Below are 57,440 nucleotides of genomic sequence, written 5' to 3' on the forward strand. Positions count from 1 at the left end.
AGAAGAGCATTCTCAAATTATTTTTATTGATACACCTGGAATTCATAAACCAAAGCATCGACTTGGGGACTTCATGGTAAAAACTGCTGAAAATACGTTGAATGAAGTAGATGCTATTTTATTTATGATCAATGCTAGTGAAGGTCACGGCAAAGGGGATCAATATATTATCGAGCGTCTGCATCAAGTAAAAAGACCAGTTTATTTAATTATTAATAAAATTGATCTTGTTCATCCAGATGATTTGTTACCTTTAATAGATCAATATAAAGAAAAATATGCATTCGCAGAGATTATTCCCATTTCTGCTTTGCAAGGGAATAATGTGGATCATATGCTGGAAGTCCTCAAGAAAGATCTTCCAGAAGGACCGCAATATTACCCTGAAGACCAAATTACTGACCACCCAGAAAGATTTGTTATGCAAGAACTAATACGAGAAAAAGTATTGCAACTAACTAGGGAAGAAGTACCGCACTCGATAGCTGTTGTGCTGGAGCAGATGGAAAAAGCAGACGATCAGAAATTATATATACAAGCTACAATTGTAACCGAAAGAAAAACCCAAAAAGGAATACTGATTGGTAAGCATGGAAGTATGTTGAAAAATATTGGGAAAGCAGCTCGAGAAGATATTGAAAAATTACTAGGTACAAAAGTGTACTTAGAGCTTTGGGTAAAAGTTAAAAAGGATTGGAGAAACAAGCAAAATCAGCTATATGAATACGGTTTTCGAAGCGATGAATATTAAACATGGTAAATTTTTATACTAATTGTTTTTAGTGTTGTGGTGATTCTAAGTAGTAAGTTACATTTTCAAACATTAAAGAAAGGTGGGTTTTCTTGTGATTGATTTAACCTGGAAATTATTCAGCCAAACAGGAAACATTGAAACCTATTTATTGATGAAAGAGTTAGAAAATGAACGGAAAAATGAAGTAACCCAGCATGAAGGTCAAAAAATAACACCATTAGATACCAATTAGTAAAGAATTGAAAACGTGTAAGAATAGATGAGGCAAAGGTGAATCTATGTGCTTGAAAAAATAGAAGGTATTGTATTAAAGACAAATGACTATGGGGAAACGCATAAAATTGTCACGATATATAGTAAGAAATTAGGTAAACTTTCCGCCATCGCTCGTGGTGCAAAAAAACCGAAAAGTCGAATGGCTGCCGTAACGCAGCCATTCATCTATGCACAATTCTTTGTTTATGTTAATAGTGGCTTGAGCACTATCCAACAAGGGGAAGTTATTGATTCATTTCGAAAAATCCGAGAGGACATCATTAAAACGGCATATGCTGCATATATTATTGAACTTACGGATAAGTTACTGGATGACAAAAAGCCAGATCTAACTATATTCCATCAATTGCATGAAACCATGACTTGGATTGCTGAAAATGAGGAACCTAGTATTCCCATGATGATGTATGAATTAAAACTATATGCAAAAGGTGGGTTTGCGCCATTAGTAAGTCGTTGCAGTAATTGCGGCAATCGGAATTCTCCGTTTGTATTTTCGATTACTGAGGGTGGGTTGCTCTGCAGGGAATGTAGAAGAATGGATCCGGAAGCCATCCCGTTACCTAATGCTGTAGCTAAATTATTACATATTTTTGCAACAGTTAACTTACAGCAGGTGGGAACTATTTCGATTAAAAACGAGAATAAACGCTTGTTACGTCAACTGTTAGATGCTTATTATGATTATTATGGCGGCTATTTTATCAAGTCACGGAAATTTTTAAATCAACTGGATTTATTAAAATAAGTTGACATGACAAGGATAAATGACGTATTATTTGTACATAAAATGATACGATAACATTGCTGTGAAAAAGAAAAGTACCTTTTGTATCCTTGTAAAGCGAGTCCAGATTGGTGAGAGCTGGATGATGGAACAAAGGGGAAGGGCGCTTTGGAGCAATGCAAATAAAGTGGCTCTTTAAGAGAGCAAATAGGGTGGAACCGCGGTTGATCCCCGTCCCTATGTCCCGTTTAGAGACATAGAGACGGGGATATTTATTTGCAAAGAGCAGTTTCTCTAAGGGTTCATTCACCTTATAGGTGAAATAGCTGCTGAGAAGCGAATAATTCGTAATGGAGGATATGTGATTAATGACTATTCAAGAAATGATATTAACATTGCAAAAACATTGGTCTGAACAAAATTGTATTATTATGCAGGCGTATGATGTAGAAAAAGGAGCAGGGACAATGTCTCCAATGACATTATTACGTAGTCTTGGACCAGAGCCTTGGAATGTTGCTTATGTGGAACCTTCAAGACGGCCTGCAGATGGTAGGTATGGTAATAACCCTAACCGACTTTATCAGCATCATCAATTTCAAGTAATTATGAAGCCTTCTCCTGATAATATCCAAGAACTATACCTTGAATCCTTGAAAAAATTAGGTATTAATCCACTTGAACATGATATTCGGTTTGTGGAGGACAATTGGGAAAACCCTACTCTTGGCGCTGCTGGTCTGGGCTGGGAAGTATGGCTAGATGGAATGGAAATTACTCAATTCACCTATTTCCAACAAATAGGGGGCTTAGAAGCGAATCCTGTGGCAGTAGAGCTTACGTATGGCATTGAACGGCTTGCATCTTATATCCAGGATAAAGAAAATGTCTTTGATTTGGAATGGACGACAGGTGTAACCGTAGAGGATATCTTTTATCAACCAGAATACGAGCATTCGAAATATACATTTGAAGAATCAAATACAGAAATGCTATTTGACTTATTTACAAAATATGAAAAGGAAGCGAAAGAAACGATGGATAAGGGTTTAGTATTCCCGGCATATGACTATGTTTTAAAATGCTCCCATACGTTTAACCTCCTAGATGCAAAAGGTGTTATATCCGTTACAGAGCGTACTGGATATATAACTAGAATTCGTAATCTAGCTCGTAGTATAGCGAAAGCTTACGTTGCAGAAAGAGAACGTCTTGGTTTCCCGATGTTGCAAAAGGAGGAAAAATAAAATGACAAAAAATGCATTATTTGAAATTGGCTTAGAGGAATTACCAGCGCGGTTTATTGATGATGCAGAATCGCAGTTGAAAGAAAAGACAGAAGCTTGGTTACATGATTTACGAATTTCATATGAGCAAATACGATCATTTTCTACGCCAAGGCGATTAGCGGTTATGATTAAAGGTGTGGCTGAGGAACAGACAACGATAGCAGAAGAGGTTAAGGGCCCTTCCTTGAAAATTGCCAAAGGTGAAGATGGGAATTGGACGAAAGCTGCAATTGGTTTTTCGAAAGGGCAAGGAAAGACAACGGACGATCTATATATAAAAGAGCTTAATGGTACTTCCTATGTATTCATTAAAAAACATATCGAAGGTCAAACAACTTTTGATTTACTACCTGAATTTCATAAAATAATTGAATCGATAACCTTTGGCAAAAATATGCGTTGGGGTACGCAATCGATTAGGTATGCACGTCCGATTCGATGGCTTGTTGGCTTATTCGGAAGTGAAATTATTCCGTTTGAAGTAGCGAAGGTTACCAGCAGTAACCTGACTTTTGGTCATCGTTTTTTAGGTGATAATATAACGCTAGAAGACCCACTTAATTATGAGTCAGCGTTATTGAACCAATATGTTATCGTTGATCCCCTAAAAAGAGAAGAAAAAATCCTAAAGGGAATTCATACTTTAGAGAAGGATAAAGATATTCAAATACCTGTCGATAAACACTTACTTGATGAGGTTCGTAATTTAGTGGAATTCCCTCAAGTGTTTCTTGGATCATTTGACCAGCAGTTTTTAAAGCTTCCGGATGAAGTTTTAATCATTTCCATGAAAGAACATCAACGTTATTTTCCTGTAAAATCATTAGACGGAAAGCTGCTTCCTTACTTTGTTGGAATCCGTAACGGGAATGATTATGCGATTGATACGGTGATTAAGGGTAATGAGAAAGTCTTACGTGCTCGATTATCTGATGCTGCCTTTTTCTATGAAGAAGATCAGAAGCATTCCATTGAATATTATTTAGCAAAACTTGAACGGGTTGTTTTTCAAGAAAAATTAGGTACGATTGCGAATAAAGTACAGCGTGTTACAGCGTTAACTGAACAAATAGGTAAATTCATTCATCTAAATACAGATAAAATGTCCTTAGCAATCCGTGCTGCCTCTATTTGTAAATTTGACTTACCAACAAATATGGTCAATGAATTTACTGAGCTGCAAGGTGTAATTGGTGAAAAATATGCACATTTATATGGAGAAAATGACCTTGTTGCTCAAGCAATTCGTGAACATTATTTGCCAATTCAAGCAAATGGAGATCTGCCAGCAACAGAAGTAGGGGCAATTGTAAGTATAGCCGACAAGTTAGATACTATCACAGGATGTATATCTGTTGGTTTAATGCCAACGGGTTCACAGGATCCATACGGTCTACGAAGGCAAGCAACAGGTATATTACGAATAGTTAAAACATTTAAGTGGGATATGCAAATTGAAAACTTATTACGAATTGCCCAAGATGTCTTTAAGCAATCGAATGTTCCATTGTCAAATCATGACCAATCATTTGTTCATTTAAAAGAATTTTTCTCCTTACGTGCCGCCTTCTTATTAAAAGAAGCTGCGGTGGAGCAGGATATTATTCAAGCAGTCTTACATGATGGTGTTGGAATTTACGATTATACATTAGCTAAAGCACAAACGTTATCAGAGAAAAGAAATGATGATGCATTTAAGCCTATCCAAGAGGCTTTGGTACGTGTTCTAAATTTAGCTGAAAAAGCGGAAACGACGAGTGTAGACCCTCAACTATTTGAAACGGATTCGGAAAAAGCGTTATATGAACAATATCAATTTGTGGAAGAATCATATCAGGATACAGATCGAAATGCTGAAAAGAACTTACAGTTAATTGCTAAACTAGCTGAACCTATCCACCTTTTCTTTGATAATAATATGGTCATGACGGATAATGAACGAGTTCGCAACAATCGTTTAGGGTTGTTAGCTAATATAGCAAATATAATTAATCGGTATGCAGATTTGACACAAATTGAATGGAAACAACATTTCTAATTTTTCTTTCTGTAAAGCGATCCAATTCTCTTTTCAGTATATTTAGTCTATAATAGAAGTAACAGTTGATGTCACATCGTTTGTAGGTGGTGAAAGAGATGGAGTTATCAAATAGACAGGAAGAAATACTTCAAATAGTTAAAGAAAACGGACCAATTACTGGTGAAAATATTGCTGAACGGCTAAGCTTAACTCGTGCTACATTACGTCCTGATTTAGCCATTTTGACGATGGCGGGATTTCTGGATGCCCGCCCTCGTGTAGGCTATTTTTTCACAGGTAAAACAGGAACAGAATTACTTACAGAGCAAATTAAAAAGTTTAAAGTATATGAATATCAACATGTGCCAATTGTAGTAAAGGAAAGTGTATCGGTGTATGATGCTATATCAACAATGTTTTTGGAAGATGTGGGGACCCTGTTTGTGGTCGATGATTATGCTTGTTTAACAGGTGTTTTATCTAGAAAAGACTTACTACGTGCAAGTATTGGACAACAAGATTTAAGTACAGTCCCTGTACATATTATTATGACAAGGATGCCGAATATAACAGTTTGTAGAAAAGAGGATTTATTAGTTGATGTGGCTAAGAATTTAATTGATAAGCAAATTGATGGGATTCCAGTCATTAAAGATTCAGACCAAGGGTTAGAAGTAGTTGGCAGAATAACGAAAACGACAATTACCAAGGCATTTGTGGAATTAATTTTGGATAAAGATTTGTAATCAATTGATAGGAAGGGGTAGATTCATGTTTACGCAACCTGTCTATGTATTATCTGATTCAGTAGGGGAAACTGCTGAGTTAGTTATTAAAGCAGGCTTGAGTCAATTTAATGATGGAACCTATAAGATACAGCGCATTCCATATGTCGAAGATAAAGAAACGATTGATGATGCACTACAGCTTGCTAATGAAAACAACGGTCTAATTGGCTTTACACTTGTCGATCCAAGTCTTCGAAACTATGTAAATGAACGTGCAAAACAATTGAATATGGAAGCAATTGACATTATGGGACCAATGTTAAAAGCAATGGAACGTGTGTTTAATCGATCTCCGAGAATGGAAGCAGGGTTGGTTCATAAACTGGACGAAGATTATTTTAAACGTGTAGAAGCAATCGAATTTGCTGTGAAATACGACGACGGGCGGGATTCAAGAGGAATTTCCAGAGCTGATATTGTTTTAATTGGAGTTTCAAGAACTTCGAAAACACCCTTATCTCAATATTTAGCACATAAGCGTTTAAAAGTTGCAAATGTGCCCATTGTGCCAGAAGTGGATCCTCCTGAAGAATTATTTGACGTTGACCCAAGCAAATGCATTGGATTACGAATAAGCCCAGCAAAACTAAATGAAATTCGTAAAGAAAGGTTAAAAGCGTTGGGATTAGGTGATCAAGCGACATATGCTAACATGGAAAGAATCTATAAAGAGCTTGATTATTTTGATGCTATAGTTAAAAAAATAGGCTGTCATGTAATTGATGTTTCAAATAAAGCAGTAGAGGAAACAGCAAATAGTATCCGACAAATCATTAAAAAATAGTAGTTTTTAAGAGATAACTTCATAAAAAACATTCTATATCTAGTGTGTAGAATGTTTTTTCATGGTTAGGAATCAACACTGCTGGCAATAATATAAAACTAGAAACGATTTAATAGCTTTTTATAAAAAAGTATATTATAATGAGTCTTTGTGTAATGATATAACATACGTATCGTTTATAATGTATGTTTATGTAAAGAAACCTTATCTTTGAAGAAGGATTTTGTAAGACTTATGTAGAAGTATGTATTGGAAAGACAGATAACAATTAGCGTCTACAAGTCGTTTCTTATTGGAAGCTAGTTTTCAAAGTTTAGGAGAGCTAGTGATATGAGTGTCCTTCACTGATGATGTTTACACATGAAGAAGGAATTTTTTTCGGCTTTTTTAAAAAATATTGTCGAAAAATGAAGGATTTTTTTAATGAAAGACGAATATTAATTAGCATGGTGATTTTATGTCCAATCAAATTCCTGAAGAAGTGATCGAAGAAATTCGTAAAGCTAATGATATTGTAGACATTATTGGGGATTATATTCAGTTAAAAAAACAAGGAAGAAATTATTTTGGTCTTTGTCCTTTTCATGGAGAGAAAACACCATCATTTTCAGTGACCCAAGAAAAGCAAATATTTCATTGTTTTGGCTGTGGCAAGGGTGGAAATGTAGTTACATTTCTGATGGAAATGGAGAATTATTCATTTTTTGAAGCACTGCAGCATCTTGCGGATAGAAGTGGAATCCAACTACCTGAGACAAATTCAAAAACGACTGAAAGTTCATTGTCTCAAGAGAATCAGGATATATTGTCCGCGCATGAATGGTTAGCAAAGCTTTATCATCATCTTCTCCGTTATACAAAGGATGGAAAAGAAGGATATGGTTATTTACAAGACCGGGGTGTAAAGGATGAATCAATCGATGCGTTTCAACTCGGTTTTGCTCCTAATGTAAAGGACTTTACCGCTGAATTCTTAAAGAAAAAAGGATTTCATCAGCAATTATTAGTAAAAGCTGGTTTGATCAATTTACGGGAAGACGGTCAAATTAGTGATAGGTTCAGAGGAAGAATTATATTTCCTATTCGAAACCATTTGGGTAAGACTGTTGCCTTCGGTGGCCGAGCTACTATCGGGGATAGTAAGCCAAAGTATATTAATAGTCCAGAAAGTGAGTTGTTCCATAAAGGAAAACTTCTTTATAATTTTGATCTAGCCAAAAAGCACATCCGTAAGAAAAATGAAGCTATTCTTTTTGAAGGGCAAATGGATATTATCGCTGCTTATCAAGCGGGTATTCGAAATGTTATTGCAACATTAGGTACTGCATTAACTGAATATCAGGCGAAACTTCTCAAGCGTTATGTTAATACCGTAATTCTGTGTTATGACGGAGATCGAGCTGGCTTAGATGCTGCATATAAAGCAGCTGTTTTATTAAGACAATCTGGCTGTGAAGTAAAAATAGCACATCTGGAAAATAACATAGATCCTGACAGTTTTATTCAGACTTATGGAGGAGATGCATTTGAGAAGGAAGTAATAAAAGCAAGTGATACATTTATGAGTTTCTATATGCGATTTTTGAAGAAAGATTTTAATTTAAATCATGAAGGAGATCGCATAAACTATATAGAAAAAGTATTAAAGCAACTCGCAATGATTGATAGTCCCATTGAACGGGAATATTATGTGAAAGAATTAAGTAAAGAATATGGTATATCCATTGATACGTTAACAAATGAAATTTCAGGTTATCGCGAAAAGTTTGGCACAAATAAGGATAATCACCAAAAGAACAGATATACTAGTAATACGGTATGGAATGTTCGGAAATCGAAGTTGCTCCCAGCTTTTCAAAATGCAGAGAGACAATTAATTTCCTATATGCTCCAAAACGTGAGAATCACTGAAAAAATTCAAGACGAAATTGGAGCAGGATTTAATATAGATTCCCATAAAATCATTGCAACTCATTTATACGCATTTTACGAAGAAGGAAATGAAGCAGATGTCAGTTTATTTCTAGAAAGGATTACTGATTCGGAATTACAGCAACAAATTACGGAAATAGCTATGTTACCAGTACAAGAGGATATCAGTGATCAGGAATTGAATGACTATATTCGAATTATCCGGACTAAAAATAGTGATATGGATACAATTAAATCGTTGAAAGATCAGCAAAAAATGGCTGAACAACAACAGGACCCAATAAAAGCAGCGCAAATAGCAATGCAAATTATTGAAATAAATAAGCAACTAAAACATCCGAAATGATTTTTTATGCAGTATGGAAGGAGGGGGACTCATGGCCGATAACAAGCCTTCACAAACAAAAGAAAATGAATCTGAACTAACCTTAGAACAAGCCAAAGACCAGTTATTAGAAATGGGTAAAAAACGAGGTGTTTTGGCATATGAAGAAATAGCAGATCGTTTGTCTAATTTTACGCTTGAATCAGACCAAATGGACGAATTTTATGAGTACCTAGCAGATCAAGGTGTTGAAGTAATAGGAGAATCCGAAGAGGATCCTAGTATGCAACAAATTGCAAAAGAGGAAGAATTTAACCTGAATGACCTTAGCGTACCATTGGGAATCAAGATAAATGACCCAGTACGTATGTATTTAAAAGAAATTGGCCGGGTTGATTTATTATCTGCTGCTGAAGAGATCGATTTAGCAACACGAATCGAAAAAGGTGATGAAGAAGCGAAACGCCGCCTTTCTGAAGCAAACTTACGTTTAGTTGTGAGTATTGCAAAGCGGTATGTGGGCAGAGGTATGTTATTCCTAGATCTTATCCAAGAAGGAAATATGGGATTAATTAAAGCAGTAGAAAAGTTTGATTACCGAAAAGGATTCAAGTTTAGTACCTATGCAACTTGGTGGATAAGACAGGCAATTACAAGAGCGATAGCTGACCAAGCAAGAACAATAAGAATTCCCGTACACATGGTAGAAACGATTAATAAATTAATTCGTGTTCAAAGACAATTGCTGCAAGACTTAGGTAGAGAACCTACTCCAGAAGAAATTGGAGAAGAAATGGAACTAGCGCCAGATAAAGTTCGTGACATACTCAAAATTGCACAAGAACCAGTATCTCTAGAAACTCCAATCGGAGAAGAAGATGACTCTCACTTAGGTGATTTTATTGAAGACCAAGAAGCGGTCTCTCCATCTGATCATGCGGCTTATGAATTACTAAAAGAACAATTAGAAGATGTTCTTGATACGTTAACAGATCGTGAAGAAAATGTACTACGCTTGCGATTTGGTCTAGATGACGGTCGTACTAGAACATTAGAAGAAGTTGGTAAAGTGTTCGGTGTAACAAGAGAAAGAATCCGTCAAATAGAAGCGAAGGCACTTCGCAAACTAAGACATCCGAGTAGAAGCAAACGTTTGAAAGATTTTCTTGATTAATTCATGTCATTGGACAATGCTCGTCATTGTCCAATGATTTTCCTTTTAATAATAATCATCCTAATTTATTTTTGTTAACGTTTTCAATTTCTTGTTTTCATTTTACGCAATTTCAGACTATTTTGCAACTTGTATTTTAATGCTGATCATATATGTATGGATTATGATCAAGACGGCAAGGCTTCCTTAATATATCGTATTATTTATAAGTTGCTATTTTTCGTCTATTATGTCTATAGATTTAAATAGTTTTAATAAATTTTCATGTGTAAACACTTTAAAGAAAGCAGTTTTTCAAGTAAAATAAATATAGTCTTTTACAGTTAATAACGAAATGGGGATTACATAAGGAGGAAACGTAATGAAAAGAAACCCTGTTATCCCATATGCAATCATTGCTTTAGTAGGGATACTTGGCGTAATTATTCTATCATTTGTAGGATTAGATCAACGTAATGACATGCAACAAGCGGAAGAAGGTGGCGGTGAACAAGCCGAGTCTCAAGAAGGTGAGACAACCGATGATCCGGCAGCAATATTTGAATCGAATTGTGCAAGCTGCCATGGGGCAGATCTATCTGGAGGTATGGGACCAGATTTGACACAAGTTGGTAGTAGATTGTCTCAAGAAGAGATTCAAGATGTAATTATTAATGGTAAAGGACAAATGCCTGCTGGTATGGCCAATGAAGCCGAGGCTGAAGTATTGGCTAAATGGCTGGCAGAGAAAAAGTAATTAAACGTGATGAAATAGGTGAAAAGCGAAGCTTTCTGCTAATAAACAGAAAGCTTTTCTTTATATAAGAACATAACGAATAAATAGAGAAATGTGGAGGAAATAATGGCAGATGTAAAGCTTTCAAAACGATTAAAACGAGTAGCCTCTTTCTTACCTAAAGGGGCTGTATTTGCTGACATTGGTTCGGATCATGCGTATTTACCTTGCTATGTTTGTAAAAATGATCAAACAGCGAAGGCAATAGCAGGTGAGGTTAATGAAGGTCCATATAGGAGTGCGGTAGAAACGGTAAAGAGTCACAATCTTGAAGATCAGATTGATGTTCGATTAGGAAATGGTCTTCATGTATTATATCATCAAGAAGCTAGACAAGTGGTTATTGCTGGTATGGGTGGTTCATTAATCAAGAGTATATTGAATGAAGGAAAGGATAAATTGGAAATTACCGACCAAATTATTGCTCAACCAAATGTCGATGCTCGTGCAGTTCGTATATGGTTAATTACCAATGGATATACAATTACAGATGAAGATTTAGTTGAAGAAAATGGACATTTTTATGAAATTATCAAATCAGAATGGAATGCCAATCCTTCTACACCTGCAACATTGGATGAACAACAATTATTATTCGGACCAATTCTCCTTCTCAAGAAACCTTATGCGTTTTATAAAAAATGGAAGGCCGAAGCAAAAAAATTAGAGCGTGTTATTCAGCAAATGAAACAAGCAAAGCAATCGGATCAATTAAAGATAAATCAATTCTTACAAGAGAAAAAATGGATTGCGGAGGTTACAAATGAAACAAATTCAATTGACAAATCGTGATATTTTTAAAGTAATGGAGGCACTTGCCCCTACCTATCTTGCCTATGATTGGGATAATGTTGGGTTACAAGTTGGAGCTTACAATAAACCTGTTAGCAAAATTATGATTACATTGGATGTTTTAGAAAATGTCGTTGACGAAGCAATTGAAAAACATGTTGATTTAATTATTGCTCACCATCCATTACTATTCAAACCATTGCGGCAGTTAAATATGGATACACCTTCAGGCAAAATCATGCAAAAATTAGTGAACCATGGTATAACTGTATATGCATCCCATACAAATTTAGACGCAGCAATTGGAGGGGTAAATGATCAACTCGCTGATGCCATTGGTTTAACGTCTAGTCGTGTATTAGTAGATGAACAATCGAAGAGCCTAGTTAAATTGGCTGTTTATGTACCAATATCCCATATCGATCAAGTCAGAGAAGCGATAAGCAAGGCGGGAGCTGGGCATATTGGCAATTATAGTCATTGTACGTTTCACAGTCATGGTCAAGGTACTTTTAAACCGCTCGAAGGTACAAATCCTTTTATCGGAAATACGAATCAACTTGAAAAAGTAGAAGAGGCTAAATTAGAGACGATTGTAGAAGAGCATAAATTATCTTCTGTGCTTGAGCAAATGATAGATGCACATCCATATGAAGAGGCGGCTTATGATATATACCCATTAGGAAATAAAGGAGAGGCTATGGGACTTGGACGTGTTGGTCATCTCGAAGAAAAGATGGTGTTAAGGGATTTTGTAGAAAAAGTGAAATCCGCGTTTCAAATGGAAAATGTTCGCGTAACTGGAAATTTAGATAAAAAGGTAAAAACAATTGCTATTCTTGGTGGAAGTGGCGAAAAATATATTCATCAGGCTAAATTAAAAGGAGCAGATGTTTATATAACTGGGGATATGACGTTTCATATAGCACAAGATGCATGGCAAATCGGATTGGCAGTTATTGATTCGGGTCATTATGCAGAAAAAATAATGAAAGATGCTGTTAAAAATTATTTGAATGACAGGTTTAAAGATATGGGGATTGAAGTAATAACTTCAACAACGAATACAGATCCATTTCAGTTTATGTAAGTAGAAAAGGAGTACGAAAATGAATAAAGATGATTTTAAGGAATTTAAACTTCAACCAATAATGGAATCAGTTATTGAAAAGTTGGAATTCCAAACACCTACTGAAGTGCAAAGAAAGGTTATTCCAGCAATATTAGAAGGAAAGAGTGTAATTGGTCAATCGCGAACAGGTTCTGGGAAAACACATGCTTTTTTACTTCCATTAATGAATCAGATTAGCGATGACAAAAGTGAGGTGCAATTGGTTATAACAGCGCCCACAAGGGAGTTAGCCACACAGTTATTTGATGAGGTCAAAAAGATAATTACGTATGCCGAAAAGCAATGGAAGGCTAAGTTGCTAATTGGTGGTACAGATAAGCAAAAGATGATGGAAAAATTAAAAGAACCGCCTCATATTATTGTTGGCACCCCTGGGCGAATTCTTGATATGGTAAAAGAAGAAGCTCTTTCCATTTACTCTGCTAACTCATTTGTTATCGATGAAGCAGATTTGATGCTTGATTTAGGATTTATCAATGAAGTCGACCAATTATTAGTGCGCTCTCATCCATCTGTTCAATTACTTGTTTTTTCAGCTACCATTCCACAGCGATTACAGCATTTTTTCAAAAAGTATTTAGAACATCCGGTATATGTAAAAATAGAGGATCATTTCTCGCCTGAAACAATGGAACATCGATTAATTGCTTTAAAACATCGGGACGAGGCTTCGATTATATATGAAATATCGAAAGCCATAAATCCTTACTTGGCCATTATCTTTACCAATGGCAAAGAGCAGGCAAACGAATTATCCGCTGTGCTACAGGAAAAAGGTATACCTAATGGTCTTATCCATGGTGGCTTGTCCCCGCGCGAAAGGAAACGTATGTTAAAGGAGATTCAAAATCTCCGTTATCAATATATTGTTGCAACCGATTTGGCTTCTCGAGGGATAGATATCAAAGGTGTGAGTCATGTTATCAATGCTCAATTGCCTAAAGAAGCAGATTTTTATATTCATCGTGTTGGCAGGACTGCTAGAGCCGGAATGGAAGGTACTGCTATAAGCATATACCGAGAGCAAGATGAATTACTTATTAATAGACTCGAGCAAAAAGGCTTACCTATTATGTATACAGACGTACGTAATGGGACGTGGCATGAAGCGAAGCCTTGGAACCAACGCACTGTCCGAGGAAGAAATGCTACCAATGCTGATAAAGAAGCGTGGAAACGTGTGAAAAAGACAACGAAGGTTAAACCAGGTTATAAGAAAAAAATGAAGAAGCAGCAAGAAGCAATTAAAAAACAATTAAAAAAGAAAAAATATAAAAAATAATTGATATACTGGAGAGGTGATTAGGCATGGTAAAGATCGGATCTCATGTTTCAATGAGTGGTAAAAAAATGCTGCAGGGTTCATCGGAGGAAGCTGCTTCCTATGGTGCAAATACATTCATGATTTATACAGGGGCTCCTCAAAATACACGGAGAAAGCCAATTGAAGAATTAAATATTGAGCGTGGTATAGAACATATGAGGGAAAATGGTATTGGCGATATTGTTGTCCATGCGCCCTATATAATAAATATTGGCAATACAGTTAAACCTGAAACCTTTGAACTTGGGGTTAATTTTTTACGGAATGAAATTGACCGGACAGCTGCAATTGGTGCTAAACAAATCGTGTTGCATCCAGGATCACATGTAGGAGAAGGTGCCGATAAAGGGATTAAGCGAATTATTGAAGGCCTAAATGAAGTACTAGAGAAAGATAAAGATGTACAAATTGCCTTAGAAACAATGGCTGGTAAAGGTTCAGAAATTGGAAGAACATTTGACGAACTGGCAAAAATAATTGATGGCGTAACGCATAACGAAAAATTATCTGTATGCATGGATACGTGTCATATTCATGATGGTGGCTATAATATTGTAAATGATTTTGATGGCGTACTTGATCAATTTGATAAAATAGTTGGAATTGATCGTATTAAAGTGGTTCACGTAAATGATAGCAAAAATGAAATAGGTGCACATAAAGATCGTCATGAAAACATTGGTTTTGGTCACATCGGATTTGAAGCACTTTTATACGTGAGTAATCATCCTCAATTAGAACCGTTGCCAAAAATATTAGAAACTCCATATGTTGGAGAAGATAAAAAAAATAAAAAGGCACCTTACAAATTTGAAATTGACATGATTAAAAAAGGTGATTTCGATTCAGATTTGAAAGAAAAAATCATTCAAGGGGAAAAATAAGTCCAAAAAGAAGGAATAATACGAGTATTTCGTATTATTCCTATTCAAAAAGATGACTTAGTCCATAGGATTGAATGAGTTCATTAAAAAGTTTTTGCGCTTTTTTGGCTGTCTGAATATCAGTGATTTTTGCTAATTCCCTTAACATTTTTTCCCTGCCATTTGCCGAAAAAGGATCCACGTTGTTTTGTTTCACATACATGACAATTTGCTGCGCTTCCCTGGCATCTAATGAAAAACCGTATTGTCCTGCATAGTGTAAAAGCTCATCTGCAGATAATTGTGAGAGCTTTTTTTGAATCATTTCCTTAAGAAAATTGGACATGTATTCACTTACTCCCTTTTTAAGTATTGTAATGTACTATATGCAGCAAAGCAGAAAAAATAATCTTGTCTGAGGTAAACTTTTCCCTTCCATTAACTTACACCATTAAAAATGATGAAATTCCATAAGCTAAAGATGCACCTCAATATAAGAAAAGGGAGGTCTCTTTCATGAATCAATATCCAGGTCGCAATGGAATGAAAGATGTTGAAAAAGCACCGAATCATGGTGAACAAAGAAAAAATCAAGATTTTGTTGGGGTTGAGCCAGATAGTTCCCGTGACGAGGAATTCGCTGCTGAAATGACAGCAGATAATTATGAGCCCGATGTAGCAGGGGACGATGATGTAAATACAACATTTGGCTGGATAGGGATTGCTTTATCCGTTATTTCTTTCTTTATTTGGCCAGTAATATTTGGAGCTGCAGGGATCATTCTTGGCTTTATGTCCCGTAGCCGAGGAGCAGACACATTAGGAAATATAGCGATAGCAGCAGGGGCAATTTCTATATTAATTACCTTGTTTGTATTACCTTTCGTCTAGAAAAGGGGCTGTCATCAGCCCCTTTTTTTATTCATAGGCAGGGAAATAGTAATATTTTCCAACTTCGAGACGGAATGGATCAGTATGGGGATTAACGGTTTGAAAATCCTGGATGATTTTCTCTATATTTAAGTGATTCAACTTTGATTGGTTAATCTCCTCCATTATTGAAAGGACAGTCTCACCCGCTTGGACTTTTTTCGTTATGACATGGTATGATGAGAATATCGGCTGCTCTTTCTGCTGCTTTAATTGCGGGCCATCGTTTGTTATTGAAATATTAGAAATATCTTTATAAATAATGGATAACATCAGTATAATAAGTAACCATATAGCTAATTTCTTCAATATATACATAAGATCTACTCCTTATAATGAAACAATTCTCCGTTGTAAAACGTATATATTAGGGAGAAGGTGAGAGGGGGAAATTCTTTGGCGCTTTTAGAAATGGATTGGATAGGGCTTGTTATAACCGGATTTGCAACATTATTTTTAATTGGTGAAGTTTTGGTTAATATGCGTGGATTATTCGCTTTATTAGGTATCGGATTTATTACCGTGTACTTTGGTGCATATGTTGAAACAAGCTCGATTATTATTATGGTTATTATTTATTTTATCGGATTATTACTTATTGTTATCGATGGCAAACTATTAAATGATGGTACTTTAGCTACGATAGGTTTAGCCAGCATGTTAACAGCTGTAGCACTACCTGCACCGAATTTAGCAGCTGGTTTGTATGCTGTCTTAGGTGTATTAGTTGGGACTGGTGCTTCCTTCTTATTCTTAAAAGTATTTAAACGTAGAGACATGTGGAATAAAATTACCCTAAAAGATCAATTAACAAAGGAAGCAGGATATAATTCATTAAATAGCACATATGAAGCATTAGTTAATCAAGAAGGTGTTACGTTAACAGATTTACGCCCTGTTGGGACAATTCGCATAGCCGAAAAAGATTATAGCGCGGTTTCGAATGGGCAGTGGCTTCCCAAAAACACAACAATTAGAGTCGTTCAAGTTGATGGAACAAAAATCCTTGTTGAACCAAAAAATAGCTAATGCTTTCATGTGTAAAGATAATCGAAGTGAATTCGATTATCTTTTTGTTTGTTCTTTATCCTATCTGGAATGATTAAAATCAGCTCGTACATAATAAGTGTGACTCGAATGTAAATTTAATGTTAAATATACTCGATAAACCTTTACAAAAAGTTTATGTATACTTAATATTGATATGGTGCGACATGATTCAACATGAATGAAGGGTAGGTATATATTTTGGAAATTGATGTGCAAACACTGATATTTGAATTTATAGGTGGACTAGGGATCTTTCTTCTAGGTATTAAATATATGGGTGAAGGTCTACAAAAGTCAGCCGGAGATCGTCTTAGAAATATCTTAGATCGATTTACGAGCAACCCATTTATGGGAGTACTTGCTGGGATTATTGTAACGATATTGATTCAAAGTAGTTCCGGGACAACTGTTTTAACCGTTGGACTTGTTAACGCAGGCTTTATGACGTTGAGACAAGCTATCGGTGTCATTATGGGTGCTAACATTGGAACAACGGTTACTGCATTTATTATAGGTATTGATATTGGGGAGTATGCTCTACCAATTATCGCAGTTGGGTGTTTCCTATTATTTTTCTTTAAAAATCAGAAAGTTAGTGCTGTTGGACAAGGTGTATTTGGCTTTGGTGCTTTATTTTTCGGACTTGAATTAATGAGTAGCGGAATGGAGCCATTACGTAGTTTAGAGGCTTTCCATGAACTTACGGTAAGCATGAGTGATAATCCTGTACTAGGTGTTGTTATCGGTACAGTATTTACAGTTATTGTTCAGAGCTCTAGTGCAACAATTGGAATCTTGCAAGGTTTGTTTGCGCAAGGTGCTATTGATCTACAAGCAGCTGTGCCTGTATTATTTGGTGATAATATTGGTACTACCATTACTGCTGTTTTAGCATCAATTGGTGCAACAGTTGCTGCAAAACGAGCAGCATATACGCACGTTATTTTTAACTTAATAGGTGCAACGATCGGGTTGCTATTACTAGGATTATTCTCACAATTTGTTGAATTTTTACAAGGACAGTTTAATTTAAATCCAGAAATGACGATCGCCTTTGCACACGGAAGCTTTAATATTACAAATACAATTATTCAATTTCCATTCATCGGTGCTTTTGCATGGTTAGTAACAAAAATAATCCCAGGCGAAGATACTGTAGTAGAATATAAACCACAACACTTAGATCCGATATTTATCCAGCAATCTTCGTCCCTAGCTTTAGATCAAGCTAAATCTGAAGTTATTCGCATGGGTGAGTATGCGTACAAGGGTCTTGAAGAAACAAATAAATATCTTAATACACAAACATCAAAACATTCGGAGATGGCATTACAGATAGAAGGTGCTTTAAATAGCCTTGATCGAAAAATTACGGATTATTTAGTAGAGCTTTCAGCTGAGTCACTTTCCGAACAAGATAGTGCCAAACATTCAGCATTATTAGATTCGGTTCGAGATATAGAACGAATTGGGGATCATTTTGAGAATATTGTAGAATTAATTGATTATAAAATGTCGAATAAGGTACATTTAACGGACAAAGCTCACGAAGATCTAAATGAAATGTTCGAGTTAACTATTTCAACCGTAAAACAAGCTGTAAAATCACTTCAGGATATGGATAGAGAAGAGGCGCTTGCGGTAATCCAGAAAGAAGATCAAATTGATAAAATGGAACGTAATTTCCGTAAGAAGCATATTATTCGTATGAATGAAGGCAAATGCACGGGATCAGCAGGTATCGTTTTTGTCGATATTATAAGTAATTTAGAACGAATCGGTGACCATGCTGTAAATATTGCTGAAGAAGTATTGGGTGAATAGATAAACAGGCAGAGGATCTTTTATGATCTTATGATCCGGATTTGCCTCCAGGCTGTCGAGACTAATGTCTCGACAGCCTTCTTATTTATGTATAACAAAATCACTGTTTATTTACTTTACGCTGAAGGTATCTTGTATTAAAGATGTCAGACAAATAAGGAAAGCCGATACATAGCTCCACCAGCCGGAACTTCTTATTTGTTGAGAGAAAAGAGGAATGGTATTATTTAGGAATAAATAAGTTAATGAAATATGGAGGTGATTTAAAATAAAAATTTTCTAAATTTAAATTTTGTATTGAAATCCTAAATAGAAGATGCTATAGTAAATATTGTCGTTTTAACAACGGCATTTACATAATATATCGAATGCATGAAATAAAAAAACATTGACAGAAGATGTAGAACATGGTAAATTATATCTTGTCGCTATAATTACTAGATAGTTGATATAACAATATTCCACAGTAGCTCAGTGGTAGAGCTATCGGCTGTTAACCGATCGGTCGTAGGTTCGAATCCTACCTGTGGAGCCATTGTGGCGGTGTAGCTCAGCTGGCGAGAGCGTACGGTTCATACCCGTGAGGTCGGGGGTTCGATCCCCTCCGCCGCCACCATTATTTATAAACTATCGTATGGCGGTCGTGGCGAAGTGGTTAACGCACCGGATTGTGGCTCCGGCATCCGTGGGTTCGATCCCCACCGGTCGCCCCATTTAAAAATGAATAATAGCAAAGGACCCTTAGCTCAGTTGGTCAGAGCTATCGGCTCATAACCGATCGGTCGCAGGTTCGAGTCCTGCAGGGTCCACCATTCATTCTTATCGGAGGTATACCCAAGTCTGGCTGAAGGGAGCGGTCTTGAAAACCGCCAGGGGTGTAACAGCCCGCGGGGGTTCGAATCCCTCTACCTCCTCCATACATAATTACTAGCAAAACAGTGATAATGAAGATTCAAAATTTAGTAAAGGCTCGGTAGCTCAGTCGGTAGAGCAAGGGACTGAAAATCCCTGTGTCGGCGGTTCGATTCCGTCCCGAGCCACCATTTTATAACAAGCAACTGGCTTGTTTTTTTATTTGTCGAATAGTTGGTAATAAATGCATATAATTTGCATCGATAGAGGAGCTTTGATACCCTTGCATTAAAAGGGTGAATATTCAATCCTTTTTAATAAAAAGATTTATTAGAGGAGGAAGGAAAAATGGCAAAATTTGAATTACCTGAACTACCATACGCTTACGATGCACTAGAACCTACAATTGACAAAGAAACCATGAACATTCACCATACAAAGCATCATAATACGTATGTAACGAAATTAAATGGTGCTTTGGAAGGACATGCAGACCTTCAAAATAAATCGTTAGAGGATCTAATAAGTAATTTAGATGCTGTACCAGAAAGTTCACGTACTGCAGTACGTAATAATGGTGGGGGACATGCAAACCACAGCCTTTTCTGGAAAATCTTATCTCCAAATGGTGGCGGTGAACCAACAGGAGAACTTGCTGAGAAAATTGATACTAAATTTGGCAGTTTTGATAAGTTTAAAGAGGAATTCGGAAATGCTGCAACAGGACGGTTCGGTTCTGGTTGGGCATGGCTAGTATTAAATAATGGCGACTTAGAAATTATGAGTACGCCAAATCAAGACTCTCCATTAATGGAAGGAAAAACGCCTATTTTAGGTCTTGATGTTTGGGAACATGCTTACTACCTAAAATATCAAAATAAACGTCCAGACTATGTTTCCGCTTTCTGGAATGTAGTTAATTGGGATCAGGTAGCAAAAAATTATAACGAAGCTAAATAATATATTTCAGTGAGATAAAGGCATGTGAAGGTTTTCTTCACATGCTTTTTTGTGTTTTGTTTGAGCTTCTTTGCATATCCTCCACTCATTTGCTCACACTAATAAGGAACGAAAAAGGAGTATGGATTATGCGAAAAAGTCTTTCATTGAACCAAGCAAAAATGGATATTAATAAAGATCTCATATTTTTACTTGTAATAGGTGGTTTATATTCATTAGGAATATTCTTATCAAATACATTTGTTAATGTTTATTTATGGAAGCAATCGGAAGATTTCACGACGATTGCTGTTTATAATTTAGCTATATATATATTTCAACCGCTAACGTTTATTCTCGCCGGCAAGTTAGCGAAGAGAGTGGATCGGGTTATTGTCTTACGTTTAGGGGTAATTTTTTTATCTCTCTTTTTTTTGAGCGTATTAATTATTGCAGATAAGGCATCTTATTTTAACTTTATGCTAGGGAGCTTATTGGGAATAGGATATGGTTTTTATTGGCTTGCGTTTAATGTGCTTACCTTTGAAATTACAGAACCAGATACAAGAGATTTCTTTAATGGGTTTTTAGGTGTGTTACAATCTTTCGGCGGTATGATAGGTCCATTGTTAGCTGGGACCATCATTGCAAAAATGGAAGCAAATATTGGTTATACTGTTATTTTCACTATCTCATTTATCATGTTTATTTGTGCAGTTATTTGTAGTTTCTTTTTAGCAAGTCGAAAAGCAGAGGGGAGCTTTTATTTCCGTAGCGTGTTAGCCGAACGTTCAAATAATAAAAACTGGAACCGAATACTAAATGCACATATATTTCAGGGTCTAAGGGAAGGAATATTTGCCTTTGTTATCTCCATTTGGGTGTTTTTAATTACAAATAGTGAGTTTTCACTGGGAATGTTCAATTTAGTGTTTTCTGGGATGTCTCTTATTTTTTATTTTATTGGAACCAAGGTTATAAAACCTACCATGCGAAAAAAATCTATTCTAATTGGAAGTTTAATTCTTTATTTTTCCATTGCTATCATTTTATTCGAGATTAGTTATATCCAACTGATCATTTACGCAGTTTGTATTGGACTAGCTTATCCAATCATTACGATTCCGTATGTATCTTTAACTTATGATGTAATTGGAAAGGCTTGGAAAGCGAGGGACCTACGAGTAGAATATATTGTTGTCCGTGAGTTATTTGTAAATCTGGGTAGAATTATCTCGATTACAACATTTCTGATTGTAACTAGTCTCTTTCCAGCTGAACAATCTATTCCATATTTATTAGCGATCTTTGGCGCTGGACATATCATTATTTATCTTATCGTTAAAAATATTTATTTAGGAAGTGAACCAAAAAAAGAAGTACCAATTAAAGAACAATTAGCTGACGAAAAAAATAGGTAAATGGGTGAAATAATCATAAAAAAAATGGTATAATTATTTTTGGATTACATGCTACAGCAAGATCAATTTCTCATGGGGGAGAGGTAATGAGTAATAAGAAAAGAAAGAAAAAGGCGCAACTTCCCTTTCGAATTAACATACTATTCTTTGTGATTTTTCTAATGTTTACTGTATTAATTTTACAACTTGGTGTTGTACAAATTTTAAATGGAGAAGCTTTTCAAGAAGAAATCGATCGAACAGTAAAGGATACTACCAAAATACCTGTACCACGTGGAAAAGTATATGACAGTAAACACAATGTCGTTGTCGATAATAAACCACAATATTCGATTACATATACTCCAGCTAAAGGGACGCAAGCAGAAGATCGCTTGGAAGTAGCTGAAAAACTAGCTGAGTTTATTTCCATGGATAGCGAAGATTATCTAAAAGGTATTACAGAAAGAAATAAAAAAGAATACTGGTATTTGAAGAACAAGGAAGAGGCGGATAGTCGACTATCTGAAGAAGAGGCTGCAGATTTAGACAACGCAGAGCAATACAACACCATCTTAGAACGAATTACGGAAGAAGAAATAGCTAATTTCTCTAAACAACAACTAGAAGTAATAGCAATAAAGAAAGAGCTAGACAAAGCTTACTCGTTAACGCCACAAATTGTTAAGAATGAGGATGTCACTGCTGAAGAGTATGCTCAGGTTTCGGAGCACTTAGGTGTTTTACCTGGCGTGAATGCAACTACTGACTGGAATCGCGATTACCCATTCGGTGAATCCATCAACAGCTTACTTGGTTCAATTACTACACAAGAGCAAGGAATACCTGCTGAAAAAGAACAATATTACTTAACTAGAGGATATAGTCGAAATGACCGTGTAGGGAAAAGTGGACTGGAAGAATATTATGAAGATGTATTGCGTGGTCGAAAAGAACAAATTCAATACACAACTACAAAGTCAGGTAAGGTTGTTGGGACGGAAACAGTAGTAGAGGGTAGTAGAGGCAAGGATCTCGTACTAACAATTGATATGGAATTCCAGCAAGAAGTGGATAAAATTGTAAGGGAAGAGTTGCAAGCAGCGTATAAACAACACCCTTACGAAAACAAATATTTAACGGATGCACTTGCTGTTGTTCTCGATCCTAATACAGGTGAGCTGCTAGCGGTAAGTGGACAAACAAGGGATGGAAACGAATATTCCAATACGGCTTATAAAGCATTATACGATAGCCACCGTCCTGGATCTGTCGTTAAAGGAGCTACAGTGTTAGCTGGATTAGAATCAGGCGTTATTTCACCAGGACAAACCTTTAATGATTCACCCATTAAGATAAAAGGTACACCACCAAAAAGATCGCATACGAGTGCGATTGGCACGGTGGATGATCAAGCTGCATTAAAACGTTCATCGAACGTATATATGTTTTATATTGCCTTAAAAATGGGTGGAGAGAATCGCTATCCTTTCCCTAATAATGGTAAAGCTTCATTTAATACTGCGGCGTGGCAAGAAATGCGTAATTATTTCCAACAATTTGGCTTAGGGGTTAAAACAGGAATTGATTTTCCTTATGAGGCAATCGGTTATGAAGGTGAATCTATGAATCGTGCCGGGCTTTTAATGGACTTTGCAATTGGCCAGTATGATACGTATACGACCATGCAATTAGCTCAGTACGTTTCGACAATTGCAAATGACGGATACAGAGTCCGTCCTCATTTCTTAAAAGAGATTCGTAACCCAGGAAAATCAGACGAACAATTAGGTAACGTCTATCGAAGTGAAAACACAGAAGTATTAAATCGTGTACAAATGGATCAATCTTATCTCGAACGCGTTCAAGAAGGTTTTCGCCAAGTTTTCCAAGAACAGGGCGGAACTGGATTTAGATATTACGCTAGTAAGGACTATAACCCAGCTGGTAAAACCGGAACAGCTGAGAATGCAATATATGAAAATGGCAAAGAAGTTGCGGAAACAGAGAACTTGTCATTAATTGGGTATGCACCTTATGAAGAACCGGAGATTGCATTCGCGGTTATTGCGCCAAATACTGGTTTGGGTAATACGTACAAAATTAACCATCAGATTAGTTCAAGAATTATGGATGCATATTTCGATATAAAAGAAGAACGTGATGAAGAAAAAGAAAAACAAAACGATTAAAAAATAGAGAAGCCGTTGAGTATACCTCAACGGCTTTTTATGATGAATTGGTTGGTATCGTTCATGCTATGTTTCCACCTATGTTTCCACGAACAGACTTTTCTGTTTTTTGAAGCGATTCTCCGAAAAAGCTTGTATAATGTTTGAATAAAATTTACAAAAACTTAACATGCGGCCAATCATTAATTTATAGTACTCTGTTATTCTAATATTAAAAGTAAAGGATTGGAGGGGGACATATGCAAACAAGAGAACAGTTTCACCAAGAATTGCAGGGAATTAATCAAGCAATTATAGATCTTGCTAATCAAGCAGAACATGCGTTAAATCAATCAGTAGAAGCATTATACAACCAAGATATCAAGTTAGCTGAGCAAATAATTGAAGACGATAAATGGGTTGATAAAAAAGAATTAGAGATTAACGATCAAACAATCCTTTTAATTGCGAAACAACAGCCTGTGGCTACAGATTTAAGACGTTTAATTATTGCCTTAAAGATTGCAACAGATTTAGAAAGAATGGCCGATAATGCAAAAAATATTGCTAGGTCAACCATACATCTCGGAGTAAATGAGATAAGAATTATTCCAGATAGGATTAATGTCATGCGTGAATCAATTGTAAAGATGCTTCATACTGCTATAGAGGCTTTTACAAAAGAGGATATTATGCTTGCAGGTCAATTAGCAGAAATGGATGATTTAGTGGATCGACAAAATAAGCTAATGATTAGCGAATTATTAGGGGAAACTGCCACAAATTCTGATATGATTCAATACATTATGCAAGTTTCATTCTGTGCAAGGTATTTAGAAAGATTTGCTGATCATATAACCAATATTGGGGAAAATATTTTATATTTAGTTAAAGGTCAAAATTTTAATCTAAATTAAAAAAGCTAAAAAGCAGTATATACTGCTTTTTAGCTTTTTATCTAGTAATGGCTTCGGCGATTTCATACAAACTCATGTCACTGTTTACCTCGAACTCCCCTAATTGTACCCGTAAACTATAATCGTTCTCTTCCATGTAATCATTAAATTCACTTGAATCATCGATGATTTCATTTTCTTCTAGTGAAGAGCTTATATCAGAGGAAGCCATTCCTTCTTCAATATGTAATGTATAAGTCTTGGGCTTGTCTTCTTCTGCTTGATCCTTCTCTTTATCATTAGCACTGTCCTCGTCTTCTTTCTCTTGATCAGTGGAACTGTTGTCAGATTCAGCGTTCTTATTGTTTTCTTTAGATTCTTCCGACTGGGCTGATGATTCATTAACGGATGCAGCGATGTATTCGGAATTAGACAAGACATGGTATCCTTTTTCTTCGATAATGGAAACCAATTCATCATTAGTTAAATTGTCAACGGTATTTACAGAACCGCTAAAGAAAAAGTATGTCCCAAGCATGATCACACCAGCTGTAAGAAGGCCGATTCCAAACATACGTATAGGTTGTTTCATTTGATTTTCTCCCTCTATCCAACTATTTATTTTCTACTCGCTCGTCAGTAAAATCTTCTGTAAGCAATTCTTCTTCCAAGATCTTTATCTTTTTTTTCATTTGATATGTATCTTGCATTGTTGTAATTGAAAACTGTTCTAGCTGACTTTCAACCTCTTCAATTCGGTCATTCATGAAAAAGGATATAGCAAGTAAAACAATTCCCATGACAATAATGGAAATAATTGCATATATCATGTGACTACCTCCTTCGTATTCAATAATAGTTATAACATAAAACAAGGTATAAAAGCCATGGTCAAAGATAAAATTTTGGCGAAATTAATCGAATAGTCCCAAGTTATTTTTGATTTTCTTATCACCGATAGTATATTTGGGATAATTCCGTAAAGAATATGTTTTGTATAGCGACTTAGTGGAGGTGTTTTAAATGGGCGAATATAGCCACTTTCGCGTTGGACAAAAGGCGCCAAATAATGGTGTCTATATCGAAATTGGTGAGACAGGTAGTAGTGTGAATGAGCCGAAAATGGTAAAACTAAAAGCTGGTGAAAAATTTCCTCAAACTTCGAATCACAATCGTGTCTGGACCTATGATAAAAATTAACGGATACACATAAAGTGGATCATACGAAAATTACCCCCCTGACTTGTAGAGCAGGGGGGTAATTTATGATTGGATTTATTCTGTTTTATTTAATAGTTCTAATAATTGATCGGATGCCTTTTGATAAGCACCATCCATAATATTACTTTTAATGCTTTCAATTAAGTCTACTGCACCAGGTTCGGTTGCTGTTAAGATCTTTACATCACCATTAAAAAGTGTATTCATTTTTTGTTTGGCTTGTTCAAGGTTGTCACCTGAATTACCGCTTGTGTTGTTTTCAACGTCTTTCGTTTCACCCTTGGAAGACAAACCATCCGTTCCACTTAAGACATCCTTTTGCATATTGTCATATTGATGGCTTGTAGTAGCTTCTTCATCTCTAGCCAATACGACGGAATCGTCAACAACGAATACTTTTACTCCAGTAATTCCTTCGCTTTCTAATATAGATTCAAAAAAGGAAGAAACGCCACCCTCGTGAATCCCTGAACTTCCGATGGAACTGTAAAGATTCTGTCCCATTCCACTGTAGGTTGTCCCTTTTTTATTTGTTGTTCTCGTTTTATCGCTTGTTTCACTAGGGATAATATTTGGATCGTTTACATTATCATTGTTTGCATGGTCTGAAACATTAGCCATATTCATATCATTCGTGTTATCAGTATCACCGATGGCACCATCATTATTATCTGTACATGCAGTTAATAATGCTGCAGTTATTAAAAAGAGAAACAACATCATTCTGTTACATTTTCTTTTCATAGACCTATCCTCCATATATAAGATTTATGAATATTATGTCCCGATTTTTTTTATGTATGAGTGGTTATTTTTGGTGACATAATAAGATTACTAATTAAGGAGGTGAGTCTTTTGGCTGAAGATAACCATAATGAAGAAGAAAAATTGGACAAAGATAGTCTTTCAAGAAGAAAGTTTTTAAGAAATTCTGGTTTTGCAGTCGGTGGTTTAGCAGTTGGTGGAGTTTTAGGTAGCGTTATCCCGTGGGGGAACGAGGAAAAAGAACAACAACAAGCTGCTAATGAAACGAAAAACTTCAATCAAGCGTTAATGAACTTTAATCAAGTGGAATTTCAAGTAGTTGAAGCTGCCACTGAACGGATATTTCCAGAAGATGACCTTGGGCCAGGGGCTAAATCATTAGGAGTTGCCTTTTATATTGATCATCAATTAGCTGGGTCCTATGGTTTTAATGCAAGAGACTATATGAACCCACCATTCTTTCATGGTGAGAAGACACAAGGGTATCAGGGAAGATTAAAGCGCCGGGAAATCTTTCGAATCGGTATTCGTGAAATGCAGAATTATAGTCATGAAAAATTCGAAAAAGGATTCACGGATCTAACTGCTGAAGAACAAGATACGGTACTAACAGATTTTGCAGAGGATAATGTAAATTTAACAACAATCTCAGCAAGTGGATTTTTTAATCTGCTCAGAAGTATGACATTAGAAGGAGTTTATAGCGATCCGCTGTATGGGGGTAATCGAAATATGGAAGGCTGGAAAATGAGGGATTATCCAGGTGACCAAATGAATTATACAAAGGTTATTGAAAGTGAAGAATTCCAACAAATTGAACCTAGAAGTCTTCGCGATCATATGTAGGAATTAATGAAATGAGAGGTGATAAGAATGGTCAAGAAATTACCAAAAACAGATGTAGTAATCGTTGGTGTTGGTTGGGGTGGCGGTATTATAGCTTCTGAACTAACCAAACAAGGATTAAATGTCGTTGGTCTTGAAAAAGGACAAGAACGGGAGACGGAAGATTACTATATGGCGCATGATGAATTACGCTATGCCATTCGTTATGAATTAATGTCCGATTTATCGAAAGAAACATTAACATTTCGAGGAAATGAAAAAATGCGTGCGCTGCCGATGCGTCAATACGGTTCTTTTCTCTTAGGAGATGGTGTAGGGGGGGCTGGTGTTCATTGGAATGGACAGACATTCCGGTTTTTACCGTATGATTTTGAAATTCGTACTCGCACCATCGAACGTTATGGAAAGGATAAGATCCCTGCAGATATGACGATTCAAGATTGGGGAATCACTTATGATGAAATTGAACCATATTATGATAAATTTGAAAAAATGGCTGGTATCTCAGGAGAAGAAAATCCGTTAGGGGGAAAACGTTCAAATAAGTATCCAACGAAACCGATGTTGCATTCACCACAAATGAAAATGTTTAAACAAGCTACGGAAAGTTTAAATTATCACCCTTATACAATTCCGTCTGCCAACTTATCCGAGAATTATACAAATCCAGATGGAATAAGTAGAGCGGCTTGCCAATATTGCGCTTTTTGTGAACGGTTTGGATGCGAATACGGCGCAAAAGCAGATCCTGTAGTTACCGTTATTCCGATTGCTAAAAACACCGGTAAATTCGACTTAAGAACGCATTCTTGGGTACGAAGAGTTTTACATAAGGATGGTAAAGCGACTGGTGTTCTCTATACGGATGTTACAACAGGAGAAGAAATTGAACAACCAGCTGATATGGTGGTACTTACAAGCTATGTATTTAATAACGTAAAACTCTTATTAAACTCGGAAATTGGTCGTCCATATAATCCATCAACCGGAAGAGGAGTTATTGGTAAAAATTATGCATATCAAATAATTAAAGGTTCTGCAACTGGATTCTTCGAGGATAAAAAGTTTAATAACTTTGCGGGTGCTGGTTCTTTAGGTATGGTAATTGATGACTTCAATGGCGATAATTTTGATCATTCGGATGTTAATTTTTTACATGGTGGATATTTATCGCTAACTCAAACTGGAAAGCGACCGATCCAAAGTAATCCTATTCCTGCTGATTCTCCAACCTGGGGAAAAGAATTCAAACAGAATTCAATGAAATATATTAATAAAACGCTATCAATAGGAGCAATGGGAGCTAGTCTGCCTTTTAAACAACACTATTTGGATCTTGACCCAATGTATAAAGATGCATTTGGAGATCCGTTGATTCGAATGACTTATGACTTCAAAGATCAAGATAGAGAACTCGCGAAATTTACTGCGACGAAAGCAAAAGAAATTCTTAAAGAAATGGGTGCAGACCGAATTGACGCAATGGAAGAATTAGGACCTTATGAAATTAATACCTATCAAACAACTCATAATACCGGTGGAGTGATTATGGGGGGCGATCCAGAAACATCTGCAGTAAATAATTACTCACAGATGTGGGATATGGATAATTTGTTTGTTGTTGGTGCTTCTTCTTTCCCACATAATAGCGGTTATAATCCAACTGATACAGTTGGTGCTTTAGCTTACCGTGCAGCTGAAGGAATTGTCAAGTACAGCAAAAACGGTGGGCAACTTGCCTGATGGTAGAATAGGTTGATCCAGAGAAAGAAGGTGGAAAAATGCTCTCAAATATTGGAATACCAGGTTTGATTATCATTCTAATTATTACGTTAATCATATTTGGTCCAAAGAAATTACCCGAAATTGGATCGGCAATTGGTAAGACGTTAGCTGAATTCAAGAAGTCCACCAAAGAAATAATGAGTGATGAAGAGTCTACCGAGTCAAAAAATAGCTAAACCAAAAGCAGGTTGTCTGAATAGACAGCCTGCTTTTGGTTTATTTTGAATAAAAGTTGTTGTCTTACTTGATAGTTTAACAAACATCTGATATTATAATTAAGTCTGAAATGAATTAATCGCAGGTTATGGAGCAATATAGGTAAAGTTTGGAGGGAAAAACATGCGCGTAAATATTACTTTAGCTTGTACAGAAACAGGAGATCGTAATTATATTACTACGAAAAATAAACGTACAAATCCTGAACGTATTGAGCTTATGAAATACAGTCCACGTCTTAAAAAACACACACTACATCGTGAAACGAAATAATGAGTTGTAAAAAAGCCTTTATCTTTTTAGATAAGGGTTTTATTTTACGTTCTATCATGATTAACTTTTAACTATGATCTCATTACCTATGCTATGTTTCTTATAAGGGAAAGGTGGGGAACAGATGAATAAAGATCAATTGCGTGCACAAATGATAAAGAATCTAAAAACCATTGGTTTAGACGAGCGTCACGATATCGAAGCAAAGCTACATACCAATCTTTTCCAAACCGAACTTTGGAAAAATTCGAATTCAATTGGAATAACCATTTCTCAAGCATTTGAATGGGATACACGTCGAATTATTGAAACCGCTTGGGAACAAAAGAAGCGAGTATGTGTACCAAAATGTTTTCCGCAACAAAATGCCCTTAAGTTTTTTCAACTCTATGCATATGATCAACTAGAAGTGGCATATGCTCATTTACTAGAGCCCAAACTAGCAGAAACGGAAGAAGTAAACCTTCATACTATAGAATTATTAATAGTTCCTGGAATTATCTTTAATCGTGCTGGTTATCGAATAGGGTTTGGTGGTGGTTATTATGATAGACTCTTAAGTGCGTATTTTAATAAAACCATATCTATTTTACATAGTAGGCAGTTAGTAGATGTTATACCTGTAGAGCCATTTGATCTTCCAGTTGAAACACTGATTACAGAAAGTGAAATCGTTACAAACCGTCATGAATAAAATTGAAAAGGAAGCTCATAACTAATAACACCATGAAAAAAAGAGGTGTTACAATGCGTATTCTATTTTTATTGTCAGGCATGATCGCTGCTGTAAGCTTATTGTATAAATGGCGTTTTCGAATAATGAATACATTATTAGCAATAGGGTTTTTAAGAAAATTAGCAGTGAATCTTTCGATGAATATACCATCCATTCGTACAAATATGATACCTGGAATGTTTCAAAAGAAGAATCTTTCCTGAGAAAACGGAGACTTAAGTGAAAAAGAAGTTGTGCATATACAGCTTCTTTTATCATAATCAGAGAAAAGTCTAAGGGGATTTGGTATGATGAAAGTCTAAGGGGAGATTTTAAATGTATATCAATGAACAATATACAATGTACAAACTTGCATACCACTTCATCACCAAGCTGGAGTATGATGTATTATATGTAAGTGAACAAGAACACGAGATATGGTTGGAACAACATGAAGGGAGTAAATCGACAGTAATTCGATTTACAACAAAAGGATTTGATTGGAAAAATCATTTAAAAAAAGATATAGCGCTTGTGTTTCAAAAAGTAAAGGCAATGAAAAAATTGCTACAAGCAAAAACAATTAACATACATAATATTTACATATCGGAGCATACACCAGTAGATGATTGGGAAATATTAAAGAAACCGATGCAACTTAATGAAAAAAAACCAACGATGATGAACGTATATTATTTATCGAAAAGAAATTCTGAAAGCAGTTATGATGATGAAATGGACAGAATCACAAAGGCTATCGAAATGGACCTTCCGGCGATTGAGTTAGAAGATACATCCCTCGATGAGCAAGAAAAAGAAGAACAATTATCTTATTACAAAACATATGTTAAACAACGTGTTGTTAATTTTAAGGAACAAGCTCAAGCTGTTTTTTCTTTTGGAAAGCCACGATTTACCTATATACTATTAGTTATATGTATAAGCTTGTTTCTCTGGATGGAAGTAAGCGGTGGCAGTGATAACACGAATACTTTAATAGAGTTCGGAGCGAAATACAATCCAGCAATGATTGAAGATGGCCAATGGTGGAGAATTATTAGTTCGATGTTTCTCCATATTGGGTTTCTGCATTTAGCAATGAATATGATTGCTGTTTATTATTTAGGTGCGTTAGTCGAGCGCATCTTCGGATCGTGGCGTTTCTTAGTTATTTACTTTTTAGCAGGTATTGGTGGTGGAATAGCTAGCTTTGCATTTTCACCGAGTATAGCTGCAGGAGCTTCGGGAGCATTATTTGGGTTATTCGGAGCTTTATTATTTTTTGGACTACATAATCGAAGAATCTTTTTTCAGACGATGGGTACAAATGTGTTAATTTTAATTGGGATAAATGTCGTCTTTGGGTTGGTTGTTCCACAAATAGATAATGGAGCACATTTAGGTGGATTAGTAGCAGGGTTCATTGCTTCAGCAATTGTTCATCTCCCAAAACATAGAGAGCGCTTCAAGCAGCTTGCTGCATGTATAGTATATATTATACTGATCTTTAGCATAATCCAATATGGTTTTAGTAATAACTTAAATGATCAAGTATATCATGTGATGCAAATGGAACGATTAATTGGTCAAGAAGATTACCACACAGTTGTTTCACAAGGTGACCAGGCTTTAAATAGTGAAGGTGATCTAGATGCTGCTATTTTGTTTCATCGGTCCTATGCATATATTCAATTAAATCAGCCTCAAGAGGCAATTGAAGATTTAGAAAAAAGTATTGAATTGGATACGAGTTTACCGCAAGCTTTTCATAATTTAGCTATCTTGTATGATAGCAGGGGTGAAAGAAATAAGGCAGAAGCTATCATAAAGAAAGGATACCAAAAGCACCCTGACGATCCAGATATCAAAAGCCTCTACGAACAAATTATAGGAAATGCACCAAATTAAATGAAATGCCCATTAGCATAATAAGCTAGTGGGCATTTCGCATTTTATTAATTACTGATCTGTAAAGGAGTAGTTTTGGATTAATTTGTTCTTCTTTCCGTTCAGTTCATATAAAACAAGCAAGTGTTTTTGGTCTTTATCAAATAATACGATTGGAATGTAACTGTTTAATTCCTCGTTTTCAGTATTAACTACCGGAATAACGTAATTTTTATATAGTCCCTCCCATAATTGTCCCATAATCTTCTCTGTTTGTTCCATTGTCAAAGAGGGTAAGGGTTCTTCTTGATATTTTGCTAAGTCGGTAAGTGGTACGGTTAGATAATGATTGGAATCGATTTGAAAGTGGTGGAAGAGCTTGTTCCATTGATAAATTAATTGTTGTTTGGTCGTACGTTCTAATAAGTCCTTCCACTCTTTTTCATAATTATTTTCAGGTGTTTTAAACGATTCTAAAGAGGTTGTTGGAGAATCAATAACATATAAGTAATCACTAGATAATTGATGAATACTTTTTATTTGACTATCAGGGTAATGTACTTCCCCATGATGAAAGGAAATGGATTGAAACAAACTACTGTCTTCGTGATGAAGTTTTTCTTTTAATTGAATGGTATCTGTATCTTGTACCCATTTAGTAAGAGCTCCTCTTAATCGACCATTATCGTAAAGTAGAGAGACATCTTGTCGTAAGTATACTGAATTCTCTGTCCTCGATCCTGCTCTCCAATTAATTTCGTAATTATCATTTCCCTTTTCTGAAAATAATTGGATGGTTGTTTCAGCATTTGAAAAAGAACGATTCTTGTCAATGGGAAAATAGGTTATGGCAGGAATAGAATTTAGCCTAATTATATATATAATAGCAATAACACAAAGTGCAGCTATAACGGTAATGATTACGTGCCATTTTTTCATTAATCCCCCGCCTTTTAATGCTTGTCTTGTTTCAATATATGTCTGTTTTTCATATTTATGATTAAAACAAGCCTTGGACTCATAATGAATAGATAGGGTGGCGTTGCAACAAACTATACCTATCACAATTTATGAAAAGGTGAGCTAATGAATAATGAAAAACAGCCGATTTTTAAGGACTTTCAAAAAAATCGAGATTATATTAATGAACGATTAGCAGTAGATAAAAGCTTTGATATTATACAAAGAGATTTAGAATATGCTGGCATTAATATGTCTCTGTTTTTAATAGATGGATTTGGAAAAGATGATATTTTACTTTATATTATGAAGCTGTTTGCGAAGTTACAACAAAGTGACTTTCAACCAGATGTATTAAGTAAGTTAATGAAAACGTATATTCCTTATATCGAAGTGGAAGAAGTAGCCGATTTAAATAATGCTTCGGATCTGGTGTTAGGAGGACCGGCTGCTCTTATTGTTGAGGGCATAGACAAAATCATTATGATTGATGCAAGAACTTATCCCGCTCGCTCACCGGAAGAACCAGATTTAGAAAGGGTCGTACGTGGCTCTCGCGATGGTTATGTCGAAACAATTGTATTCAACACGGCGCTTACACGAAGAAGAGTTCGTGATCGGTCGTTACGCATGGAATATATGCAAATAGGTAGAAGATCAAAGACAGATATTTGTGTGTGTTATTTAGAGGATATTGCCGATAATCGAAGGGTAGATAATTTAAAAAAGAAGTTAGAAAAAATTGATACCGATGGACTTCCAATGGCGGAGAAAACAATTGAAGAATATATTAGTGGCCGGCATTGGAATCCCTATCCGACTGTACGTTATACTGAACGACCAGATACTGCTGCTTCTCATTTATATGAAGGGCATGTCATAATTATTATTGATGGATCTCCAAGTGTGATGATTACCCCTGCAACGTATTCTCACCATCTCCAACATGCTGAGGAGTATAGGCAAAAACCTTTAGTAGGTGCGTATTTAAGATTTGTACGATTTATTGCAGTTATTGCTTCCATCTTCATTCTTCCTTTATATTTCGTGTTTACAAAACAACCGGAATACTTACCTGCAAATTTACAATATATTGGACCTGATGAAGTTGGTGTCGTTCCATTACTTATTCAGTTTTTAATAGCAGAAATGGGAATTGATGTACTGCGTATGGCGGCCATTCATACACCGTCCTCTTTAGCTACCGCACTTGGGTTAGTAGCAGCCATTATGATTGGAGAAGTATCTGTGCAAGTAGGCTGGTTTTCGCATGAAGTCGTCCTTTATTTGGCAGTAGCAGCAATTGGAACATATGCCACTCCAAGTTATGAATTAAGTTTAGCTAATCGTTTAGCTCGGATATTCTTATTGCTTTGTGCAGCTTTATTAGGCGGCATTGGTTATATTATCGGAATTACAGTGTGGATATTATATTTAGCCCGTATGAAATCATTCCACATTGCATATTTTTGGCCATTCCTTCCATTTTCATATCGACCATTTCGAGATGTTTTTCTTCGTTCGCCAATACCATTGAAAAATCGGAGACCAGCATTTCTACATCCAAAAGATCCAGATCGTTAATCCGATTTGGTTCTTTTTATGACTTAAGTTTGTATTTCTATTTCTATATTAAATTTAGTATAATAATATAGGTGATAAAAATAATGGAAACGATTTATGATATTCAACAATTACTGAAGAAGTATGGTACATTTATTTATACTGGTAATCGTATGGGCGATTTAGAAATGATGGCAATGGAATTAGATGAATTATATAAGCTCCATTTTATTGAAAATGAACGCTATCTTCAGGCAAAATTACTTATAAAAAAAGAAAGAGATTGGATGCGGTTGAACAAAAAAGGGGGAACAGGTGAATGAAAGAACTTATTATCGGGGTAGATATTGGCGGAACTTCTGCAAAACTTGGTCTTATTAACGATCAAGGAGATATTATTGAAAAATGGGAAATACCTACAAATACAGAAAATGGCGGTATTCACATTGTTGATGACGTATGGGAAGCAATTAATAATAAGTTGGAAGCGAAAGAATTTACAACAAAACAAGTACTTGGAATTGGTGTAGGTGCACCCGGATTTATAGAAGGAGATACAGGATTTGTTTATGAAGCTGTAAATATTGGATGGAAAAATTATGATTTTGGAAATCAATTACGTAAACGTTCGAAGCTACCAGTATATGTTGAGAATGATGCTAATGTAGCTGTTTTAGGTGAAAATTGGAGGGGTGCAGGAAATCAGGCTGCCAACCTAGTTGCAATTACATTAGGAACGGGTGTTGGTGGTGGAATTATTGCAAACGGAGAAATTGTGAATGGTGAAGCAGGGATGGGCGGCGAAATCGGGCATATGACAATCGATCCGAATGGCTATCCATGTAACTGTGGCCGTAATGGTTGTTTAGAAACAATCGTCTCAGCGACGGGAATTGTTAGACAAGCCATGAAACAAATAGATATGGAGAAAACAAGTTTACTAACTAACGTATTAGCAGAAAAAGGGAGTATTACTTCAAAGGATGTTTTTCAATTAGCTGCTGATGGGGATAAAACTGCGATGCGTATTGTTACTCATACGGCAGATGTATTAGGAATGACAATTTCAAATATCGGAACAATGGTTAACCCTTCTAAAGTGCTAATAGGAGGAGGCGTATCGAAGGCCGGTGACCTGCTGCTGTCGGAGATTCGCAAAGCATTTAATACATATGCACTTGTTCGAGTAAGTCAATACTGTGAACTAAAAATAGCAGAATTAGGAAATGATGCGGGAATTATTGGTGCAGCATTCTTAGTAAAACAAAAATTAGAGAATGTTGTCTTTGCAAATTAAGGTGAAGGAAACTTTTTTGAATCAAAATCGTAATAACCATATATAAGGAAATAAAATAATATTAACAAAAACTTAATAAACCGTTTATAATAGAAAGAAATGACAGGTATGCAAGTGAATCGATAAGAAAACGGAGTGTGAAAATAGCAGGGGGAAGCGGTTATGGATGTAAGTTATAGAAAAATACCATTGTTTATTATAGCTACCTTATTGTTTGGTTTAAAGACATACATGGTGTATCGATTTGTGTTTTCCATCGATTTGGAAAATGCAATGCAGGAGTTATTATTATTTATAAATCCATTTGTTTCAGCTTTCTTAGTGTTTGCCATAAGTGTTTGGATAAAAAAACAAAGTAGACAGCTGAAGTTCATAAGGTTTCTTGCGTTGATCGGTACGCTTATTATATTTGCCAATTTGGTGTTTTATCGATCATTTACCGATTTTATCACCATTCCTCAACTATTCCAAGGAAGCAATGTTGCTGATTTAGGTTCAAGTATTTTATCATTAGTGAAGCCATTAGATATATTATTGTTTTTAGATGTTATAATCATTTGGTATTTAAGCAAGAAGCAACCGGATAGGTGGACGGTTTATTATCCTAGAAATGGAAAAGTATTTACTTTAGCAATGTCTCTTGTTTTATTAGCTGGTAATTTCTTTCTTGCTGAAATGGAGCGCCCACAATTATTCACTCGTGCGTTTGATCGTGAATATTTAGTCAAAAATATCGGACTCTTTAATTATCATATTTATGATATTGCTACTCATACAAAAGCAAAAACACAACGTGTATTTGCCGATGGCAATGAAATACCTAAGATCCAAGATTACATTAATGAGAACGTTAAAACAGATGAAAAGTCGGCATTATTTGGGGTTGCTAAGGGTAAAAATGTCATTTTTATTAATGCCGAGTCGATTCAAAGCTTCGTAATAAATAATGATGTAAATGGTCAAGAGATCACTCCTTTTTTAAACAGGTTGACAGAAGATAAGGATACGTATTATTTCGAGAATTTTTATCATCAAACGGAACAAGGAAAAACATCAGATTCTGAATTTATTGTTGAAAATTCGTTATACCCTCTTTCAAGAGGAGCGGTATTTTTTACACATGCTCAGAATGAATATCATGCAATGCCTGAAATATTAAAAGAGGAAAACTATTATTCTAGTGTTCTACATGCTAATAATAAAAGTTTCTGGAATCGAGACCAAATGTATCAAAGTTTAGGAATTGATCATTTTTACGGGGAAGAGTCTTATGAGGTAACCGAAGAAAATTCAATTGGATGGGGTTTGAAGGATAAGCCATATTTCGAGCAGTCCATTCCACTTCTCAAATCAATGGAGCAACCATTTTATGCAAAATTAATCACATTAACCAATCATTTCCCGTTCGAATTAGATGATGAAGATCAATCGATTGATCCCTATCATTCCAATTCGAAAACCTTAAATAATTTCTTTCCTACAGTTAGATATATGGATGAGGCAATTGAACAATTCTTTAGCCAGTTAAAAGAGACTGGATTATATGAAGATTCCATTATCGTAATTATGGGTGATCACTATGGAATTAGCGCGAATCATAATCGAGCAATGAGTATGTATTTGGATAAAGAAGAGATTACGCCATATGATCACGTTCAACTGCAACGTGTACCGTTCTTTATTCATATACCTGGACATGGAGAAGGAAGGGTAGAATCGAAAATATCGGGTCAAATTGATGTGAAACCAACGATATTAAGTTTATTAGGCTTAGAAACACAAAACGATATTCAATTTGGAACAGATTTATTTAGCCAAACACGAAAAGATTTTATTGCACTTCGAAACGGGAATTTTATTAGTGACGAGTATGTGTTTGCAAATAATATTTGTTATGACCGAAAGACTGGAGAATCGATTGAGGATCAAGAAAGTGATCGAACAGATGCAACTAATAAAACAAAATCTTGTACCCCCATTAGGGAAAAAGTAGAAAAAGAATTAGATTACTCCGATGACTTGATTTATGGGGATCTATTCCGGTTTATTGAATTTAATGAGCGATAAAATAATAGCGGTGAATAATTTACAATAGAGCTGTCCCAATAGGGCAGCTCTATTGTAACTAAAGAATGGTGCAAATGATGATTATACGATAATATAAACATAAATTAACCTATCAAACATACGCATAGGATGGGGATGTTTGATTCATTGTAAGGGGTTACAAAATCATTGAGAAAGGATAATGAATATGCGAGAAGTAGTCATTGTAGAGGCAGCCAGGACCCCGGTAGGGAAGAAAAATGGTGTTTTAAGTAATATTCGCGCAGATGAGCTAGCTGCTAAGCCTTTAAAGGAAGTTATTAAACGTGCGGGAATTTCAGCGTATGAAATTGAAGATGTAATTTTAGGCTGTGTTTCACAAACTGGCGAACAGGCGTTGAATATTGCAAGAATTGCTGGATTAATAGCTGGGTATCCGAAAGAAGTTCCAGGGACAACCATTGATCGTCAATGTGGATCGAGTCAGCAGGCAATACATTTTGGGTGTCAAGCCATTCTAAGTGGGGATATGGACGTTGTTGTTGCAGGAGGTATTGAGAGTATGTCGCGTGTCCCAATTGGATCGAATCGACAACACGTAACGTTTACTAGCTCACTTACGTCAAAGTATGAAGTGATTCATCAAGGTATATCCGCGGACCGGATAGCTGAACGATGGGGACTATCTCGAGTCGAATTAGATTCTTTTGCTTTAAATAGTCATCAAAAAGCAGTTCGAGCACAAAAGGAAGGCAGATTCGATAAAGAAATAATGTCCGTAGAGGTCACGCTAGAAAATGGGAAGACTGAACTTATAAAAGAAGACGAAGGACCGAGAAACAATACGAGTCTGGAACAATTAGCCAAATTAAAGCCGTCATTTAAAACAAATGGAAGTGTAACAGCAGGAAATGCGAGTCAAATTAGTGATGGAGCAAATGCGATTTTACTAATGTCAAAAGAAAAGGCTCTTAAGCTAGGGTTAAAGCCAAGATTCCGTGTGTTAACAAGATCAGTAGTAGGTTCAGACCCTACGCTAATGTTGACAGGACCTATACCTGCTACGAGAAAAGCACTCCAACAAGCAAGGCTTTCCATTACGGATATTGATATCTTTGAAGTCAATGAAGCATTTGCTTCCGTGGCTTTAGCTTGGCTAGAAGAAATGAAAATCGACGATGCAAAATTAAACCCAAATGGTGGAGCAATTGCATTAGGACATCCTTTAGGAGCAAGCGGCGGTCGATTAATGATTACAATGATGCACGAATTGGAACGAACTGGTGGGAGATATGGGTTGCAAACAATGTGTGAGGGTTATGGTATGGCTAATGCAACCATCATTGAAAGATTAGACAATTAAAATTAAAGAATATAAAGCGTAACAAGTAGAAATTCGGTTTCGTTTACAGATTTAGCTCCATCTTGTGGTTGAGCTTATGGGGATGCAAGAACATATGATTCAACGGATTATCCTCCCGGACCTATACACTGTGGAATAAGAATAATAAAAAGCTGAACGTCTCCATACGTCAGCTTTTTATTAGGAGTGAGTGATTATGCTACTAGCCTGTAATTTCTGAGATTATGGTTGCGATTGCAAAAAAACCAAAAGCTAAAGCTGTGATTGCTGAAAATCCTAATGCAAATATATTTTTGTATTTCAATTGACGAATCACAGAGATAATAGCTAGTAAAGCTACTGCCAGAAATAAAATTGCTAAGACGATGTGCATCATGATACGTATCCTCCTCGTTTTTCAATGTTGCTTAAGGAATTTCATTTGTATTATTATGTAACTAGTCCAGTTATAATATTTATTTTATAGTATTATTTTTCGTTTGTCGAGGTATATCATGAGGAATTTGTTACTCTAATCAATATAAAGGAGGGCATATCTTGAAAATCGAAATAATGTCACTTGGACCATTAGGTACGAATTGTTATATTGTTTATCAAGATAATCAAGCATTAGTATTTGATCCAGGTGGAGAACCTGAAAAAGTGAAGACATTTTTGTCTGCGAATCAGCTAGATCCTAAAGCAATATTATTAACACATGGGCACTTTGATCATATTGGTGCAGTAGATGCGCTACGAAAATTTTATGAAATTGATGTTTATATCCATCAAGCTGAGGCAGATTGGCTTGAAGATGCACAAAAGAATGGATCATTGATGTTTATTGGTGAAACGATTCAAACTCAAAAACCTGATCAATTATTAACTCCAGAGAAAATGACACTAGGCAATTTTCAATTTGAAATTATCCATACCCCTGGGCATTCACCTGGTAGTGTTACTTTTCTATTTCATGAACAGTTAATGATGATCAGTGGTGATGTATTATTTTATCAAGGGATTGGTCGTACTGATTTGCCAGGTGGCAATTTTGAAGAATTGAAGCAAAGTATTAAACAGAAAATATATACACTGGATAAAGATTTTGATATATACCCAGGTCATGGTCCCAAAACATCGATTGCAAATGAAAAAAAAGCTAACCCCTTTATTCCTTGCTAAAAAACAAGTCAATAAAAAACCCTTCTTGATATTCAAGAAGGGTTTTTTTGGGGATGTACTTTGCTCTTTTGTTAGTAGGGATATAAGTTAAGCTACTATAGTAACAACTATATAGGTAGTAAAATCACATGTCAATAGAATAAAGAAAATTAGTTTGAATTTAAACTATAATGAGCCTTCTGTGATTGTTGGTTATAATTCAACAAATATTCACGTAATATCACAAATTGAGTGTTGTGCATCATAAGTTCTTTAATTACTATAAGAGTATGTTGATTATACTTAATCAATAAAAGGAGGTTGTTAAATGTGTTATAAAACAACAATGGCTGGAGGGCTGAAATTTGAAAAAAATAATTATAATCGTTTTTGGAGGTGGCATTTTTATGCAGCTCTGTTTATTACGCCATTACTTATAACCTTAACCATGAGCGGCATTGGGTATTTATTTTATACGGATATAGAAAATATTATATACGACGATTTATTTTTTGGAGAAAGCAATAATACAGACGAGTTAACGATTGATGAAGGTATAGCGAATGTAAAAGAGCAATACAAGGGCTATGATGTATCAAAAATTATTGTATTAGATGATCCTTATAACACTAGACTTACAATGACGAATGAACAGGGGGAAGAGAGATACGTATTTCTAGATAATAATAATCAGATAGTGGGGGAACAAAATTCCGAATATACATATTCAAACGTTATGAGAAATACGCATAGCTCCTTATTTGTTGGAGGAACAATCGTTAATTATCTAGTTGAATTAGCTGCCTGCTGGGCGATATTCTTATTACTATCTGGATTGTATTTGACATATAGGAGCAAGGCATGGCAGAAAAAACAGCATTCATCTCCACGTCAAAAATATAAAAGGTTGCATGCTTTATTAGGAACGGTCATTGTTATACCGATGATTCTTATTATATTTACTGGATTACCTTGGTCTTTTTTTATGGGGAATTTTATTAATACAGCAGCTCATGAAAATCCTTCTATTGGAGTTCCACTTTTAAAACAATAGCCGCCAACCTCTGACATGAATGAAATTCCTTGGGCAACTAGAAGCAATGCATTACCGTCTTCTAGCGTACCTAATTCCATGCAGACCATGAAGCGATGGATGTGAATTCTGATAAATCAAACCACCATCATAGCATTCAGGTTCAGTACTTAATGGAGAAAATTGAAAAACAGCAAATAGCTAAGCCATATTCCATTGTTTATCCGATAGGTGATGACGGTGTATATACGGTTTCCAAAGGTAGTAATACTGGTGTAACTGGATTGGATGTTAGTCCATATCAAGAAAAGACAAACTATTTTGATCAATATAGCGGTAATTTGATAGCGCAAGTAGGGTATAATGATTATGGAATATTAAAGAAGTGGTTTACTTGGGGGATACCATTACATGGGGGACATTTATTCGGTTGGCCAAACAAATTAATTAATGTATTGGTTTGTATCGGTTTCCTAGTTGTACTTTTCTTGGGAGTAAAGACATGGCTGTCACGTAAAAAAAATGGTCGTATTTCAGCACCACCGAAAGTATCAACTGGTGTATCAATAAGTTTTATTATGTTCTTCATAGGAGTAATTATGCCATTGTTTGGTGTCTCTTTATTTTTTATACTAATTGTTGAAGCAATCATTTGCTTGATAATTCGGAAGCGTATAAATGTCTAAATATGTTTGAGATTCTAAAAAAGAAAGCCCTGTTATTTCGTAAAATAATAGGGCTTTCTCTTTTTAGTGTCCGAAACCAGGTACGAGTATAAATTCTGAATACCATGTAAAGCCAATAAAAAATACAGTACAATAAGCTCCGAATAAATACATATACATGCGTTCAGATAGTTTTAAATAACTTACTGTTAGGAAAAAAGCTGTTTGAACGAGGAATAGTAATGAAGTTTTTGGCATCTCGCCCACGTAGAACATTACTGTAAAAATACCTGTCCAAAAAGCAAGCACACGAAACATTCGATCCATGCTTTCCCCCCCTTTGGTTACCTTATCATAGTTATTATAAACGAGGAAATCCTTCTTGTAAATGAAACCATTGAAACATTTATCGTTTACATACATATAATTTTTAATCTTTTTAAAATAAATTTTTCATCACGAATAGCTTCTCCATCCTATAATATTTTTATTCTTTTTTATTAGGAATGGCTAAATAACCAATCGTTGTATACTTAGATTCTTGAATAGTTACGATATATAGGATTCGGTAACTACTTTTCCCTATATCTGTTAATTGAACGCGAACATCTCCTTGAGGTAGATGAAACGTACGAGGGGAGATGTTATTAATATCCTCGTTTAGCTTCTCTTTTAATTTTTCCCTGGCAGTTTGTATTAACGTTTCAATAGTGATTTGCTGTAGCTGGTTTTTAGTCATTGAAATATTACTTTGGTACTGTTGCACGTTCGTGGTGATCAGCATAAACGTTAAGGCAATCACAAATAAAACGAATGGTAGTATAAAAGCCTGTTCATTATTCATAGAAAACAATATCTTTTTTATATTGTTCACCACCTAGAGTCGTTATCCTAATAGTAAATCCGTAGGGAAGAGGAGAAAGGTGAAGTTCTTTCACATTACGAAGATAAATTTCATGTCCTAATCCGTTTACTTGCCTTCGAATTATATTCCCATATAAGCTGAAAGTGGCCTCCGCTTTATTAGGTAACGCAAGATATAGCTTGTTTTGGCTAATCCGGTAATCTGTTGCTTGCATCACTTCATTTCTAAGAAATAAAAAAAACTGCTGGGCGGAAAGCTCATCTGGTGATGCTTGGAAATTATTTGCAGAATTAATGAGATAGCTTAAGAATGGCAGGCTAAAAGACAAGATAAAGATCATGAATAAGGAATGAATCAGAGTAAAACCTTTTTCATCATGGCTTACCAAATAAACAAAAAACTTCCTTCGTTTGCTTTGCATTATTCCATTTTGCACATCCTTTAAGCAGCGATGATTCAGTAATGGTGACCATAGAAAACTGAACTGTTTTTGATTCTATCTTTTTCTCAAAATGACTTGGCAAGTCTGAATTTACACCCCATAGATAGGGCTGTAATTCATCATGTAATTTGTATGCAATCATTCTTCGGTCACTTAAAACTTGCCTTTCTGTTTGTAATAGAGAGATTAATGGGAGTAAGATGACGATGGTACTAAATAAAATACTTACAGCTATAGTAACTTCAATCAATGTAAACCCGTTATGTTTCTTCAATACGAAATCTTCCTTTACCAAATGGAAACACAACTTTATATGTTTTATTTGGAGCCTGTATATAAAACGTACGTGGTTGTTTAATATTTCCATTCCTTTCAAATTCAATATTCCGAGAGATGGTACTGTCAATCTTCCAGCCAGTTGGCAATAATCTTGTTATTTTTATTGCTGAATTATGCAAAATCGCGTATTTATCTTCGTAAAGAAAAATACGGATTCTTGATTGATGTATTGCTGACATATGCTGAATTTTCATGACGTCTGTTTCAAAGGTTTGAAGTACATATTGGCTTTCGAGCTCCTCTAATATAGATAGTGCCGGGGGCACACTAATACCTAATAAAACCATTACGATACTAAGCACGACTAACATTTCTATCAGGGAGAATCCGTTTCGTTTAGCTGGCTGGAGCACGAACTTTTCCTGTGTCTTTATCATAGAGTAATGCCTCATCGTTATTACAGCTTGTTTGTTCTTCGTTAATGTATGCAGGTATCATCGATTCCAAACTAATAGGATAACTGTTATGTTCGGTGTAATATGCATCTACTTGCGCTTGAACTACAGCAAGAAGTGCATCGCATCCTTTGTTACTAACTTCTTGGCTCCGTTTACTTAAATTGGGCACGATCAGTATAATAAGCACGGATATGATCATCAGCACAATTAACATTTCGATTAAAGTAAACCCACGATTATTCTTAAGCATGTTATATTAACCTCTTTCTATATTGTTTTTACAAGCTGAAACATTGGCCACATTAGCGTTATATACACAAATAAAATAAAACAGGCAATGATAATGAAAAATACTGGCTGGATATATGTTAAATACTTAACAAGTTTACGTTGTATTTCTTCTAGGAGTATTTCCGCATATAGAAATAAATCTGTTTCCAAGGCTTGGTTATTATTGCTTCGTTGAAAGATGGCTGTTAATTGCATTTCTAAAAAAAAGAATTGGGAAATGAGTGTAGGAATTGGGTGTCCATTAGAGAGCTGTTTCCCCATTCGTCGACAATAGTAGGAGATAATCGGTTGTTTTTCTTGATAAATCATTTGATCTAAAACATCTTTGAAGGACATTCCAGTTTTTATTAACGTACTAAATTGACTGGCGAAGAGAAAGGAAGTTTGTAGTTTGATATACGTACGAAAAATAGGTATTCTCTGGTAAACACGAAGCTTTTTTTCAATGGAAAGACGCTGGTTATATATTTTCCATAAAATGGCGATTCCGCCAATACCAAGACAGGTCAAAATAAGGAGCAGACCAAGCCAATCGATCAGAAAGATAGAGAAGATAATTAGGGATGAGGAGCTGGGGCTTTGCTGGTACAATTCTAGGAATGATGGTAAAACCGACTGCTTAAGAATAAATAGAAGAGGTAGGAAAAGGCTAAGTAAGATAAGTGGATAACGCAAGAGGTGCTTGAATTTCTTTAAATTATTTAACCTTTGTTCAAACATCATATAGCACCGCTGGATATTTTCTTCAATATTCTGGTTTGTATTAGCAAAGGAAATATAGTTAACGATGGATGAATGAAAGGAACAATTGGAAAGTGCTTGTTCAAGGGAAAAGCCATTTTTTAACGAATTGATTATTTGTTCTGCTGTATTAGCCAATTGTTTATCCCATGTCATCACTTCAAGTGTATCTAGTAATGAATAGCCATTATCTAAGAGTCGGTGCATACGTTTTAAAAATTGTAATTGATCATCATCTGAGATACGATCTTTAGATTTCACTAGGAATTGTTTTAGGTATAAATCCATATGCAAATGCCTTCTTTCGTAAGTGATGAAATGTTTGATAGCCGGTGAACGAAAGGTCATTTTCGTTAAAGTAAATATCAAGCAGATGACGATCTAAAAGCTCCACTATAGCAGCTCTTCTTCTTCCGTGCTTGACTGTTTCAAATGCTAGTAGCTCAATGGCTGCAATTGCAACTAATGAATGCTTTAACTCCGAAGATGTTAAACCAAATTCTTTTAAGCGATGGATTGTTCCTAAAGCATGTGTTGCATGTATGGTACTTAAAACTAAGTGTCCAGATAAAGATGCTTCATAAGCGAAATGAGCCGTAGCTGCATCGCGTATTTCGCCTACCATTATTATATCGGGATCATGTCGTAAGGCAGCTTTAAAGCCAGTTTGATATGTTATTCCAGCTTTCTCATTTACTTGAACTTGCAAAATTTGAGCTATCTCTTTTTCAACTGGATCTTCTAACGTAATTGCTTGATAGGATTTTTCTTTTAAAATAGCTTCTAAAATAGCGTATAGCGTTGTTGTTTTACCACTACCCGTTGGTCCAGTAATTAGGATTAGTCCAGATCGCTTGGTAATCCATGTCATTATTTTATTTAATTGGCTTGGAAAAAGGAATAACTGATGGATCGGCAGGTTCTCTTCTTGCGGGAGTATACGGATAGCTAAACTTTCCATTTGTTTGACAGGTAGAGTTGATAGCCTTAGGGAATAGGTGTCGTTGTTTAATTGAAAACGCATGGTACCATTTTGTGGTCTTCGACTTTCGCCAATATCCATTGCTGAAGTGAATTTATAATACGTTAGCAATATGTTGTATGAAGGTATAGGAATTGATTTAAGGAACGTTCGTTTCCCTTGTGTACGAATAAAGATATCTATTCTGTCCGGAAGAGGAGAAAAGTGGATGTCAGAAGCTTCCTTCCGAATCGCTTGCTGAAGTATGTTATTGGAAATAGCTGCTGCAGCCTTCAATACATTGTCACCTCCTTTATATTACTTTATTCGACAATAGATTGCTAAATCCTGCATGCAATTTAAAATTTATTTTGTATTTTTCAGTAATATTGTTAACTGGATTGGCAAAGCTAATAAAAAATAAGAGGAGGCAGGATACATGTCAACGAATGATTACATTAAATTTATGACAGAGCAAGTAGTAACATATATCGATTTGCCTGCAGAAGAAAAGAAAAAACGTAAAACCAAAAGACAAAGAAAATCTGTTCTATTTGGGAATCGATGGCTAGGTTTGTTGCCATTTGCATTCCGAATGATGATAAACAAAAACAAGCAGGCTCAGAGTTGAGCCTGCTTATGCTATGTCTGAAGTTAAATAAAATAATCCTCCATTGATTACTTGGTATGTAATCCGAGGCTGATATCTTTCCGTAATTTCCTGAATTTCTTTTTCCATTTGTTTATCTTCTGTATCTTCTATATAAAAGTGTCTTAGTAACTCCGCTTCTGACTGTAACTCTCTAAGCGAATCTTCAGCCCATTTATGTTCCTGATTCTCTATATAGCTATCAAGAACAGATTCAATTCGCAGGTAGCCGCTTTTCAATTTAACAAGTGGGGAAAGCGTATAACAAAAATCAGATATAGTTGTTTGCAGTGGAACCTTATCTAATGTTTCCATCATATCTGATTTCATGGTTCCGTTAATCAAATTTAATCCAATGGAAAAAAGCTCATCCCGTTTATACTTCCCCTTATAACTGATTTTAAGATTTGTTACTAACCATGGATATAAGGGGGTATTCATCGTTGGATTTACTTGTTGAAATAACTTTGTGTATTTTTCCTGTTCTTGTAAATAATGTATGATCTGCTGTAATCTCGGACTTCCAAAATGAATCCATTCCCCTTGCTCATTCCGCATTTCAGGATTAGTAATTAACGTTAATCGCATCGGCTCCCCTGGATGGCCCATTTTTTTCATATAATGCCAATAGAATGGACGGTTCATTAAAGCTTTATCCATTTCTTCCGTTAATTGAACAGATAATATACCATTATCATCTCGTAGAATGGAACAATGATGTGCTTGAAAAAAGGATTTTAGAAAGTGATTCAAATCATCAATTACCATACTTTTGCTCCTCCCCATAATTTGTATCATGTGTCTGTTTAATTACAGCAGATAGGTTTTGAAGTTTGATTTTGGCTTCACCAGGAGTTGTCGATTCAGCATAAATTTCTTGTAATTCGCTTTCAATATCGGGAATAGACAGATCCGCTAATATATCATCTAAATGACCGATCACCTGTTCAAATAAATTAATCTTTTCATATAAAAGTTTCATAATATGTTCTTCCACCGTGTGTTTAAGTGCAAAATTGTATATATGCACATCTTTATCTTGGCCATATCGGTGAATACGACCAATTCTTTGCTCTAATCGCATTGGATTCCAGGGTAAATCGTAATTTATCATATAGTTACAAAATTGTAGGTTAATCCCTTCTCCACCTGCTTCGGTTGCAATTAATACTTGGGCATGATCTTTAAAAAGTTGACGCATCCAGTCTTTTTTCCCTCGTTTAAATCCCCCTCTAAATGGCACAGAGGATATTCCATTTTGTTGTAAATACCATTGCAAATATAGTTGAGTAGCTCTATATTCGGTAAATATAATCACTTTTTCGTCGCCAATCTCTTGAATTAGTTCAACCACTTTCTCTGCTTTTTTATGATTCGGTAATTGTTCGATATTTTCGGTAATTTGGTGAAATGTATCAAGTTCAGGTTGTTCTGACAGCATCTTCTTTAACGATAAATAACATGCTTCCCTTGACGAGCAAAATTCTCTAAGAAAAGTAATCTTTGAGAAAGAAGGGAGTAAGCCAGTACTATTCTCTAATTGTTGATAAACATCTTTTTCTTCATCAGAAAACTCTGTCCAAATCGTTTCGATATGACGCTTTACTTGATTCAACCCAGTTTCTCTTCGAGTGTTTCTTACCATTACTTTTTGTACTAATTGTTTTAAATAGATATCTTGCTTCATATTTTTTCGATCTTTTCCGTAACTCTCTAAGAAAGAGTCATAATTACCCAGATGACCTGGCTTGAGAATAGAAACTAAATTAAATATTTCTATTAATTGATTTTGCACTGGTGTTGCAGTTAGTAATAGGCAGTACTTCTTTTTTAAGGCGCGAACAAATGCATAGTTTTTGGTTTTATGGTTCTTTAATTTATGTGCTTCATCTACTAAGACAAAGTCGTAGTCCAAATCCAAAATGGTTTCACGATGAGGTTCCCTTTTTGCCGTGTCCATGGAGGAAATAATAATATTTCCATGTTCCCAGCTCATATTCTTCCGATGAGCAACAGCTGGAATATAAAATTTTTCATTAAGTTCTTTCTCCCATTGATTTACCAATGAGGCTGGAACGAGAATTAATGCTTTTTTGACTAAACCACGTATCATATATTCCTTTAAAATTAATCCTGCTTCTATTGTTTTACCTAAACCTACTTCATCTGCCAGAATTGCCCTTCCATTCATTTGTTCGATTACTTGTTCTGCTGAAGCGATTTGATGGTTAAGAAAATCAACATGGGGGAGGAATTCTAATGCTCGTAACCCTTTAAAACTTGGTGTCATCGTTGTTTTCTCTGCATGAAAAGCCATGGAAAACAGTTCCCAAGAGGACACCGGGTCATTCATATCTAAACGGTTTTCTAATTCATTAATAAATGTTGTATCTTTGTCTAGATGAATAGAATTCATTACATCCTTCCTTTTTCTATAGATTATTCAGAATAGCTATTTTATCTTTTATATTATGTGGTATAATAATTCACAATAAAATAGATTTTTCATTGGTTTTGTAACATAGTATAACCAATTATACATATTTTCATAAAAGCGAATGATTACAAGGGGAGAGTTTACTAGGAAGAAAAGCCATATGCTTCTAAGTAACGCCGAAGGAGCAAGCTACAGCGAATCTCTCAGGCAAAAAAGACTCTTGTAGGACGCAACTCTGGAGAGTGTTTACGTAAGAAGTAAACCACCCAAGAAGAAAATACAAATTACCTATGGCGATTTGTATGAAACTTTCTGGTAGAAGGACAGAGATTTCATTGACAACCAATGAAATCTCTGTTTTTTTAATTTTCAGATTGCTGAATAATTCGAAAATCAAGGGAGTGACTGAGATGAGTGAATTAAAACAGACGCCATTGTATCCTGCTTATTCAAAGTACGGAGCAAAAACAATTGATTTCGGTGGCTGGGACCTTCCCGTTCAATTTACTGGAATTAAGCATGAACATGAAATTACTAGAACAAAAGCAGGTTTATTCGATGTGTCGCATATGGGAGAAATTATCATAAAAGGTCGTAAAAGTTTAGATTTTCTGCAAAAAATGGTTACAAACGATGTTGGTAAACTTACACCAAATCGAGCACAGTATACGTTAATGTGCTACGAAGACGGCGGTACGGTTGATGATTTTCTTATTTATATGTTGGATGAAGACGAATATCTTCTTGTTGTTAATGCTGCAAATACGGACAAAGATTATCAATGGCTCGTTGATCATAATGATTTTGAACCAACTGAACTAGTAATTCAAAATATTTCAGAATCACTTGTTCAATTGGCTATACAGGGGCCTGTGGCAGAGAGAATTCTGCAATCATTAACCGAGACGGACTTAGCAGATATACGATTTTTCCGATTCAAAGATCAAGTGTTTTTTAGGGGGATTGAACAGCCAGCACTTGTGTCTAGAACAGGCTACACAGGTGAAGATGGATTTGAAATCTACATTGATCAGAAAAATGGAATTGATTTGTGGGAGCTTATCTTACAGGAAGGAAAAGAAAGTGGTCTTGCACCGATTGGATTAGGTGCTAGAGATACATTGCGGTTCGAAGCCAATTTGCCACTCTATGGTCAAGAGATTAGCAAGGATATTAGTCCAATTGAAGCTGGTTTATCTTTTGCAGTAAAAGTAAATAAACATGCTGATTTTATTGGCAAGCACGTTTTAAAACAACAGATTGAAAACGGAACGGATAGGAAGCTAGTTGGAATAGAAATGATTGATAAAGGGATTCCCCGAACAGGATATGAAATTTATCATAATGGCCAATATGCCGGCTTTGTGACTTCTGGTACACAATCACCAACGTTACAGAAAAATATTGGACTAGCATTAATAAATACAGATCTAGCTCAAGTGGGAACAGAATTAGTTGTCCAAGTAAGAAAGAGAAGCGCTGTAGCTAAAGTGGTACAGACACCATTTTATCAAAGGCAAAAATAGGGGGAGTTGCAAATGGAATTTCGTTATTTACCAATGACGGTAGAGGATAAACAAGAAATGCTTGCTAGTATCGGAATTGACAGTACAGACGCTTTATTCTCTGATATACCAAAATCGGTTCGTCTTAAGACAGAAATGCAATTAAAGAAACCAGCCAATGAAGTTGAGTTAAAAAGGGAGCTAGCAACACTAGCTTCGAAAAATGCTAATTTAAATGATTATCGTTCTTTTTTAGGTGCGGGTGTATATGATCACTTCATTCCATCCGTTGTTGATCATGTTATTTCTAGATCTGAATTTTATACAGCATATACACCGTATCAGCCGGAAATTTCACAGGGAGAATTACAGGCAATTTTTGAATTTCAAACGATGATATCAGAATTAACTGGTATGGATGTAGCCAATTCCTCGATGTATGATGGAGGCACGTCTTTAGCAGAAGCAGTTAACTTAAGCGCAGCGCAAACAAAGCGAAAGAAAATTCTTGTATCGAAAGCTGTACATCCACAAAGTAGAGCAGTTATAGACACTTATGCAAAAGGCCCTAATCTAGAGATAGTTGAAATTGATGTACAGAATGGTAAGACCGACATGAATCAGCTTGCAAATGAATTAGATGAACAGACTGCAAGTGTGGTCGTACAATACCCTAACTTTTTCGGGCAATTAGAGTCAATGGAAGAGATTCAGGAACTACTCGTAAACCAAAAGAAAACCATGTTTATTGTTTCTAGTAATCCGTTGGCATTGGGATATTTAACGCCACCAGGGGATTTTGGTGCTGATATTGTTGTAGGTGATACACAAGTATTTGGAATTCCAGCTCAATTCGGTGGTCCACACTGCGGTTATTTTGCCACGACAAAAAAACTTATGCGGAAAGTTCCTGGCCGCCTAGTAGGGCAAACAACGGATGAGGAAGGCGTAAGAGGATTCGTGTTAACCCTTCAAGCAAGAGAACAGCACATTCGTAGAGATAAAGCGACGTCTAATATTTGCTCAAATCAAGCGTTGAATGCATTAGCTAGTTCCGTGGCAATGAGTTCATTAGGAAAGCATGGTTTAAAACAAATGGCTGCAATTAATATGAAAAAAGCACGCTATGCAAAACAAAAATTCCAAGAAGCAGGTATGGAAGTGGTTTACAATGGTTCATTTTTTAATGAGTTTGTTATTAAATTGAACAAATCAATTGCTGATTTGAATGATCAATTACTTGACATAGGTATTATAGGTGGCTACAACTTAGAGAAAGATTTTCCTGAAATGACTGGACACATGCTTGTAGCTGTCACAGAAAACCGTACAATCGAAGATATCGACCAGTTTGTTAGAGAAATGAGGGAGCTCAATGTATAACCAAGATTTTCCACTTATTTTTGAACATAGTAAACCAGGCAGAACGAGTTATAGTCTGCCAGAATTAGATGTCCCAGATATAGACTTAGATGCAGAGTTGGGGGAGCGTTATCTTCGTGAACAACCTCCCGAACTACCGGAAGTAAGCGAGTTAGATATCGTTCGTCATTACACCGGTCTATCTAATCGAAATTATGGTGTTGATTCAGGCTTTTATCCATTAGGATCTTGTACAATGAAATATAACCCTAAGTTAAATGAGGACATTGCTCGTTTGGATGGTTTTAGTCATATACATCCAGATCAACCAGAGAAGAGTGTTCAAGGTGCAATGGAAATGATGTATGACCTTCAAACAGCATTACGTGAAATTACAGGAATGGCTGAGGTTTCTTTACAATCAGCAGCTGGTGCACATGGTGAATGGACAGCATTAATGATGATCCGTGCCTTTCATGAGGCAAATGGTGATTTCCGTCGTACAAAAGTAATTGTCCCTGATTCTGCACATGGAACGAATCCAGCATCAGCAACAGTTGCAGGATTTGAGGCTGTAACAGTTAAATCTAATGACAAAGGGTTAGTAGATTTAGAAGACTTAAAACGAGTCGTAGGAGAAGATACGGCGGCGCTCATGTTAACAAATCCAAACACCCTTGGGTTATTCGAAACGGAAATCGAGGAAATGGCAAAAATCGTTCATGAAGCTGGGGGCAAACTTTATTATGATGGTGCCAATCTAAATGCGATTATGGGCTACGCTCGACCAGGCGATATGGGATTTGATGCAGTTCATTTAAATCTTCACAAAACATTTACAGGGCCTCATGGCGGTGGTGGTCCCGGTTCTGGTCCTGTAGGAGTTACGGAAGAATTAAAAGCTTTCTTACCAAAACCTTTATTAATTAAAAAAGATGGCATTTATACGTTTGATAATGATCGCCCTCAGTCTATCGGAAGAATCAAGCCTTACTATGGGAATTTTGGTATTAATTTACGAGCATACACGTATATTCGAACAATGGGTGCAGAAGGATTGAAAAAAGTAAGTGAATACGCGGTACTAAATGCTAATTATATGATGAGAAAATTAGAATCAACTTATGAACTGCCGTTTAAGCAGCATTGTAAGCATGAATTTGTGCTATCTGGCAAACAACAGAAAAAATTAGGTGTGCGGACATTAGATATTGCAAAACGTTTACTCGATTATGGCTATCATCCACCAACCATTTATTTCCCTTTAAATGTGGAAGAGGCATTAATGGTTGAACCAACGGAAACAGAATCAAAAGAAACGTTGGATGGCTTTGTAGAAACAATGCTCAGAATAGCGGATGAAGTAAAAGAGGAACCGGAATTGGTTCAAGAAGCTCCTCATCATACCATCGTGAAACGGATGGATGAAACGACTGCAGCAAGAAAACCAATCCTCAAATACGAATCAAAATAAATCAGTAATAATAACAGCCTGGTGGCAAATTTCTTGCTACCAGGCTGTTGGCTATATAAAAACATAATTTATTTGATCTTACCAGTCCATTTTTTGAATCCGCCTTTTAAGACATTAATATCTTTATATCCTTTTTTATTGAGGAGTTGTGCTGCACGTGCTGCACGTGATCCACTTTGACAATAAAGATACACTGGTTTATCTTTGCGTAATTCAATTAACCGTTGCTTCATTTGGGTAACTGGAATGTTTCTGGCACCTAGTATGTGACCGCGTTTAAATTCTTGAGGTTCTCTTACATCAATAAGTTGCGCTTTTCGATAGCCTTCTTTAAATTGATCTTCTGTTAATGTTTTTAAATACATACGTTGTCTAAAGTATCGGAAAACACCGAAGACAACTAAAGCAACGATGAGTACTACTAAAAATTCCATGCTTTTTCCCCCGTCTATCACATTTATACATTATCTATTATAGTCGGTACACCATGATTTTTCAAAAGTTATTGCTGCAAAAGCAGTAGATAATCTTTTGTTAAACGTCTTATATTGCTTGTATCACTTACTTATTTCCTGTATCCTTTGTATTGAAACAGTTTTGCATAAGACTAAAATTTATTCTTGGAAGTGAGGAAAGCGAATGCCTACTCCTAGTATGGAAGATTACATCGAACAAATATACAACTTAATGGAAGCGAAAGGATATGCAAGAGTTTCGGACATAGCAGAAGCACTTGAGGTTCATCCTTCTTCCGTAACAAAAATGGTACAAAAATTAGATCGAGACGATTACTTAAATTATGAAAAATATAGAGGATTCATTTTAACAGCAAAAGGTAAAAAGGTTGGTGAACGTTTAGTATTTCGTCATGAATTATTAGAAGAATTTCTAGAAATTATCGGTGTAGATAATGAAAATATTTATGTAGATGTCGAAGGAATTGAACATCACCTTAGTTGGAATTCTATTGATCGAATCGGTGATGTTGTTAACTATTTTAAAGCAGATGGTTCACGCGTAGAGGAATTGAAAAAAATGCATCAAGAAGCAGAACAGTAACGTTTATTATAAATCATGTTCTAAATGCTCCTTTCTTTGCTTACAAATATAAGAGAAACTTCCTTATCCAGTATATGCTGGTTTGGAAGGAACAAGCGATAGAGGGGAAAGCATATGAAAATTGATGGTGTTTTTTCTGGTGGTGGGGTAAAAGCTTATGCTTTTATCGGCGCTTTACAACAAATCGAGCATGCAGGTTTATCGTTTGAACGTGTTGCAGGTACATCAGCAGGTGCTATTATCGCTTCGTTATTAGCCGCAGGGTACGATCATCAAGAAATAGAAATACTATTAGATGAATTAGACCTCAAGAAATTATTGGATCCGCCTGCATTAACAAAATTGTTTCCTTTTACGAAATGGTTGTTTTTATATTTTCAGTTAGGTATTCATAAAGGGAATCAACTGGAGAAATGGATCTACCGAAAGCTTGCAACGAAAGGTATATATACATTTAAAGATATTGATCCCAGTTACTTAAAGGTAGTTGCGAGTGACATTTCTTTAGGAAAACTTGTTGTAATACCAGATGATTTGGAACGTATTTACGGGATTAATTCAGCTTATTTCTCAGTAGCAAAGGCAGTTCGAATGAGCGCTGGATTTCCTTATTTTTTTATGCCCAAAAAAATGATAAGCAAGAATCGCAAAAAAAGTTTTATCGTAGATGGAGGGCTGTTAAGTAATTTCCCATTATGGGTGTTTGAAGATAGACACGGAAGAAAGAAAAGACCTATTTTAGGTGTAAAATTGAGTACTTCAGCAATTGATAAATTGGAACCAAGAAAAATATCCAATGCAATTGATATGCTACATGCGTTATTTGCAACAATGAAGGAAGCTCATGATGCAAGGTACATATCTAAATCACAGAGTAATAATATCATTTTCATTCCAGTTGAAAGTGTAACAAGTACGAATTTTTATATTAGTGAACAAGTAAAAGACTCCCTTATTCATGAAGGCTATGAAAGTGCAAAAGCTTTTTTACCCCATTGGCCGAAATAGTTACATATGAATGTAAAGAAAGGATCGAGCTTTAAAAAGAAGCTCGATCCTTTCTTTTATGTTTATTTCCATCAATAACACGTAAATGGGCAGCCTTTTTATTTCGTTTTCTTTTTGGAGAGGACGGTTGTTGTACTCTTGGCGTAGTCGTTGTATTTTTTCCTGGTTGTACTTGATGGTATTTAGCTTTTGATTGTTTAACAGCTTGTTTATATTTTTTCATCTCATTGGGAGATGTTCGTTTTCTTATAAATACAAAATAAAAGACAGCGAATATGGCAATACCAACTCCGATTGAAACGAAAAGGCTACTAAAGAAATTTGCTGTATTTGTAAACAATTGTGAGATTAGTCCAACTGCGGCTAAGCAAAGGATAATTAAAACAGGTATAGAGATCGATTTTCTAGTCATCACATATGTCCTCCTTCATCATTCACATTATACCCACCTATTATGTGTATACCACTCTGTAAAAATTTATATCAGGCTTTTACAAAAGATTTTCAAAGAATGCATATTACGCTTTTTTTAAGCTAGCTTAATATAAATTCTTTCCTGTTTTCTCAAAATTATTCCAATCGGAAAGTCTTTTCTTACATTTTACTGGAAATCAACTTAGATAACTAGATCAAATCAAGTGAAAATAATATTTATATCCGTGAACTATTCAGTTAGAACGCTGTAATAGTAGTATTGTCCTGATTATTAAACTTTATAGGATTGGTTGTAAGTCATATGGTCATAATAATAATTAGAGGTGGTTAGAATGAAACAGCAAAATCAACAACTTGAACAGAACAAACATGAAAATCCAATGACAATCCTGTCAAGATCATTACTTACAGGTTTTATTGGAGGCATTATATGGAGCATATTCGCTACAATTCTATACTATTTTAATTTTACGGAAGTTGCTCCGAAATCGTTTATATTAAGTTCATGGTTTCATGCCGAATGGATAGATACATGGCTGGGTACGGTGATTACCATTATAGCAATCGGCTTACTTTCTTTAGTAACCGCACTTGTTTATTATGGATTATTAAAAAAAGTCAGTTCCATCTGGATGGGGGTTGTCTTTGGTATCGTTCTTTGGATCATTATATTTTATATTAT

General features: G+C 35.6%; 63 protein-coding genes, 6 tRNA genes, 1 riboswitch and 1 other annotated feature (2 of these 71 cut by a window edge). Of the genes, 50 read left to right on the forward strand and 19 right to left on the reverse strand.

Annotated elements, in window-relative coordinates; genetic code table 11:
• The 14 genes from era to M948_RS34700 form a co-directional block, all read left to right on the forward strand.
• Positions 1 to 751: the 3' portion of a GTPase Era gene (gene era / locus M948_RS34640; RefSeq protein ID WP_021291085.1), read on the forward strand. 152 nt of this gene lie to the left of the window's left edge; only the last 751 of its 903 coding nucleotides appear in the window; its start codon lies off the left edge, out of view; it ends in the stop codon at positions 749 to 751.
• Between the two features lie 94 nt (positions 752 to 845).
• Complete coding sequence (locus M948_RS42845; protein WP_021291086.1) at positions 846 to 986, forward strand: YqzL family protein; 141 nt, start codon at positions 846 to 848, stop codon at positions 984 to 986.
• Positions 987 to 1,034: 48 nt separating this feature from the next.
• Positions 1,035 to 1,778 carry a DNA repair protein RecO gene (recO, locus tag M948_RS34645; RefSeq protein ID WP_021291087.1) on the forward strand — a complete coding sequence of 248 codons (744 nt, stop codon included), beginning with the start codon at positions 1,035 to 1,037 and terminating at the stop codon, positions 1,776 to 1,778.
• Between the two features lie 52 nt (positions 1,779 to 1,830).
• Positions 1,831 to 1,999: a binding site (T-box leader), on the forward strand.
• A gap of 126 nt (positions 2,000 to 2,125) precedes the next feature.
• Positions 2,126 to 3,004 (forward strand): glycine--tRNA ligase subunit alpha, encoded by an 879-nt coding sequence (gene glyQ / locus M948_RS34650; protein WP_021291088.1) that lies wholly within the window; start codon positions 2,126 to 2,128, stop codon positions 3,002 to 3,004.
• A 1-nt stretch (position 3,005) separates the two neighbouring features.
• The gene (gene glyS / locus M948_RS34655) at positions 3,006 to 5,084 is read left to right on the forward strand and encodes a glycine--tRNA ligase subunit beta (protein WP_021291089.1); all 2,079 of its coding nucleotides are present in this window, start codon (positions 3,006 to 3,008) and stop codon (positions 5,082 to 5,084) included.
• Between the two features lie 98 nt (positions 5,085 to 5,182).
• Positions 5,183 to 5,812, forward strand: coding sequence for a helix-turn-helix transcriptional regulator (locus tag M948_RS34660; protein ID WP_021291090.1), 630 nt, complete (start codon positions 5,183 to 5,185; stop codon positions 5,810 to 5,812).
• A 25-nt stretch (positions 5,813 to 5,837) separates the two neighbouring features.
• Positions 5,838 to 6,638 carry a pyruvate, water dikinase regulatory protein gene (locus M948_RS34665; protein WP_021291091.1) on the forward strand — a complete coding sequence of 267 codons (801 nt, stop codon included), beginning with the start codon at positions 5,838 to 5,840 and terminating at the stop codon, positions 6,636 to 6,638.
• Positions 6,639 to 7,095: 457 nt separating this feature from the next.
• The gene (gene dnaG, locus M948_RS34670; RefSeq protein ID WP_021291092.1) at positions 7,096 to 8,916 is read left to right on the forward strand and encodes a DNA primase; all 1,821 of its coding nucleotides are present in this window, start codon (positions 7,096 to 7,098) and stop codon (positions 8,914 to 8,916) included.
• Positions 8,917 to 8,947: 31 nt separating this feature from the next.
• Entirely contained in the window at positions 8,948 to 10,069 is a 1,122-nt protein-coding gene (rpoD, locus tag M948_RS34675) for an RNA polymerase sigma factor RpoD (RefSeq protein ID WP_021291093.1), read from the forward strand.
• A 361-nt stretch (positions 10,070 to 10,430) separates the two neighbouring features.
• A complete protein-coding gene (gene cccA / locus M948_RS34680) occupies positions 10,431 to 10,805 on the forward strand; it encodes a cytochrome c550 (RefSeq protein ID WP_021291094.1) in 375 nt (124 codons plus the stop codon).
• A gap of 105 nt (positions 10,806 to 10,910) precedes the next feature.
• Positions 10,911 to 11,636, forward strand: a complete 726-nt coding sequence (locus tag M948_RS34685) for a tRNA (adenine(22)-N(1))-methyltransferase (RefSeq protein WP_021291095.1) — start codon at positions 10,911 to 10,913, stop codon at positions 11,634 to 11,636.
• A complete protein-coding gene (locus M948_RS34690; protein WP_021291096.1) occupies positions 11,608 to 12,726 on the forward strand; it encodes a Nif3-like dinuclear metal center hexameric protein in 1,119 nt (372 codons plus the stop codon). Before M948_RS34685 ends, M948_RS34690 begins: the two co-directional genes overlap by 29 nt.
• A gap of 19 nt (positions 12,727 to 12,745) precedes the next feature.
• A complete protein-coding gene (locus M948_RS34695) occupies positions 12,746 to 14,050 on the forward strand; it encodes a DEAD/DEAH box helicase (protein WP_021291097.1) in 1,305 nt (434 codons plus the stop codon).
• A gap of 26 nt (positions 14,051 to 14,076) precedes the next feature.
• On the forward strand, positions 14,077 to 14,976 hold the full coding sequence (locus tag M948_RS34700; protein ID WP_021291098.1) for a deoxyribonuclease IV: 900 nt from the start codon (positions 14,077 to 14,079) through the stop codon (positions 14,974 to 14,976).
• 40 nt (positions 14,977 to 15,016) lie between these two features.
• Here the strand turns inward: M948_RS34700 and M948_RS34705 are convergent, their stop codons facing one another.
• Positions 15,017 to 15,301, reverse strand: a complete 285-nt coding sequence (locus tag M948_RS34705; protein ID WP_021291099.1) for a DUF2624 domain-containing protein — start codon at positions 15,299 to 15,301, stop codon at positions 15,017 to 15,019.
• A 170-nt stretch (positions 15,302 to 15,471) separates the two neighbouring features.
• Here M948_RS34705 and M948_RS34710 point away from each other — a divergent pair, with 170 nt between their 5' ends.
• Positions 15,472 to 15,846 (forward strand): hypothetical protein, encoded by a 375-nt coding sequence (locus tag M948_RS34710; RefSeq protein WP_021291100.1) that lies wholly within the window; start codon positions 15,472 to 15,474, stop codon positions 15,844 to 15,846.
• 27 nt (positions 15,847 to 15,873) lie between these two features.
• Here the strand turns inward: M948_RS34710 and M948_RS34715 are convergent, their stop codons facing one another.
• Complete coding sequence (locus M948_RS34715; RefSeq protein ID WP_021291101.1) at positions 15,874 to 16,203, reverse strand: hypothetical protein; 330 nt, start codon at positions 16,201 to 16,203, stop codon at positions 15,874 to 15,876.
• 78 nt (positions 16,204 to 16,281) lie between these two features.
• Here M948_RS34715 and M948_RS34720 point away from each other — a divergent pair, with 78 nt between their 5' ends.
• The 12 genes from M948_RS34720 (at position 16,282) to phoU (ending at position 25,038) form a co-directional block, all read left to right on the forward strand.
• Positions 16,282 to 16,914 carry an NfeD family protein gene (locus M948_RS34720; protein ID WP_021291102.1) on the forward strand — a complete coding sequence of 211 codons (633 nt, stop codon included), beginning with the start codon at positions 16,282 to 16,284 and terminating at the stop codon, positions 16,912 to 16,914.
• Positions 16,915 to 17,133: 219 nt separating this feature from the next.
• Complete coding sequence (locus M948_RS34725) at positions 17,134 to 18,759, forward strand: Na/Pi cotransporter family protein (RefSeq protein ID WP_021291103.1); 1,626 nt, start codon at positions 17,134 to 17,136, stop codon at positions 18,757 to 18,759.
• Between the two features lie 460 nt (positions 18,760 to 19,219).
• Positions 19,220 to 19,294 (forward strand) — tRNA-Asn (locus M948_RS34730).
• 4 nt (positions 19,295 to 19,298) lie between these two features.
• Positions 19,299 to 19,375, forward strand: a tRNA-Met gene (locus M948_RS34735).
• Positions 19,376 to 19,396: 21 nt separating this feature from the next.
• Positions 19,397 to 19,472 (forward strand) — tRNA-His (locus M948_RS34740).
• 22 nt (positions 19,473 to 19,494) lie between these two features.
• Positions 19,495 to 19,571 (forward strand) — tRNA-Ile (locus tag M948_RS34745).
• Between the two features lie 12 nt (positions 19,572 to 19,583).
• Positions 19,584 to 19,676 (forward strand) — tRNA-Ser (locus M948_RS34750).
• 50 nt (positions 19,677 to 19,726) lie between these two features.
• A tRNA-Phe gene (locus M948_RS34755) sits at positions 19,727 to 19,802 on the forward strand.
• Positions 19,803 to 19,959: 157 nt separating this feature from the next.
• Entirely contained in the window at positions 19,960 to 20,571 is a 612-nt protein-coding gene (locus tag M948_RS34760) for a superoxide dismutase (RefSeq protein WP_021291104.1), read from the forward strand.
• Positions 20,572 to 20,699: 128 nt separating this feature from the next.
• Entirely contained in the window at positions 20,700 to 21,971 is a 1,272-nt protein-coding gene (locus M948_RS34765; RefSeq protein WP_021291105.1) for an MFS transporter, read from the forward strand.
• Between the two features lie 86 nt (positions 21,972 to 22,057).
• A complete protein-coding gene (locus M948_RS34770; protein ID WP_021291106.1) occupies positions 22,058 to 24,142 on the forward strand; it encodes a peptidoglycan D,D-transpeptidase FtsI family protein in 2,085 nt (694 codons plus the stop codon).
• Between the two features lie 239 nt (positions 24,143 to 24,381).
• Entirely contained in the window at positions 24,382 to 25,038 is a 657-nt protein-coding gene (gene phoU, locus M948_RS34775; RefSeq protein WP_021291107.1) for a phosphate signaling complex protein PhoU, read from the forward strand.
• Between the two features lie 37 nt (positions 25,039 to 25,075).
• Here the strand turns inward: phoU and M948_RS34780 are convergent, their stop codons facing one another.
• Positions 25,076 to 25,609, reverse strand: a complete 534-nt coding sequence (locus tag M948_RS34780) for a hypothetical protein (RefSeq protein WP_021291108.1) — start codon at positions 25,607 to 25,609, stop codon at positions 25,076 to 25,078.
• A gap of 22 nt (positions 25,610 to 25,631) precedes the next feature.
• On the reverse strand, positions 25,632 to 25,847 hold the full coding sequence (locus M948_RS34785) for a hypothetical protein (RefSeq protein ID WP_021291109.1): 216 nt from the start codon (positions 25,845 to 25,847) through the stop codon (positions 25,632 to 25,634).
• Between the two features lie 193 nt (positions 25,848 to 26,040).
• Here M948_RS34785 and M948_RS42850 point away from each other — a divergent pair, with 193 nt between their 5' ends.
• A complete protein-coding gene (locus M948_RS42850; RefSeq protein ID WP_021291110.1) occupies positions 26,041 to 26,217 on the forward strand; it encodes a YjzC family protein in 177 nt (58 codons plus the stop codon).
• 75 nt (positions 26,218 to 26,292) lie between these two features.
• Here the strand turns inward: M948_RS42850 and M948_RS34790 are convergent, their stop codons facing one another.
• Complete coding sequence (locus tag M948_RS34790) at positions 26,293 to 26,982, reverse strand: hypothetical protein (RefSeq protein ID WP_021291111.1); 690 nt, start codon at positions 26,980 to 26,982, stop codon at positions 26,293 to 26,295.
• A 111-nt stretch (positions 26,983 to 27,093) separates the two neighbouring features.
• Between M948_RS34790 and M948_RS34795 the strand changes: the two genes are divergently transcribed.
• From M948_RS34795 to M948_RS34825, 7 genes are all read left to right on the forward strand, one after another.
• Positions 27,094 to 27,849 carry a gluconate 2-dehydrogenase subunit 3 family protein gene (locus tag M948_RS34795; protein WP_021291112.1) on the forward strand — a complete coding sequence of 252 codons (756 nt, stop codon included), beginning with the start codon at positions 27,094 to 27,096 and terminating at the stop codon, positions 27,847 to 27,849.
• A 27-nt stretch (positions 27,850 to 27,876) separates the two neighbouring features.
• On the forward strand, positions 27,877 to 29,592 hold the full coding sequence (locus tag M948_RS34800) for a GMC family oxidoreductase (protein ID WP_021291113.1): 1,716 nt from the start codon (positions 27,877 to 27,879) through the stop codon (positions 29,590 to 29,592).
• A gap of 38 nt (positions 29,593 to 29,630) precedes the next feature.
• Positions 29,631 to 29,810, forward strand: coding sequence for a twin-arginine translocase TatA/TatE family subunit (gene tatA / locus M948_RS34805; RefSeq protein WP_021291114.1), 180 nt, complete (start codon positions 29,631 to 29,633; stop codon positions 29,808 to 29,810).
• Between the two features lie 163 nt (positions 29,811 to 29,973).
• A complete protein-coding gene (rpmG, locus tag M948_RS34810) occupies positions 29,974 to 30,123 on the forward strand; it encodes a 50S ribosomal protein L33 (protein ID WP_021291115.1) in 150 nt (49 codons plus the stop codon).
• 124 nt (positions 30,124 to 30,247) lie between these two features.
• Entirely contained in the window at positions 30,248 to 30,817 is a 570-nt protein-coding gene (locus tag M948_RS34815; RefSeq protein ID WP_021291116.1) for a 5-formyltetrahydrofolate cyclo-ligase, read from the forward strand.
• A gap of 53 nt (positions 30,818 to 30,870) precedes the next feature.
• Positions 30,871 to 31,062 carry a hypothetical protein gene (locus M948_RS34820; protein ID WP_021291117.1) on the forward strand — a complete coding sequence of 64 codons (192 nt, stop codon included), beginning with the start codon at positions 30,871 to 30,873 and terminating at the stop codon, positions 31,060 to 31,062.
• A 112-nt stretch (positions 31,063 to 31,174) separates the two neighbouring features.
• Positions 31,175 to 32,746, forward strand: a complete 1,572-nt coding sequence (locus M948_RS34825) for a rhomboid family protein (RefSeq protein WP_021291118.1) — start codon at positions 31,175 to 31,177, stop codon at positions 32,744 to 32,746.
• 51 nt (positions 32,747 to 32,797) lie between these two features.
• Here the strand turns inward: M948_RS34825 and M948_RS34830 are convergent, their stop codons facing one another.
• Complete coding sequence (locus M948_RS34830; RefSeq protein ID WP_021291119.1) at positions 32,798 to 33,664, reverse strand: hypothetical protein; 867 nt, start codon at positions 33,662 to 33,664, stop codon at positions 32,798 to 32,800.
• A 147-nt stretch (positions 33,665 to 33,811) separates the two neighbouring features.
• On the opposite strand from M948_RS34830, the gene M948_RS34835 reads away from it, so the two are divergent.
• The 5 genes from M948_RS34835 to M948_RS34855 all read left to right on the forward strand — a co-directional run bounded on the left by M948_RS34835 (position 33,812) and on the right by M948_RS34855 (position 39,954).
• A complete protein-coding gene (locus M948_RS34835) occupies positions 33,812 to 35,269 on the forward strand; it encodes a spore germination protein (RefSeq protein ID WP_021291120.1) in 1,458 nt (485 codons plus the stop codon).
• A gap of 83 nt (positions 35,270 to 35,352) precedes the next feature.
• Complete coding sequence (locus M948_RS34840; protein ID WP_021291121.1) at positions 35,353 to 35,571, forward strand: YqgQ family protein; 219 nt, start codon at positions 35,353 to 35,355, stop codon at positions 35,569 to 35,571.
• The gene (locus M948_RS34845; RefSeq protein WP_021291122.1) at positions 35,568 to 36,545 is read left to right on the forward strand and encodes an ROK family glucokinase; all 978 of its coding nucleotides are present in this window, start codon (positions 35,568 to 35,570) and stop codon (positions 36,543 to 36,545) included. Before M948_RS34840 ends, M948_RS34845 begins: the two co-directional genes overlap by 4 nt.
• 162 nt (positions 36,546 to 36,707) lie before the next feature.
• Positions 36,708 to 38,612: an LTA synthase family protein gene (locus tag M948_RS34850; RefSeq protein WP_021291123.1), complete on the forward strand. Its 1,905-nt coding sequence runs from the start codon at positions 36,708 to 36,710 to the stop codon at positions 38,610 to 38,612.
• A gap of 187 nt (positions 38,613 to 38,799) precedes the next feature.
• Positions 38,800 to 39,954, forward strand: a complete 1,155-nt coding sequence (locus M948_RS34855; protein WP_021291124.1) for a thiolase family protein — start codon at positions 38,800 to 38,802, stop codon at positions 39,952 to 39,954.
• A gap of 202 nt (positions 39,955 to 40,156) precedes the next feature.
• Here M948_RS34855 and M948_RS42855 read toward each other — a convergent pair whose 3' ends face one another.
• Complete coding sequence (locus tag M948_RS42855; protein ID WP_021291125.1) at positions 40,157 to 40,330, reverse strand: DUF2759 family protein; 174 nt, start codon at positions 40,328 to 40,330, stop codon at positions 40,157 to 40,159.
• A 161-nt stretch (positions 40,331 to 40,491) separates the two neighbouring features.
• Here M948_RS42855 and M948_RS34860 point away from each other — a divergent pair, with 161 nt between their 5' ends.
• From M948_RS34860 to M948_RS44015, 3 genes are all read left to right on the forward strand, one after another.
• Positions 40,492 to 41,115, forward strand: a complete 624-nt coding sequence (locus M948_RS34860) for an MBL fold metallo-hydrolase (RefSeq protein ID WP_021291126.1) — start codon at positions 40,492 to 40,494, stop codon at positions 41,113 to 41,115.
• 307 nt (positions 41,116 to 41,422) lie between these two features.
• Positions 41,423 to 42,148: a PepSY-associated TM helix domain-containing protein gene (locus M948_RS44010; RefSeq protein ID WP_369759888.1), complete on the forward strand. Its 726-nt coding sequence runs from the start codon at positions 41,423 to 41,425 to the stop codon at positions 42,146 to 42,148.
• Between the two features lie 101 nt (positions 42,149 to 42,249).
• A complete protein-coding gene (locus tag M948_RS44015; RefSeq protein ID WP_369759889.1) occupies positions 42,250 to 42,813 on the forward strand; it encodes a PepSY domain-containing protein in 564 nt (187 codons plus the stop codon).
• Positions 42,814 to 42,876: 63 nt separating this feature from the next.
• Here M948_RS44015 and M948_RS34870 read toward each other — a convergent pair whose 3' ends face one another.
• The 8 genes from M948_RS34870 to comGA form a co-directional block, all read right to left on the reverse strand.
• Entirely contained in the window at positions 42,877 to 43,119 is a 243-nt protein-coding gene (locus M948_RS34870; protein WP_021291127.1) for a DUF2626 domain-containing protein, read from the reverse strand.
• 160 nt (positions 43,120 to 43,279) lie between these two features.
• Positions 43,280 to 43,636, reverse strand: a complete 357-nt coding sequence (locus M948_RS34875; RefSeq protein ID WP_021291128.1) for a hypothetical protein — start codon at positions 43,634 to 43,636, stop codon at positions 43,280 to 43,282.
• Positions 43,629 to 44,045 carry a competence type IV pilus minor pilin ComGF gene (gene comGF / locus M948_RS34880; protein WP_021291129.1) on the reverse strand — a complete coding sequence of 139 codons (417 nt, stop codon included), beginning with the start codon at positions 44,043 to 44,045 and terminating at the stop codon, positions 43,629 to 43,631. The genes M948_RS34875 and comGF overlap by 8 nt, the downstream gene beginning before the upstream one ends.
• Positions 44,032 to 44,373 carry a type IV pilus modification PilV family protein gene (locus tag M948_RS34885; RefSeq protein WP_021291130.1) on the reverse strand — a complete coding sequence of 114 codons (342 nt, stop codon included), beginning with the start codon at positions 44,371 to 44,373 and terminating at the stop codon, positions 44,032 to 44,034. Before M948_RS34885 ends, comGF begins: the two co-directional genes overlap by 14 nt.
• Positions 44,360 to 44,815: a competence type IV pilus minor pilin ComGD gene (comGD, locus tag M948_RS34890; RefSeq protein ID WP_021291131.1), complete on the reverse strand. Its 456-nt coding sequence runs from the start codon at positions 44,813 to 44,815 to the stop codon at positions 44,360 to 44,362. Before comGD ends, M948_RS34885 begins: the two co-directional genes overlap by 14 nt.
• Positions 44,775 to 45,086 carry a competence type IV pilus major pilin ComGC gene (gene comGC, locus M948_RS34895; protein WP_021291132.1) on the reverse strand — a complete coding sequence of 104 codons (312 nt, stop codon included), beginning with the start codon at positions 45,084 to 45,086 and terminating at the stop codon, positions 44,775 to 44,777. The genes comGD and comGC overlap by 41 nt, the downstream gene beginning before the upstream one ends.
• A gap of 17 nt (positions 45,087 to 45,103) precedes the next feature.
• Entirely contained in the window at positions 45,104 to 46,156 is a 1,053-nt protein-coding gene (gene comGB, locus M948_RS34900; protein WP_021291133.1) for a competence type IV pilus assembly protein ComGB, read from the reverse strand.
• Positions 46,119 to 47,126: a competence type IV pilus ATPase ComGA gene (comGA, locus tag M948_RS34905; protein WP_021291134.1), complete on the reverse strand. Its 1,008-nt coding sequence runs from the start codon at positions 47,124 to 47,126 to the stop codon at positions 46,119 to 46,121. The genes comGB and comGA overlap by 38 nt, the downstream gene beginning before the upstream one ends.
• A 142-nt stretch (positions 47,127 to 47,268) precedes the next feature.
• On the opposite strand from comGA, the gene M948_RS34910 reads away from it, so the two are divergent.
• Positions 47,269 to 47,460, forward strand: coding sequence for a YqzE family protein (locus M948_RS34910; RefSeq protein WP_021291135.1), 192 nt, complete (start codon positions 47,269 to 47,271; stop codon positions 47,458 to 47,460).
• 6 nt (positions 47,461 to 47,466) lie between these two features.
• Here M948_RS34910 and M948_RS34915 read toward each other — a convergent pair whose 3' ends face one another.
• Together M948_RS34915 and M948_RS34920 are read right to left on the reverse strand one after the other, a co-directional pair.
• Positions 47,467 to 48,246 carry a YqhG family protein gene (locus M948_RS34915; protein WP_021291136.1) on the reverse strand — a complete coding sequence of 260 codons (780 nt, stop codon included), beginning with the start codon at positions 48,244 to 48,246 and terminating at the stop codon, positions 47,467 to 47,469.
• Positions 48,236 to 49,894, reverse strand: a complete 1,659-nt coding sequence (locus M948_RS34920) for a DEAD/DEAH box helicase (protein ID WP_021291137.1) — start codon at positions 49,892 to 49,894, stop codon at positions 48,236 to 48,238. Before M948_RS34920 ends, M948_RS34915 begins: the two co-directional genes overlap by 11 nt.
• 142 nt (positions 49,895 to 50,036) lie before the next feature.
• A riboswitch (glycine riboswitch) is annotated at positions 50,037 to 50,145 on the forward strand.
• 180 nt (positions 50,146 to 50,325) lie between these two features.
• Between M948_RS34920 and gcvT the strand changes: the two genes are divergently transcribed.
• From gcvT to gcvPB, 3 genes are read left to right on the forward strand one after another with little or no spacing between them, the layout of a single operon-like run.
• Positions 50,326 to 51,441 (forward strand): glycine cleavage system aminomethyltransferase GcvT, encoded by a 1,116-nt coding sequence (gene gcvT, locus M948_RS34925; RefSeq protein ID WP_021291138.1) that lies wholly within the window; start codon positions 50,326 to 50,328, stop codon positions 51,439 to 51,441.
• Between the two features lie 12 nt (positions 51,442 to 51,453).
• Positions 51,454 to 52,803 carry an aminomethyl-transferring glycine dehydrogenase subunit GcvPA gene (gene gcvPA, locus M948_RS34930; protein ID WP_021291139.1) on the forward strand — a complete coding sequence of 450 codons (1,350 nt, stop codon included), beginning with the start codon at positions 51,454 to 51,456 and terminating at the stop codon, positions 52,801 to 52,803.
• Positions 52,796 to 54,256, forward strand: a complete 1,461-nt coding sequence (gene gcvPB, locus M948_RS34935) for an aminomethyl-transferring glycine dehydrogenase subunit GcvPB (protein ID WP_021291140.1) — start codon at positions 52,796 to 52,798, stop codon at positions 54,254 to 54,256. The genes gcvPA and gcvPB overlap by 8 nt, the downstream gene beginning before the upstream one ends.
• Positions 54,257 to 54,324: 68 nt before the next feature.
• Here gcvPB and M948_RS34940 read toward each other — a convergent pair whose 3' ends face one another.
• Positions 54,325 to 54,690 (reverse strand): rhodanese-like domain-containing protein, encoded by a 366-nt coding sequence (locus M948_RS34940; protein WP_021291141.1) that lies wholly within the window; start codon positions 54,688 to 54,690, stop codon positions 54,325 to 54,327.
• 205 nt (positions 54,691 to 54,895) lie between these two features.
• Between M948_RS34940 and mntR the strand changes: the two genes are divergently transcribed.
• The gene (gene mntR / locus M948_RS34945) at positions 54,896 to 55,315 is read left to right on the forward strand and encodes a transcriptional regulator MntR (protein ID WP_021291142.1); all 420 of its coding nucleotides are present in this window, start codon (positions 54,896 to 54,898) and stop codon (positions 55,313 to 55,315) included.
• 114 nt (positions 55,316 to 55,429) lie between these two features.
• Positions 55,430 to 56,323 (forward strand): patatin-like phospholipase family protein, encoded by an 894-nt coding sequence (locus M948_RS34950; protein WP_021291143.1) that lies wholly within the window; start codon positions 55,430 to 55,432, stop codon positions 56,321 to 56,323.
• Positions 56,324 to 56,354: 31 nt separating this feature from the next.
• Here the strand turns inward: M948_RS34950 and M948_RS34955 are convergent, their stop codons facing one another.
• Positions 56,355 to 56,735 (reverse strand): SA1362 family protein, encoded by a 381-nt coding sequence (locus M948_RS34955; protein WP_021291144.1) that lies wholly within the window; start codon positions 56,733 to 56,735, stop codon positions 56,355 to 56,357.
• A gap of 355 nt (positions 56,736 to 57,090) precedes the next feature.
• Here M948_RS34955 and M948_RS34960 point away from each other — a divergent pair, with 355 nt between their 5' ends.
• Positions 57,091 to 57,440: the 5' portion of a YqhR family membrane protein gene (locus M948_RS34960; RefSeq protein WP_021291145.1), read on the forward strand. The gene runs 169 nt beyond the window's last position; 350 of the gene's 519 nt are visible here — the first part of the coding sequence; it begins with the start codon at positions 57,091 to 57,093; the stop codon falls past the right edge of the window.

The organism is Virgibacillus sp. CM-4 (assembly GCF_000445495.1).
GTDB lineage: Bacteria > Bacillota > Bacilli > Bacillales > Amphibacillaceae > Virgibacillus > Virgibacillus salexigens.

Bases quoted from the DNA above. Each gene is read 5' to 3' on its own strand.
- glyQ (WP_021291088.1), top strand. From the start codon at position 2,126: ATGACTATTCAAGAAATGATATTAACATTGCAAAAACATTGGTCTGAA.
- glyS (WP_021291089.1), top strand. From the start codon at position 3,006: ATGACAAAAAATGCATTATTTGAAATTGGCTTAGAGGAATTACCAGCG.
- M948_RS34660 (WP_021291090.1), top strand. From the start codon at position 5,183: ATGGAGTTATCAAATAGACAGGAAGAAATACTTCAAATAGTTAAAGAA.
- M948_RS34665 (WP_021291091.1), top strand. From the start codon at position 5,838: ATGTTTACGCAACCTGTCTATGTATTATCTGATTCAGTAGGGGAAACT.
- dnaG (WP_021291092.1), top strand. From the start codon at position 7,096: ATGTCCAATCAAATTCCTGAAGAAGTGATCGAAGAAATTCGTAAAGCT.
- rpoD (WP_021291093.1), top strand. From the start codon at position 8,948: ATGGCCGATAACAAGCCTTCACAAACAAAAGAAAATGAATCTGAACTA.
- cccA (WP_021291094.1), top strand. From the start codon at position 10,431: ATGAAAAGAAACCCTGTTATCCCATATGCAATCATTGCTTTAGTAGGG.
- M948_RS34685 (WP_021291095.1), top strand. From the start codon at position 10,911: ATGGCAGATGTAAAGCTTTCAAAACGATTAAAACGAGTAGCCTCTTTC.
- M948_RS34690 (WP_021291096.1), top strand. From the start codon at position 11,608: ATGAAACAAATTCAATTGACAAATCGTGATATTTTTAAAGTAATGGAG.
- M948_RS34695 (WP_021291097.1), top strand. From the start codon at position 12,746: ATGAATAAAGATGATTTTAAGGAATTTAAACTTCAACCAATAATGGAA.
- M948_RS34700 (WP_021291098.1), top strand. From the start codon at position 14,077: ATGGTAAAGATCGGATCTCATGTTTCAATGAGTGGTAAAAAAATGCTG.
- M948_RS34705 (WP_021291099.1), bottom strand. From the start codon at position 15,301: ATGTCCAATTTTCTTAAGGAAATGATTCAAAAAAAGCTCTCACAATTA.
- M948_RS34710 (WP_021291100.1), top strand. From the start codon at position 15,472: ATGAATCAATATCCAGGTCGCAATGGAATGAAAGATGTTGAAAAAGCA.
- M948_RS34715 (WP_021291101.1), bottom strand. From the start codon at position 16,203: ATGTATATATTGAAGAAATTAGCTATATGGTTACTTATTATACTGATG.
- M948_RS34760 (WP_021291104.1), top strand. From the start codon at position 19,960: ATGGCAAAATTTGAATTACCTGAACTACCATACGCTTACGATGCACTA.
- M948_RS34765 (WP_021291105.1), top strand. From the start codon at position 20,700: ATGCGAAAAAGTCTTTCATTGAACCAAGCAAAAATGGATATTAATAAA.
- M948_RS34770 (WP_021291106.1), top strand. From the start codon at position 22,058: ATGAGTAATAAGAAAAGAAAGAAAAAGGCGCAACTTCCCTTTCGAATT.
- phoU (WP_021291107.1), top strand. From the start codon at position 24,382: ATGCAAACAAGAGAACAGTTTCACCAAGAATTGCAGGGAATTAATCAA.
- M948_RS34780 (WP_021291108.1), bottom strand. From the start codon at position 25,609: ATGAAACAACCTATACGTATGTTTGGAATCGGCCTTCTTACAGCTGGT.
- M948_RS34785 (WP_021291109.1), bottom strand. From the start codon at position 25,847: ATGATATATGCAATTATTTCCATTATTGTCATGGGAATTGTTTTACTT.
- M948_RS42850 (WP_021291110.1), top strand. From the start codon at position 26,041: ATGGGCGAATATAGCCACTTTCGCGTTGGACAAAAGGCGCCAAATAAT.
- M948_RS34790 (WP_021291111.1), bottom strand. From the start codon at position 26,982: ATGAAAAGAAAATGTAACAGAATGATGTTGTTTCTCTTTTTAATAACT.
- M948_RS34800 (WP_021291113.1), top strand. From the start codon at position 27,877: ATGGTCAAGAAATTACCAAAAACAGATGTAGTAATCGTTGGTGTTGGT.
- tatA (WP_021291114.1), top strand. From the start codon at position 29,631: ATGCTCTCAAATATTGGAATACCAGGTTTGATTATCATTCTAATTATT.
- rpmG (WP_021291115.1), top strand. From the start codon at position 29,974: ATGCGCGTAAATATTACTTTAGCTTGTACAGAAACAGGAGATCGTAAT.
- M948_RS34815 (WP_021291116.1), top strand. From the start codon at position 30,248: ATGAATAAAGATCAATTGCGTGCACAAATGATAAAGAATCTAAAAACC.
- M948_RS34820 (WP_021291117.1), top strand. From the start codon at position 30,871: ATGCGTATTCTATTTTTATTGTCAGGCATGATCGCTGCTGTAAGCTTA.
- M948_RS34825 (WP_021291118.1), top strand. From the start codon at position 31,175: ATGTATATCAATGAACAATATACAATGTACAAACTTGCATACCACTTC.
- M948_RS34830 (WP_021291119.1), bottom strand. From the start codon at position 33,664: ATGAAAAAATGGCACGTAATCATTACCGTTATAGCTGCACTTTGTGTT.
- M948_RS34835 (WP_021291120.1), top strand. From the start codon at position 33,812: ATGAATAATGAAAAACAGCCGATTTTTAAGGACTTTCAAAAAAATCGA.
- M948_RS34840 (WP_021291121.1), top strand. From the start codon at position 35,353: ATGGAAACGATTTATGATATTCAACAATTACTGAAGAAGTATGGTACA.
- M948_RS34845 (WP_021291122.1), top strand. From the start codon at position 35,568: ATGAAAGAACTTATTATCGGGGTAGATATTGGCGGAACTTCTGCAAAA.
- M948_RS34850 (WP_021291123.1), top strand. From the start codon at position 36,708: ATGGATGTAAGTTATAGAAAAATACCATTGTTTATTATAGCTACCTTA.
- M948_RS34855 (WP_021291124.1), top strand. From the start codon at position 38,800: ATGCGAGAAGTAGTCATTGTAGAGGCAGCCAGGACCCCGGTAGGGAAG.
- M948_RS42855 (WP_021291125.1), bottom strand. From the start codon at position 40,330: ATGATGCACATCGTCTTAGCAATTTTATTTCTGGCAGTAGCTTTACTA.
- M948_RS44010 (WP_369759888.1), top strand. From the start codon at position 41,423: ATGTGTTATAAAACAACAATGGCTGGAGGGCTGAAATTTGAAAAAAAT.
- M948_RS34870 (WP_021291127.1), bottom strand. From the start codon at position 43,119: ATGGATCGAATGTTTCGTGTGCTTGCTTTTTGGACAGGTATTTTTACA.
- M948_RS34875 (WP_021291128.1), bottom strand. From the start codon at position 43,636: ATGAATAATGAACAGGCTTTTATACTACCATTCGTTTTATTTGTGATT.
- comGD (WP_021291131.1), bottom strand. From the start codon at position 44,815: ATGATAAAGACACAGGAAAAGTTCGTGCTCCAGCCAGCTAAACGAAAC.
- comGC (WP_021291132.1), bottom strand. From the start codon at position 45,086: ATGCTTAAGAATAATCGTGGGTTTACTTTAATCGAAATGTTAATTGTG.
- comGB (WP_021291133.1), bottom strand. From the start codon at position 46,156: ATGGATTTATACCTAAAACAATTCCTAGTGAAATCTAAAGATCGTATC.
- M948_RS34910 (WP_021291135.1), top strand. From the start codon at position 47,269: ATGTCAACGAATGATTACATTAAATTTATGACAGAGCAAGTAGTAACA.
- M948_RS34915 (WP_021291136.1), bottom strand. From the start codon at position 48,246: ATGGTAATTGATGATTTGAATCACTTTCTAAAATCCTTTTTTCAAGCA.
- M948_RS34920 (WP_021291137.1), bottom strand. From the start codon at position 49,894: ATGAATTCTATTCATCTAGACAAAGATACAACATTTATTAATGAATTA.
- gcvT (WP_021291138.1), top strand. From the start codon at position 50,326: ATGAGTGAATTAAAACAGACGCCATTGTATCCTGCTTATTCAAAGTAC.
- gcvPA (WP_021291139.1), top strand. From the start codon at position 51,454: ATGGAATTTCGTTATTTACCAATGACGGTAGAGGATAAACAAGAAATG.
- gcvPB (WP_021291140.1), top strand. From the start codon at position 52,796: ATGTATAACCAAGATTTTCCACTTATTTTTGAACATAGTAAACCAGGC.
- M948_RS34940 (WP_021291141.1), bottom strand. From the start codon at position 54,690: ATGGAATTTTTAGTAGTACTCATCGTTGCTTTAGTTGTCTTCGGTGTT.
- mntR (WP_021291142.1), top strand. From the start codon at position 54,896: ATGCCTACTCCTAGTATGGAAGATTACATCGAACAAATATACAACTTA.
- M948_RS34950 (WP_021291143.1), top strand. From the start codon at position 55,430: ATGAAAATTGATGGTGTTTTTTCTGGTGGTGGGGTAAAAGCTTATGCT.
- M948_RS34955 (WP_021291144.1), bottom strand. From the start codon at position 56,735: ATGACTAGAAAATCGATCTCTATACCTGTTTTAATTATCCTTTGCTTA.